The sequence below is a fragment of the [Clostridium] ultunense DSM 10521 genome (assembly GCF_000511955.1).
In the GTDB taxonomy this organism is placed as follows: Bacteria; Bacillota; Clostridia; order Tissierellales; family Tepidimicrobiaceae; genus Schnuerera; species Schnuerera ultunensis.
The window spans coordinates 486,751-533,381 of sequence record NZ_AZSU01000002.1 but is presented as its reverse complement, the minus strand read 5'-3'; the positions used below and the strand labels follow the sequence as shown (position 1 = coordinate 533,381).

Sequence of the window (46,631 nt, the reverse complement as noted above, 5' to 3'; positions counted from 1 at the left end):
CCCCTCCAAATCGGATTACTTCACCAGCTTGAATTATAATTACATCAGGGTTTAATATAGGACCATCTGTCATTATGGCACAGGGTACTCCTCTTTTATCCAGTTCTATAAGGCTATGAATATCGATTTTGCCACATTCTCCTGGCAAAAGTAGGACTCCTATAGGTCCATAAATTACTCCTTTGCAGTTGGATTCTACAATATCATCGTAAAAATCACTGGCTCCCCAGGCATGGTCTAAGGTAAAATCTATATCGAATTCTTTAGCAATGCGGATAATAGTTAACATATCGAATTGCTCACAATGTACCTTTAGAGGGATTTCTTTCCTAAGTACCTTAGACACATTTTCCATACCTAGGTCAAATTCCACCTCACCTTTTTCCCTTTTTTCTATATACTGTTGACCTTTGATTAAAGTTTCTCTAATTACATTGGCAATTCCCATACGAGTCATAGGCATTTGATTCCTCTTCCCATAGACTCCTTTAGGATTACCTCCTAGAGCTGCTTTTAATGCCACCGGGTTTTTAATGCACATTTCTTCAATATTAGCTCCATAGGATTTAACAGCACATACCAGGCCACCTATTACATTGCCACTTCCTGGAGCAATAGCTGAAGTCGTAATTCCAGCTTCCAAAACCCTTTTAAATTCTGAGGATTTAGTGTCGATAGAATAGATGGATTCCACTTCAGGGGTAGCATTTTTAGTCATTTCGTTTAGGTCTTGATCATCCATAGTACTGCCAAAACCACCTATATGGCTATGGGCATCGATTATACCAGGGATTACTACAAGGCCATCTGCATCTATTACTTCTCCCTCATCCCAACTTAAATTCTGGCCTACATCTAGGATCTTACCATCTTCTATAAGGATATCTCCTTTTTCATAAACTTTCTCTGCTGAAGTATATATTTTTGCACCTTTTATGACCAACATGTATTATCCCTCCTAGAATAAAGGATATTTTCTCCCTGGATAAATGTAGCCTCAATTTTAGCAGAATAGGTTTTAATAGGATTATCTGTCCATATAACAATATCTGCATCCTTACCAACTTCTATGGAGCCTATTTTATCCTCTACACCAAGAATCTTAGCTGGGATGGAAGTAACCATTTTTAGCACATCTTCAGCTTTTATGCCATATTTGTGACATAGTATGGCATTCCATAATAAAGATTCCTTTCCTGAGGCTGGCCTGTCTCCACAACAGCTAATAGCCACATCTATTCCCTTCTCCATTAGTTTTTTAACACCTTCAAAATCCACATACCTATTGACAGAGGACATTGCATTAGATAGGTCTCCAAGGATTATACTAAATTTATCTTTCATTATGTTTCCTGTATCTCCATTTACGCCAAAGGCACCTGTAAAAACAACATTAACAGGTAAATCCTTTAATGCTAACTCAATTGCGTCCATCTCGGATTTGGTATTACAATTTATAAATAAGGGAGTTTCCTTATCTATTATTTTTTGTAGCGCAAGGGATTTAGGGTCATGTTCTTTTTTATCATCTTTTTTGTATTCCATAGCTTTAATAATTGCTCCCTTAAGCAAGGAAATAGCTCCCATCCTAGTCATGGGGCAAGTATTTCTGCTACCATAGACTTTCTTAGTTTCTGCTGTTATTGAAGATACCATTGCAACTTTTTCTTTAACTAACATTTCATAGGGATGTTTTCCATAGGTCTTAAATACTGCCGCTTGTCCTCCTAAAACGTTGGACGTAGAAGGAGTTATGCCTGCACTAGTTACTCCATATTCAAATACCCTTTGAAACATCATGCTATCTTGGTCAAAGGAATAGACCACATTCATCTCTGGAGTTACAGGATCCGAATGTTCACTTAAATCATCATCTTCCCAACCGGGTCCCTGGCATCCCCACACATTTAAAGAATCTATAAACCCAGGAAAAATAGTTTTTCCTTTTGCCTCATATATTTCAGTATCCTCTGATACTTCAATAGAAGGACTAACTTTTTTAATTACTTTTCCATCTATTAAAATATCCGTATTTTCAAATATATTTCCTTTACCGTCATGAACATTTCCACCTTTAATTAGGATCATCCAATAACCCCCTTAATCCCTATTTAGATAATCTGCCATTAATAAGCCACATTCTAATTGAATACTTATAAGTTTTTTAATTGGAACTACTTCATAATCAATTTCCTTTTCAAGTTTTTCACTTAATTCCTTTAGTCTATTTAAAGCAGTATTGAAAGCTTCTTCCAAATCCTTTTCTTTTTCTGGGTTTACTTCATTGTTTTCTTTCATCTTCTTAAGTTCACTTTCATGGGCTCTAACTAACAATCCATAAGAAAGCATTTTATAGAATTTAGCCACCAATAGGTTGTCAAACTTTTCAGCTACAGTTGCCATCTTTGCAAAATCTGGATTGGTATTGACCATTTCTCTAGTTGCTTCGTTGCTTTCACTATTATCGGTAAAAGCTTCTAGAGCTAATTTAAAAGGATTTTTCTTATCCATATGTTTTTTAGTCCTATTTAAAGTAGTTTTAATGAACTCATCTGCTTCTTCACTAAATTCTAAACTCTTTAATGCCGCTTCTTTCCTCGTTATATCCGATGGAGATAAATCGTTTATCCTTTTATCATAAAAATATGGTAATTCAGTTAAAAGTGTAAAAGCACCACAAACTTCTTCTGCATAATCGGAGCTACATGTTCCTGCTTTTATAACTTCTCCAGGATTTTCTATACCATATTTTTCTAAGTAATCGTAGTTTTGTTGAATCCCTAAATCCTGATATATAGCAGGAGAATAAGCTACACAATAAGGGGCTTCCGGTTCTCCTAAATTCAAAGGAATGCCTTGTTTATTAGCTGCATTTCTCATATCATCATATATTTCTGGAGTTTCCCTAGTAATATACCAATAAACGCCACCAAAACCTGCATTATGAAGGGAATATATGAATTTAGGTCTTATATCATCTATTAAATTCATCATAGCCTTGGTTTCTGGAATGGTATCGTGGAAATGTAATTCCTTGTAATCGATTGGGAAAGTCCAATCTACTTGTTGATGACCTGCAGGTCTAAAGAAATTTCTTGCATAATTGTATAGTGTAAAAGGCCCTTTAAACCAATTTTCATTAAGCCTTGTACCATCTGCATCCCAGGATTTCACAATATACCAAGTGTAGTCTAGTTTTTCCCTTAATTCTTTGTTTTCGGCCAATTCTCTTGTAAAATATTCAAGCATCATAGCACCTATTGGCTCATTAGGATGGGGACATCCAAACATAAGACCATTATTGGAACCATTACCAATTTTAAGACAATATAGGGGATGATCATCTCTAGTTCTGCCCATTTCAAATATTTCAACTATCTCTGGATATTCTTCAGCCAATTTTTTACTACTTGCATCCATTTCCTCTACAGTTAAAAACTCCTTATAATCAGGTATTTTTTTTATTACATCATCAATTATTTTTTTCATATTACTACCTCCTAAATAGAGGCTAATTGCACCATGTATTCTATAGAAAATGCAATTAGCCTTTAATATTAAATTACTCTGCTATATCAGTAAATGTAAACTCTTGCCAACCCCATTTTCCAGCACCATCTATTGGTAGATTTATAAAATTAGAGTTATTTGCGTCGTATGCTGCAAAGGTTACAATCGGAATATAGGGTAGATCTTCTGCCAATATAGCTTGGGCTTTCTTATATAATTCAGCTCTTTCTTCTTGATCTCCTGTAGCTGCTGCTTGAGCTAATAAATCATCGAATTCCTTATTGCTATATTCACCATAGTTGCTACCTACACCTGTACCAAAACGTTTTTGTAATGCCGCAGGGTCTGGTCCCATGAATCCACCTTGTAATTCAAGTATGAAGTCCTTTTGTACTGAAACTTTTTCATTCCAAGCGTTAAATTCATGAACTTGAACTATTAATTCAATACCAGCCTTTTCCAATGTAGCTGCCATAAGTTTTGCAGCATCAGGATATCCACCATCCTCAAATACATCAATGGTAAGTCCCCTTATATAAAATCCGTCAGCATCTTTCTTATATCCTGCATCTTCTAGTATTCTTATAGCTTCTTCAATATTAAATTTAGGGGATGTATCTTCACTATTACTAGCCCATTCGATTAATGAAGGATACATATTGTATTCTGGTTTTTGAACTCCATTAAATATCTTTTGTGAAATTTCTTCTTTATCTATAGCAGTAGCTATAGCTCTTCTTACATTTACGTCGGATATGATTTCATTCTTTAAGTTAAATATAATTCTCATAGGTGATGGATATTCATTTAATTCCATCCTAATATTTTCATTGGCCATTAATTCATCTACATTAGCTGCAGGTACAGCTTCTAATACGTCTATTTCACCATTTACTAATGCTTGTACTGCAGTTGCATCGTCAGGAATTATAGAGAATATTACTTTGTCCAGTTTTGGTGCTCCCTCATGGTAGTCTGGATTAGCAACTATTGTAATACTTTCCCCTTGTTTAAACTCTTGGAATTTAAATGGTCCAGAACCTATAGGATCCATTGATGCTGGGTTATCTTCCCATGGTTGTCCATTATTAAATATATGTTCTGGTAATATAAAGGTTGCATACCAGCCTAAATCTGCAATAAAGGAAACATCCGCTTGATTCATATTGAAAACTACAGTATTTTCATCAGGAGTTTCAATAGAATCAACTATTTGAAGTCTTGAACTCATATAATAAGTTGGATTTTCTTTTATGGTGTCAAAAGTATATTTTACGTCTTTACTAGTTACAGGTTCCCCATCATGCCAATGGGCATCGTCTCTTAAGTGGAAAGTAATAATCTTACCATCCTCACTTACATCCCATTCAGTGGCCAAATCGGGAACGATTTGCTTACTAGCATCTAACTTAACAAGCCTATTATATAAGTTTTGAACAATGTGATAGTTGTTGTCATCAGGCAAGGTATCTGGGTTAAAGGACATAGGGTCTCCTGAAGCCCTTACTATTAATGTTTTTTCCACACCTTCTGATTTTCCTGCTGAATCATTATCTTCGGTATTAGAACTACATCCTACTACTGTAACAGCTATTAATGCTAAAACTGCCATTACTAAAAATATTTTCCTTTTCATAGCTAAGCCTCCTTATTATTTTCGTTTAATCTATCACAAGCTACCAAATGACCTTGTCCCATATCATGGGTAGCTGGATATTTTTTGAAACATTCTTCAGTGGCCTTAAAGCACCTTGGTGCAAAATAGCATCCCGGACCTGGGTTAATTGGTGTAGGTGGTTCCCCTTCTACCTTTATCTTGTCCATAATTTCTTCTGGATCTATAGAACCACAATTAGAAATTAAAGTTTGAGTATAAGGATGTTTTGGATTTTTAACTATTTCATCTGCTTCACCATACTCTACGATTTTTCCCAAATACATTACAGCTACTTTATGAGAAATGTACCTAGTAAGGGAGATATCGTGGCTAATAAATATTATTGCTGCTTCTTTTTCCTTACTCAACCTGATAAGCATATTGATAATTTCAGCTCTAACGGAAACGTCCAACATGGATACAGGTTCATCGGCTATAATAAATTTTGGGTCTACTAACATGGCACGTAAGATAGAAATCCTTTGTAATTGACCACCAGATAATTCATGAGGATATCTTTTCATAATATCCTTAGCAGGATGAAGTCCACCAAATTCCAAAGTTTCTAAAATAATCCTTCTTCTATCCTCTTTTGAATTCCCAATAGAATGAATATTTAAAGGTCGCATCAATATTTCTTCTATAGTATCTCTAGGTGTAAAGGAATCATAAGGATTTTGAAATACTATTTGAACCAATCTCCTAAAAGCCTTCGAATCCTCTTTCATAATTTTGCTTGTAGATACATTTTCAATATATACATCCCCATCCGTTGGATCTTCAAGTCTAGCGAGGATCCTTCCTAGAGTAGATTTTCCACATCCAGATTCTCCAATTATTCCAAGTATTTCTCCCTTTTCCAGCTGCAAAGATACTCCATCTACAGCTTTTACAAATTGCCTGCCTTTAGAACTTATGCTAAAATTACCCTTTACTGGATACCACATGGATACATTATCTATATTTATATAGGTCTCATTATTTTTCATCTACTTTTCACCTCCGTATAGGTGACATCTAATAGCTCGCTCATTACCTAACTGGATTAATTTAGGCTTTTTCTTACATATATCCATTGCCTGCTTACATCTAGGAGCAAAAATACACCCTTCATACTTTTTAGATAGATCAGGTAAAAATCCGCTTATACCTTCTAATTTACTATTTTCTCCCTTTAAAGATGGAAAAGATGCTAAGAGCCCCTTAGTATATGGATGTAAAGGATCTTTAAGTACTTCTTTTACATAGCCTAATTCCATAAGTTCACCAGCATACATAACAGCAACTTTATTACAGGATGTAGCTACTACTGACATATCATGAGTAATCATTATCCTGGTCATATCCATTTCCCTTTCCATCTTAACTATCTCATCTAATATTTGTCCTTGTGTAACCACATCTAAGGCTGTAGTAGCTTCGTCTAAAATGAGTAGTTTTGGGTTGTTGATAAGACTTAATGCAATAGAAACCCTTTGGAGCATACCACCTGATAGTTCATGAGGATATAGATTGTATACTCTGCTGGATAGATTAACCAATTCAAGTAAATAGGTGAATCTATCTAGTATTTCCTTCTTAGTAGCCTTTGGATTATGAACCCAATATATATCCTCCACCTGAGTTCCTATCTTATGGACAGGTGATAATGAATTCATAGATTTTTGGAATACTACGGAAAGCTCTTTCCACCTAATCTTTTTAAGTTCGGCTTGAGACATTTGGGTTAAATCTTTTCCTAGAAAATTTGCTACTCCCGATATTTCAGTGGTTTTCTCTGGCAAAAGTCTAAGTAAAGCCATAGCCAAAGTGGATTTCCCCGAACCAGATTCACCTACAAGACCTAAAGAATCTCCCTTATTGATTTTGAATCCTGCATCCTTTACCGCATATACTTTTTTATATTTATTTACATAGGTTACATTAAAATCTTTCAATTCTAAAATTGTATTATCCATCTTTTACACCCCTTTTCCCTTGGAATGTTTAGGGTTCATTACATGGTTTAATCCGTCCCCTAATAGGTAAAATATGGTTACCGTAATAACGATGGCAACACCAGCAAAAGTCGCAATCCACCATGCACTAGTAAGGAAGGATTTACCATCATATATCATCTGTCCCCAACTGATTATATTAGGATCGCCTAATCCTAAAAAGCTTAGACCCGCTTCAGTCAATATGGCATTTGACATACCAACAGTAGTATTTGCTATTACAGGAAATATTCCATTAGGAATTATATATTTAAATAATATTTGGCCTTTAGTCTCCCCCATGGCAGTAGCTGCCTTTACAAAGGTTCTTTCTCTTAAAGATAATGCCTGAGCTCTCATAAGTTTGGCATTACTTGGCCAAGTGGTAAGACCTATTACAATCATCACGTTGTAAATACTATTGCCAAACAATGCAATAATGAGCAATATTAAAAAGAAAGTAGGAAGCATCATGAAAATATTAATTATCTCAGAAACTATTCTGTCTGCAGTTCCTCCAAAGAAACCTGCAATTCCACCAATTAAAATTCCTAGCAATCCGGAAATCAGTGCAGAAATAACAGCTACTTGTAAAGAAGTCCTAGTTCCATAAATGATCATGCTAAAAATGTCTTGTCCCATTTTATTGGTCCCAAGTATATGACCATTTTCTCCTATTTTATTCAATACATCTGGTCCAAAAACGTATGGATTCTCTGGTGCAATATTTGGGGCAAAGGCAACAATTATTAACAATGCAATAATACCCAATATCCCAAATAGAAGCTGTTTATCATTTACGATAGTCTTTATCATCTTTTAAGCCCTCCTTAATACCTAATCCTAGGGTCTAGTACCGCATATAGAATATCAACCAACATCATTACAATTGCAACGGAAACTGACATCACTAGATATATGCCCATAAGAGTAGGATAATCCCTTTGGTTGATAGCAGTAAGTACAAGTCTACCAGTTCCTGGCCAGGCAAATACTGTTTCTATCAAAGCAACACCTGTAATCAAATAAGCTAAAGATATGCCAAATATGGTTACAGTGGGTAAAATGGCGTTCCTAAAAATATATTTATTGAATATCTTCTTTTCATTCATCCCTGTAGCCCGTAATGTTAAAATGAAATCCTCATTGGTCACTTGTAGTACAGAAGATTTTGCAATTCGATAATATAGAGGAATCTCTATCAATATCAATGTACCTACGGGCAATATCATATGCTTTAAAACATCCATTACATAGGCTATTCCCTTATATGAAGTTCTAGGATCAGTCATTCCACAAGTTGGAAGCAGATTAAGTACAGATGAAAATATAATAATCAACATCAAACCTAGCCAAAATGAAGGCATGGAATTTAAAATATAGGAAAATCCTGAAAATATCACATCGATAAAAGATCCTTCTTTCCTAGCAGCAACAATCCCCATGAGAGTACCTATTATTAAGGACAATATTCCAGATGTTAAAACTAACAAAATAGTAGCAGGCATTTTTTCAGAAATCATTTCACTAACCGGCCTATTATAAATAATAGATGTACCTAAATCTCCACTTATAGCAGTCTTTAGATAAGAAACAAACTGTATGTGCAAAGGTTTGTCCAAACCATATTTTTGCTCTAAAGCAGCTCTTAGAGCTGGGTCATCGGTTTCTTTCCCCATAAGGGTTTTTATAGGATCCCCCGGTGCTAAATTGATAATTATAAAGTTAATAGAAAATACTATTAGAATTGTTAACAACCCTGTTAAAATTCTTTTAGCTACATACCTTTTCACCAGATTACCTCCTAATATATTATTTTATACCAATTTTAATGATGGTGGTGAACATGTTCACTTTTTAGTATTGTAAATATATTAACATAGGTATTTTCCTATGTCAATGACTTTTTTTTGACAATTATAAGGATTTGGATATTTCATTCTAATGAGAATTTAAACTTTCAATTTTTTAAAAATTTGATATAATGATATATAAATTTAGTAGAAAGGTAAAAAGGAGGTTCCTATGCCAAAACAAACATTTTTTAACCTACCTTTAGAAAAAAAACAACGAATTATCAATGCTACTTATGACTTATTTATTAAAGAAGCTTATGAAGATGTAAATATTAGAATGATTACTTCCAGAGCTGAAATTTCCATAGGAAGTTTTTATAAATATTTTCATGATAAAGATGAGTTATATTTGTATTTAATGAGCGAAATTGAAAAAAAGATCTATGGGAAGGAAAGGGAAAAAAGAGGATACTTTTTATTGGATAGCAATATGATTCCCATTGAAGATATATGCACCCCAAAAGAAATCGCTTTCAATCGTACCTGGTATAGAGTACCAGTTGAAGTGATGATGAAATTCTATTTTGGTGAATATAGTAGAGAATTAAACAGCCATGTAATGGACGAGCTTAAAGCACTTAAAAAATCAGGAAGGCTAAAGGATTTCGTAGATATAGATTTTGCCTTCCATATCTATGCTACCTCAATGTTTAATATACAGATGTATTTCCGGGACAATAATATAGATGACGAAAAGGAAAGGCTTAGAATAAAGAAAGATTTTTATTCTAAATGGTTTCTTGGTGGTATATTAAATGAAGAAGCAAGTTAATGGACAAGGTATTATTAACAGCACCTTGTCCATTGTTTTGTCAAAATATAAGATGCAATATAGGGGCTGCTATTAGTATGGACAATACTACCCTTTCTATCCATATTATAATATAATCCTTCATTGTAAGAGGTATTTCCGTAGCCATCATACAAGGAATTGAAGCTGAAAAGAAAAGAATTTCAGATACGCTTACTATTGCAATAAGAAACTTTGTTATTATAGGCGTTTCAGTTACCAATAATGCTGGTAAGAACATTTCTGCAATGCTTAGAGCATTTGCCTTAGCTGCTAGTAAAGGCTCTGGAATTCTCGCTAACAATGTAAATGGATAGAATATATACCCTACTATATCGAATAACGGTGTATATTCTGCTAGCACTATTCCTATTACTCCAATAGACATTAATAAAGGTCCTATTGACAAGGCTAATCTTATACCAGATTTAAAATTATCTAAAACACTTTCTACCACAGTAGGTGCATTGTCAAATGCCTCCATCCCCTCTTTATAGGCCATTTTAAATCTATTGCCCTTTGCCAATTTTTCCGGAGAACCTTCCTGATTATTATAATAGACTTCTGGTTTTTTGTTTAAAGGATAGATTCTAGCTGTTAAAGCTGTTACAATGAAAGTAATGATTAAAGTCAACCAAAAATACAATAGCCAATGGTTCATAATATCCAAAGTGTCTGCTACTATAATCATAAAGGTGGCCGACACCGTAGAAAAACCTGTAGCTATTATAGCAGCTTCCTTACCGGTGTATTTACCTTCCTGATAGACTCTATCCGTAATGAGTAAAGCCAATGAATAACTACCTACAAAGGATGCTACTGCATCTATTGCAGATCTCCCTGGGGTTTTCCAAATAGGTTTCATTATAGGTTGCATTAAGACCCCAATAAATTCCATCAAACCATAGTTAACTAAGAATGCAAGAAATATTGAACCTATCGGCACTATTGTAGTAACGGATATAACTATTTTCTGATGAATAAATGGGATTACATCATCTCTCATCAAAAATTCTGGCCCTCTATTAAAAATGGCCATAAAGACAAACACAATACCTAATAATTTTATAAAGGAAAAAATAGTTGTAGTCTTATCCCTGTTCCAAGTTTTGTCTATAAATGGGAGTATTCCACCAATAGTAACTATTAATCCCGAGTATATTGGTCCATAATTGGGAATAGCTCTAATATAATTTACAATATGGTCTAAAGGAATAGTACTTTTCCCATCTATAGTAATGGGTACAAAGAACATAAAGATTCCCACTGCTGCAAAGAGGATAAATTTAAAGATTTTAATTCCATCATATTCTTTTGCCATATAGTTCCTCCTTTGTTAGTTATAATTTTTAGTATTATTAATTATACCAAAATTATATATAACTATCCAACTTTATCATAATTTTGTAAAAATTCAGCCTCTTATTCTAGACAAATATAAATTTAAAGATAAATGTAGATACTATTAATATTAATAGTAGGGTAGGAGCATAGAATCTATACTCTTTATAGAGTTCACCAGTAGTAACACCCATATGTTCCAATGTAAAAGCCTGACAAAGGTGGAGGGGTGAAAAATAATAGCCAATAAAAGCAGAACCAAAAGCAAAATATGTATAAATATAGATAAGCTCACCTACAATATTAAGTTGGGATAACATGGGCAGTATTATTGCCAAAGAAGCTGTTATATTTCCAGTAATATAGCCGAAGAAAAATGATGATATTAAAAATATACATATCATAGATAACATACCAGTGCTGGCATTAAACATATTGCTAAACAATCCGATTAATCCTTCCATGTTAAGGATTATTTCTTTCATAATAAGAACTGCAACAACTGTTAGTACTGTACTCCAATTAAGAGATTTTATAAGAACTTTTATGAAATCCTTTTTATCACTTAATAAATAGACTATAAATACACTTACTATTAAAGTAATATGGAAGGGTAAACTCGTGATAGCATTGATTATTACCGCAATATATATAGGTGATGTATAAATAGCAAGTTTCAATAAGTTTTTTCCAATGTTTTCCCTGGGGGGTAATATTTCTGATTCCACTTTCTTCAAGAAGAAAAAATATCCTGTAATAATTATGGATATTACAAAAAATAAATTTAATAGAATCAATTTAAAAATATTTAAATCTGGTAGAGTTGCAGAAACGATCAATAATGCGGTTGAATAGGGTAATAAAAACATAGCTATATGTCGAAATACCAAATTTATTGCAGCCCGCCTCGATGGGGATATTTTCATTCCTTCTCCAATATTATTGATAAAGGGAGCAGATAATAAAGCTCCTCCGGGTATTATTAGAATTCCAATTATTGCAGGTATTACCATTAATGCATTCTTTTTGTTACGAATTATAAGTAAAATTGTTTCCACTACCTTATCGAGAATTTTATAATGTCTCATTAATCCACCAAGAATACTTACCATCATTACGGTTAACACGGTAGTTCGTGATGATGGATTGGTAAAAATACTTATAACAGTCCCTCCCAAGGTTTCAAACCCTAAACCAGATAATAAACCTAAAATCCCTGCAGATATTAAAATTGTGTAGCTTAATTTAAATTTTAACCTTATCAAAATAGGTATAAATAAAAAAGAAATAAGTACAGATACCAATTGTGCCAAATTTAAATCATTCCTTTCAATAAAGTCTTTCTTCTATACTATATTAATTTATGGTTGAATACAAGTATTGGGAAATTAGAAAAATGTTAAAATATTAGTATAAAAAAACAAGGAGGCTAGCTCCCTGTCTCCTTACACCCTTTTAACAATCTCTCTCTTTAAGTCCATAAAAGTTGGAATGCCTGCCACCTCTGCTGCTTCTTTAGTTAGAGCTATAATATCTTCCCTTCCTATTTCATCTAAAGTAAACTTTCTATTTAGGGCCATCAATTGTTTAAGACCTGTTGATACTCTATTGATATATGAATACAGACCTACAGCTCCTGTGGATATATTGTTGATCTTAGAACCATATATATCTTTTAATTCCCTGATATCAGTGAATATTTCCTCTACTGTATTTCCATATTTTAAAAGGTCTTTTGGTATATTGCCAGTTTTAATCAATTCCCCTACCTTTTCTCCTATCATAGCTGAAGCCATAGCAGCTCTCCCTATTCCTATCATGGATATATATGGAGCTCCTAAAGACAATCCTTTGAAGATATGATCTTCCATGGTGAAACCTCCAGCCACCGCTACTTTTGGTAAGAAATAATTTTTCCTTTCCATTTCTTTAAGTAGTTCATATATAATACTTTCCATATATACTGTTGGGAAACCCCATTCATTCATCATTTTACAAGGACTATTTCCACTGCCTCCGCCAGCCCCATCAAAAGTTACTAAATCTACCTTACATTGGGAAGCAATTTTTAAAACTCTTAAAATATCTTCTGGATCATAAGGTGCCATTTTGAAACAAACCTGCTTAGCTCCTAGTTCTCTTAATTTCTCAATTCTCTTAGATAATATTTCCTCATCCCACATAGGCAACCTTCCTATTTTATCGAAATGAGGACCTACTCCTTTTTTATATTTCTCTTGGATTACCGGGTCCGATGGATCAGGATAAATTAAATATCCCATATTTTGAAATTTAAGAGCTTCTTCTAAACTATTTACTTGGCCCATGCCTTGGATTCCCTTAGCTCCTTGACCAAATTTTAGTTCTACTGCTGTAACCCCTAATTTTTCAATAGCATAATCTAATACACCCAAATTTTCATCATCTACATTGCCCTGTAGTATAATTTGCCCATAGCCATGATGGTATTCTTTAAAGCTCTGTGTCATCTTTTCCAACAAAGGAGATTTAACTACTCTATTATCCTTTAATACCAGTTCTGAATCCTTTGAAATTACATCTTCCCCAATAACTACTAATAGACCAGACAAAGCAGCACCTGCATAATAATCCTTCCAATTTAATTTTGCTATAGCAGGTAATATTATGGGTGCTTTTAGTTTTATTGGATTTTTATATCCCATGGTCGTGAAAATATCAGCATTAGGATATGTTGGTTCTTTGTCCTCAGTATTTATTCCCTTAGTTCCAAATACTCTTCCATTAATATTGAAATGAGAAAAATCTACAGGATATATTTTTTCCGAAGCAAATTGATTCTTATCTGTACCTATTGGATATAGGGCTTCCTCTCCACGAATAGCTGAACTACCTATTTCACAAGTGCCAATACAATTTGTTGTACAGGTAGAACACATGCCTGAAAAGGAAGATACATTTTCAGGAGTTCTCATCCTTGTTTTAGTTATGGTACTTGATAATGATGGACTGTATGACATAATCTTTACCTCCTTGTTATTATTTTGATAATCCAATGCACAATTTGAAATTTGATAATATTTACTTATAGTAAAACCACTTTAACCTTATTAAATACATTGTATGCTAATTAAGGGCATATGTCAATAAAATTCAAAAACTTCTCTTTCCATAACTTTTATATCTATTAGAAAGAGAAGTTTTATTAGATTTATATATTAACATCCGATTTCTATATTTAATTAATTGCAAAAGAGACTGGCTTTTCCAATTTATTTATGCTAATCTAGCCTTTTGTTGAACTTCTTCATACTTTTTCTCTATACCCATATTTTTTAATATAGTATAAATAACCATAGAGGAAGGGAATCCTACGAACCAAGAATAATCGATGAAGATAAATGCAAGAATTGCTCCACCAACTAATGCTATCATACCTGCAGGGCTATAACCTTTATTATATTCATATACATTATCTTTACCATAAAGTAAATCTATATCTAGTTCTTGTTTATTGATAAAATAATAATTTGCAATTAATACACCTAATCCAGGTCCTAAGAAACAGGAATATATGTTTTGAAATAGGAAGAAATAATCACTGGAAAATAGTATCCAAGGTGCTGTCAATACTGAAAGAAAACCTACTATTATTACACCTTTCTTCCATGAAAGACCAAATATATCCTGAATTGCTAAAGCTGGAGGTAATATGTTTAATGTTAAATTAGATGTCACTTGTGCCAATATGATGAATACAAGAAGTATTATTCCAAATACTGGATTTGGAGCTAATTCAACTAAACCTTCTATAGGATCGCCTGCTCCTGTAGCTAGTCCTATTAACATTCCAGACAATACCATGAACATCCATGGTGGAATAATTCCTACAAATGAAGCAAAAGCACTAGAACTTTTTAAATTTTCTTGTGAACTAGGTTTAATATGTCTCATAATGTCAGAAGCATTTAGTATTGCAGTAGTATAGTTAGCTAAAGCTCCCATAACTCCCGCCCAGAATGGCAAACTCCAACTACCTTTAACCTTCATTGCAGTAGAAAAATCTACTTTGCCTGTTTGCAATACTATATAGAAGAAATAGATCAACATTGTAAAAATTACTATAGACATTACAGCATCAAACCATTTTATTGACTGAATTCCTTTATAAGCTAAAAAGCTTTGAAGGAATAATAATAGGAAGAAATAAAACCATACATTACCAAAACCAAATAGCTGTTTAGTAACAACTTCTAAAGACATAGCTCCTATCCAACAACCTATACCATTCCATGCTATACCAGGAATGCTTCTTATAAAAGCTATTATTTTAGCTCCTTTAGTTCCAAAACCTGCCCTTGCTTGTACTATAAATGGAATCCCATACTTTATACCTGGAATACCATTATAAGTCATGCAAAAAGATAAAATAACGCTAGATACAATTCCTACAGCTATTACTTGAAGAAAATTTAATTGTCCTATTGGTACTAACAAATATTGTCCAATAACCATTATCTGCACTATTATTGTAGATGACCAAAATACCATTGCATAATTTAAAGGTGACATAGTTCTATGAGACATAGGTATTGGATTAAGACTATCTAAATCTATATTTGGATTATTCTCTTTACTCATTATTGAAACCCTCCTCTTTATAATTTAATAATAACTTTTCTTCCTAGGTGGAATTTAGAATATTCCACCTAGGAATTTAAATCTATTTGTTTTGTCCTTCATAACAAAGACCAAATGGTTTACCTTTGATAAATTTACCTTGTCCTTTTTCTCCAATATATTTTCCATCATCAACTATTAATTGACCTCTAAGCAATACCTTATCTACTTTTCCTTTTTGTTCCATTCCTTCAAATGAGTTATAGTCTACACCTTGAAGACTTGTTTCATTGGAAATAGTGGACCCTTGATTTGGATCGTATAATACTATATCAGCATCATATCCTACTCCAATATGTCCCTTGCAATCTCCAAGTCCATTATTTTTTGCAGGTGTTGTAGAAACAAGGTCTACGAATTGTTGTTTAGTTATTTTCCCTTCTTCGACTCCATAGGTCCACAATAATCCAAACCTATTTTCTAAACCGGGTGCTCCATTTGGAATATTTCTAAAATCATTTTCTCCCATATGTTTTTGATGCTTCCAATCGAAACCACAGTGGTCAGAACTTACAGCATTTAGCCAACCATTTTTAATTGAGTTCCATAGATAATCTCTGTCCTCTTTTTCCCTAAGAGCAGGTGAACATACATACTTAGCTCCTTCAAAATTTTCTTTTGCTAAATTGCTCTTATCCAATAATAGATAATGAGTACATGTTTCCCCATAAATAGGTAGCCCTTCATTTTGCGCACGTATAATTGCATCTACTGCACCTTTAGTTGTTACATGCACTACATATAATGGAGCGTCCATAAGTTTAGCAATGTTTATTGCTCTTTCTGTAGCTTCTACTTCTACCATAGGCGGCCTTGAAACAGCATGATAATAAGGCTCTACATTCCCTTTTTCAATACATTCTTTTTGTAGAAGATCTATTAAATCAGCATTTTCAGCATGAACCATTATAGTAACTCCTACATCTTTTGCTTTTTTCATTGCATTAGCTATTACATCATCATCTGCATGGAAGAACATTCCTTTATAAGCCATGAATAATTTTACAGTTGGGTATCCTGCTTCAGGAAGTCTTTCGATTTCGTCAAATACACTTGGTCTTGGATCTGTTATTACACCATGGAAAGAATAATCTACCATAGCTATTCCATCTGCATTTTCTTTTCTGTAATCATCTATGGAATCGATTAATCCTTTTCCCTTTACCTGATTGACAAATTCAATAACTGTAGTGGTTCCTCCTACTGCCGCTGCATTAGAAGTTTCAAAACCTCTAACCTTTGTACCATTGAATTCAAAGGAAAAGTGTACGTGTTGATCTACTCCACCAGGCATTACATACATGCCTTTAGCGTCAATAACCTTATCTGCTTCAACTTTTAGATCTTTCCCTATAGCTGCTATTTTTTCTCCTTCAACTAAGATATCTCCCTCATATTCGTCAATGGCGGTAACTACAGTACCATTTTTAATTAGTAAACTCATTTAAATTCCTCCTTATTTTATTTTTATTTATAATTTCTATTCATTGGCAAGCCTAATAACTGTATTTAAAAGTAAATCACAACCTAATTTAATATCTTGCAAATCCGTCAGTTCTTCAGGGCAATGACTCCTACCATTGATACTAGGCACAAATATCATACCTACTTCTGTTAACTCGGTTAGCATAGCTGAATCATGGACTGCACCACTGTTCATTATTTTATATTCAAATCCTTTTTCTAAAGCCGATTTTTCAATTGCTTCAATTACTTTGGTTGAAAGCCTTACACTATCCGACTCTCCAACCAACTCAATTTGAGCTTTAAGCCCTCTTTTTAAAACAATCTCTTCTGTCTTCTTCTCTAGTTCTTTAACCACAGTCTCTACCCCATCTGCTTCAACATCTCTGATATCTACATAAAAATCTACTTCTCCTGATATTACATTAGGCATATTAGGTTGACAGTGGATCTTGCCAACTGTTGCAACAGTTGATGGTAAGCCCTTTTCCTTGGCTACCTTTTCTAAATATGTTACAATTTCCGAAGCGCCAACCATTGGATCATTTCTTAAGTCCATAGGAGTAGAACCAGCATGGTTAGATACTCCTTTTAAACTTACCTTATAAGTCTTCATACCTGCTATAGCCTTAACTATCCCAATAGGAATTTTTTCCGAATCCAATATCCCTCCTTGTTCCACATGAAGTTCAATCATTGCTTTTACTTCATCTTTTTTCAATACATCATTACCAATATTTTCTACATCTAGTCCAAAATTACGCATGATCTCATAACTACTAATACCTTCATCATTCTCTATTTTCTTTAAATCTTCTAATCCATATTTCCCAGTTAATACTTTGCTACCTAGCATTGTAATACCAAAATTTGAACCTTCTTCTTCTGCAAATATAATTAACTCTACAGGATTTTTTAAACTTAAATTATTCTCTTTGATAACTCTCATGACCTCCAAAGCAGAAATAACTCCCGTTAGGCCATCAAATTTTCCTCCATTGGCAACAGTATCTATATGAGAACCAAACATTATAGAAGGCTTATCTTCGTTGCCACCTACATACTTAGCTCTAATATTTCCTACTCCGTCAATTTTTATTTTTAGCCTTAATCCTTCTAATTCTTTTAGTAAATATTCCCTAACTTGTTTATCTTCCTTGCTATAGGAAAATCTTGTACATCCCATTTGGGGAGTCGCCGTAATCTTTGTTATATTTTCTATATCATTTTCTATTCTGCGTATACAGGATTCCAATTCTACTGCCTCCTTTATTATTTTATTGACTGACAAATATTATTGCAAAGTTTATGCCAAAGTTTTAACAATCCTCAAAAGCTCTATTTGCTCCAATTCCCCATTTTTCTGCAGGAATAAAAAACAGGATATGATGATAAAAATCATCATATCCTATGATATATTTCATCAACTATATTCTATTTTCAACTTTTTTGCCTTCTTTACTACTGTTGATTGATCTATTCCTAAGGCAGCGGCCACTTTCCTAGTGGTTTTATATTCTTTAAAGGCTGCTATTAACATTTTTCTTTCTACCTGTTCTACTGCTTCTCTAAGAGGAATTATTTCATCACTGTCAATACAAATTTTGTTTAATGGTTCCACTATTTCCAATATCTGTTTGTCTTTTACCAGGTCATCAAAGGTGGTTATAACCAACCTTTCCACAATATTTTCTAATTCTCTAATATTACCTGGGTAATCATACTCGATTAATATATTATATCCTTTTTCTGATATAGTTTTACTTGTTCCATGCTCCTTGTTATAATTATTAAGAAACATCTTTATTAAAGCGGGTATATCTTCTTTTCTCTCTCTTAAGGGAGGAATATTTATGGGAACTACATTCAATCTATAGTATAAATCCTCCCTAAACTTTTCTTCTTCTATAAGTTTCTTTAAATCCTTATTAGTAGCAGCAATAATTCGCCCCTTAACTTCAATAGGTTTTTCCCCACCTATTCTAAAAACCTTCCTTTCATCTAGGACATGGAGTAATTTTACTTGAAGATTCATAGGCATATCCCCTATTTCATCTAAAAAAATAGTTCCTTCTCCTGCTATTTCAAACAAACCCCTTTTCCCATCTTTAGTTGCCCCAGTAAAAGCACCACCTTCATATCCAAATAGTTCCGATTCTAAAAGATTTTCGGGTATTGCACCACAGTTTATTGGTACAAAGGGTTGTTCCTTTCTAATACTACTTTCATGTATAACCTTTGCAATATATCCTTTGCCTACACCAGTTTCTCCTAATAATAATACTGTTGCATCTAAATCACATATATGATAGATTAAATCCATTATTTTGTTCATAGAAGGACTTTTATAGTTAATATTACTATTGTATATCCCTTGTCTTTTATTTAATTCCTTTTGAAACCATTGTAGGTCACTTTGAGCATTGCTTAATTGTTGGCTTAAGCGTTGATTTTCAGTTATATCCTTTGAAATATTGATTATCTTATACATATTGCCCTTATCATCGAATAGGGGGATTCCTGTTACCATTAAAGTTTTGTTTGCTCCAGTTCTTTGAATTAGAGTTACCTTTTCCTTCTTTCTTACAACTTCAGCTGTAACAGAAATATCAAATATTCCATTTTTCTCCAACTCAAAAGCGCTAACTCCTATCATATTTTCTTCCTTAGCTCCAAAATAAGTTTCACAGGATTTACTTATTTTAGTAAATACACCATCGCCATCAGCTATGGTGATTTGATCAAAACTTAGGTCCAAAATTAAATTCAATTCTTCATAGGCTGCCTTATAATATTTCAACAGTTCTTCCTTTGACAAAAATAACCCCTCCATTAATAAAATATGGTTTATAGTAATCAGAAATTTGCTAATATTCATAATACCAATATCTATTATTAATATAGTAGTGTATGTTAATATTATAACATATAGTCAGCCAAAGAAATAACAAATGACTAATATCTTTTCCCCTTTAAATTCCAGATGAGTATATAAAACTAGCTAAAAAAAACAAAAATCAATTAAGGGAGTAATATAAATATTACCCCCTTCATCATCCCTACATACCGCTAAATAAATAATTGTAAATTAAGTTTGCTCCATCTTCTCTATTTAATTCTGCTTTTGGATTTAAATTGCCATTATATCCTTCAACAATTTTAAGACCATAGGCAATAGATATATATCCTTTTAATTCCGGTGTTATATCTTTTGTATCCTTAAATAGATCTTTATATATTTCAGTTAAATCCGCAATTTTATCATATTTCAATGCCCTTATTATATACTTTATTCCTTCTTCTTTTGTAACGATTCTTTCTGGTGCTTTCTCATTTTCTTTTATAATCCCTGCATTAATCAAAAAAGCATATAATTTATCGCCAGATTTGTCTATTTCAAAATAAGGACTATTTGCTTTTGCTAATAGATATAAGAAATCTGCTTGTTTTATCTTTTCCTTTGGTTTAAACTCTTCCCCAGGTAAGGCGATACCATACTGAGCTAATACATTAATCTTATCCTTTGCATAACTATTGTCTATATCTTTGTAACTAACTGCCTTGGGCATCTTATATGGTTCTCCCATATAATTTAATAGGGTCCCAGTGTTGGCATCAATTATGGGTGGTTTATCAGTTTTTAAACCATAGACCAATGTAGCTTCTTTCTTATTCTTAATATTTCCTTCGTATCTATCAGGATTGATATACTTTAGTTCCATGCCTATATCGTTAAATAAAGTATCATAAGCCTTATCTACAAACATTACTTTATCCTGTGATGGAAATTCTCTATTACTCCAAGTAATTCTATATTCTGTTATCTTACCACTGGCAGCATCAACTGTAATTGATATACCATCTTGTTCCACATAAGCATTGTCAAGCTTTCTAGTGAATTGGAAGTAGTAATATCTTTGTTCTTCTAAAGGTCTAAAACCTTCATAATTTTTCCCCAATTCAATTGACTCAAGTTTATCTGGATTTGTTTTCTTAATGTATTCTTTTGCAATTTCTAAGGATTGTTTCTCATCATACTTCACTTTTTTATCTGATTCTTCAGGCCCAAATTTATAAAAGGATACCAATTCCTTAGTTTTTCCATCTATACTTACACTTGCATAATAAGCTTTAGAATCTGAACCTTTCATAAATTCAAATTGCCAATTATAACTATCGTCGGATCTCCAATTTCTATAAAGGCTAACATAATTTAATTTATACTCTGAACCCAATTCTAATATCTCTCTACTTATCTTTTCAGCTTCTTCTTGAGAGATAAGCCCTGCAATATTTTCCACGGCTTGTTTCTCATCTGGACTTAATTCTTCTGCTGGAACAACACCATCAGCTCCCATATTAGAAGCTTTTTCATAAATTGGGAAATAATCATTTAATGGAGTCACTTCTCCATCTTTAGCATTGATGCCTAGATTTGTATTTAATGGACTGTAAGCTAAAAATATTTTTGGATTTCTATCCCTATAGCTTGTTTTATATATTAAATCTAATCCTATCTTTTCTTTATACAACTCTTGGGCTTTTTCTAAAGAGATTATGCCCTTTGAATCTGCAAATTTCAAATCCATATCCCAATTCGCATAGTAATTTCTTACTTCTCCAGTAGTGTTATCAATATAGATATCAATATTATTGTTATAATAAGGGATTTCATTTTCAGTCCTTACAAAATAATAATTATATCCATCTAAATTTACGTTTAAAGGCTCTGATACCTCTATTTGTTTTATATTATCTGTAAATTTAGGAGCTACTTTTTTAATGAAATCCTTGGCGATCTTTAATCCTTCTTCTTTGCTTATTTTTGGTAGTTTAGGTCCTTGTTCCACATAAATTGGTTTCCATTTCCCATAACTTAATACAGTTCCATCTACAGCCATAGAAATATCTACACTGCCTAATTTTTCTTTACTATCCGACCAATTTAAATAAAATACTGTAGTTCCATCTCTCGAACTTACACTATGGTCAAATTTATCGTACTCACTTCCAATATTAAATAATTCTTTGCTTTTCACAATGGCTTCTTTCAATTGCTTGTCGTAATCCTGCTGTGCAAAAGAACTAAATGGAATAATAGTCAAAACCATTATAAAAGCTAATAAAAAGGATATTTTCCTTTTCAACCAAATCCCCTCCTTTTAATTTCAAATTCTATGTAATTTCAATCCTAACCTTATATATATTATACTGCGAATTTGAAAAATAGAAGTTACAAACAAGTTACGATTGGAGGGGATTATCCAGTTTCAACCCCATACATCATCTCCATTCCATATCCAACTTTCACCCTATAATACCCTTTTAGCATCTGATCCACCTTTTCATCTCCCGTATAAACAAGTAAAGGTTTTCCTCTCAACTCTATTATTTTGCTATTTGTAGAAACTATAATGATATTCTCTTTCCCGATTTTTTTTACCACCTCACCACTTATCTGTTGATTTCCCCTACCTAGTAAATATCCTTGTCCCCCTGTAGGAGTAAGTATTAGTTTGCTTGGATATTGGTTGACATAGTTTAGTAAATCTCTTTCAGATACATCCTTTTTTATTAGTTTCCTATTCATTACCACATCTACTCCCAATAGGGTATATGGCAAACTTAAAGCTTGCATAATAGCTCTTGTGGTAGTACCAGGTCCTATAATATAACAAGTATCTTTATCCATATGGTCTACTATATCTAAAGCTATAGCTTTCTGAGTAGTTTCTTCGTTTAATGGAGTAGGTGCCTTCTTATTCTGCATAAATTTTTTGTCTACTGGCACTTTTAAGTAGCCATATAGCTGAGTTCTAACCATATCTTTCCTAAAAGCTTCCTCATCAATATCGACCACTTCCTCTTCTCTAACAACCATGTTCTTTCCCGTTACATATAGCAAAGCTAATTCCCCAGCTTTTTCAGGTGTATTAGCATACACTGGTGAATGTATCTTAACGCCTGCAGGAATTCCTAAAACCAGTTGCTTATTCCCTACACTTTCATACAGATCTCTAGCTGTACCATCACCTCCCACAAATATTAATAAATCCACCCCCTCTTCTTCAATTTTCTTTGCTCCTAATTTTGTATCATTGCTATTGGTAATAGGTTCTTTGGAGCTATATACTATATTTGTCCTAAATCCCATATTTTCTGCTTCCTCTTGTCCCATATTGCCAGAACAAGTTACTATCACCAATCGATCTCTAACAGGTAAAAGTTTTTTCAAAGCTTTTAGGGTTTTAGCTGGGGCTTCAGGAGTAGCACCCAGCCTTACTGCCTTATTCAATATATGAATGCCATCTGTTCCCTTTAATCCTACTTTGCCACCCATCCCTGCTATGGGATTTACTATTAACCCTATTTTTTTCAAAATATATCACTTCCAAAGTTAGTCTTTTTTAGTTTTCTTCAAATAGACTCTCCAAGTAGGCGCCCATTTTTCTGGATCATCAAAACTAGATTCATCTACCTGGTGTATAGTACTTCTATGAGGTGCATTCTTTATTATTTCTGGTTTTTCGTAAGCTTCATCAAATATGTGATGAAGAGTACTTATATACTCATCTAAATCCTCCTTTGATGGAGTTTCAGTTGGTTCAAGGGTAATTGGTTCTGGAACATAGTATGGATGATGGCTAGTCCAGTAGTGCATACCAAAGTCCATTACCCTTCTTGCTATATCTCCTGTAGTTATGCCCGTATCTTCTGTTAGCTTTTCCAAAGTATATCTAACTTGCTCTATCCTTTGTTTGCCTCTTATATATGGTGCATCTACACCTTTATGCTCAAGTAATTTCTTAAATAAATAGTTATTATTCAATACTGCCACTTTCGCCGCTTCATATAATCCTTCAGCTCCAAGAGACATAATCCAAGCATAAGCCTTTAAAACTGTTTGAGGTACTCCATTGAATAATCTTACCTTCTCAATACTTTTATCTAAATCATAATCCAAAAAATATTTGCCATCTTTCAATCCGATAATAGGCTTAGGTAAATAATCAATTAATTCTTTCACGACCCCTAATGCTCCTCCACCAGGTCCACCACATCCGTGAGGAGTAGAAAAAGTTTTATGCAAATTGAAGAAACACATGTCAAATCCTGCTTCTTTAGCTCTTGTAACTCCTAATAGTCCATTGGCATTAGCCTGGTCATAACAGTTAAGTCCTCCTGCCTTTCTAACCAAATCGGTAAATTCTTTAATTCTTGGATTAAATACTCCCGTATCTTCTGGGTTAGCAACGAAGAAAGCCGCTGTTCTTTCCGATACAGCATTTTTAAATGCTTCATAATCAGGATATCCTTCCCTATCAGGCATTATAGTTATGATCTTGTATCCTTTTGTGGCAGGAGCTGCAGCATCTGATGGATGGGAATAAACAGTTGTAATTATTTCATCTCTTTGCTCTTCTTCTCCATATTCCCTGTGATACTTTCTCACAATGGAAGCCATCGTCAATATAGCATGACTTCCCCCTCCTGGTTGAAATGAAAATTGATCCATTCCTGAAATTTCCCTCATGCATAAATCAGTTTTATACATAATTTCAAGTATACCTTGAACTGTACTTTCATCTTGTAATGGATGTAACTCTGTCATTTCCGGCATACGGGCAATATATTCATTTATCTTCGGATTGTATTTCATAGTACAGGTTCCTTGGCCTATTTCTATATTTAAATCTGCTCCTAAGGTCTCTTGAGAGAGTCTCAAGTAATGCATTAAAACCCTTTTTTGATTTATTTCAGGAAGGTTAGGCAAGCTTTCACGTTTCATAGATTCAGGTATTTTGGATACTCCATCCCCTACTGCCTTCACTATTTCTCCTTCTGCTTCAGGTACTAAGATACCACGTTCACCCTTATTGCTTAATTCAAATATTATAGGTTCATCCCATTTTGCTTGATGAAAGTTTCTAACCTTATGTTCTCTATTAATCCGTTTCATTTTATCAGCCCTTTCTCTAAAGATTTTCTAACCTTCTATTATTTCTTTTATACTATCAACCAACTTGTCGATATCTTCCTTAAGGTGGATTTCAGTTACACAGTAAAGTCCACATTGACCAAGTTCAGGAAAATCCTTAGATAAATCCTTTCCACCAAATATACCTTTTTTAAGCAGTTCTTTGTTTATTTCTTCAATGGTTTTACCTGTTCCATTAAAATCAACAACAAATTCTTTAAAATTGATGGAATTAAATTTAGAACCTTTTACTCCTTTAATTCTGTTTAATTCTTTAATTGCATATTGGGATTTTTGCATAATATTTTTACCTAGTTCATACATCCCTATTGGCCCCATTAGGGATAAATATACTCCGGCTGTAATACCCCATAAAGCCGTTTGAGTTCCTACAAACTCTTTGCCTTTTTCCCTTAAGTTTCCAAAGGATGTTCTTTCATAAGCAATATCTCCAAATCCATATTCTCCTTCTACAGTAGTAGGCGCAACTCCGAATAATCTTGAAGGAAATTCCATAACAAATTTTTCTTCATCTCGAGTAGATATAAATCCTGATTGTCCTCCACCATAATTCATATGGATTCCCAATGGTTGTAAATCCCCACATATAATATCTGCTCCATAATGCCTTGGAGGTGCCAACACCCCCAAAGAACTTGGATCTATCCCAACTATACTAATGGCCCCTGCATTATGGGCTATGTCTGATATTTTTTGACCCTGGTCTTCTATAAATCCTAAAAAAGATGGATTTTCAAAATATACAGCAGCAGTATTATCTGAAATTTTAGCTTTTAAATCTTCTAAGTCCATTTTCCCAGTTTCCTCATCATAATCAATGAGCTTAATCTCTACTACAGGATCACAGTAATTTTTAATTATAAGTAGTTTTTGCCTATCTATAGTGCCTATCACTAAAGCCTCTTTTCCATTTGTAATCCTAGCGGCCATTCTAATGGAAGTAGCTGCAGCTTGAGGCCAATCGAAAGTAGGCACATTGGCTACATCCATATCTACTAACTCTGCTACTAGACTTTCATATTCAAATAAGGATTGAAATCTGCCATGATCGTTATAAGGTTCCCCGGCATAAGCAGTTAAGAACTCTGATCTACCACTTATTTCATCACAGATGGCAGGAACATAATGTTGCCAACATCCGGCCCCTAAAAAGTTTATATAATCTTTACAAGTTTTGTTTTTCCTCAATGTTCTTTCCATAGCCCTTTTTAATTCATATTCAGACTTATAGGGTTCTGGTAAATTCATTTTGGATTTAAATTTTAATTCTTCTGGTACTCCCTCATGTAAATCCTCTAGACTTTCAAGTCCTAACTCCTTAAGCATTTCTTTTTGAACTTCCTCTACAGAATTTGGAATATAAGGATGATTCTTGTAACCTCCTATAGCCATAGTAAATTGCCTCCTTTATCAAATTTATTTTTTAGGCTATTCCACCACCATCAACTACTAATGCTGTACCAGTTATCCAACTAGCTAGATCGCTAGAAAGGAATAATACTGCTTTTGCTATATCCAAAGGTGTTCCCAATCTTTCCAATGGTCTTCCCTTAGCTGAATCCACTAAGAATTTATCTATTTCTGATTTAAAACCTAATTGCTCACCTTCACTTCTAAGCATAGCTGTATCCGTATCTCCAGGGTTCACCGAGTTAACCCTTATATTTTGTGGTCCATGATCTATAGCCATAGCCCTAGTTAAGTTGACTATTCCGCCTTTTACCGCACAATAGGCTGCAGCCTTGTCACCACCTTTAAGTCCCCAGCCAGAACCAGTGTTTACAATGCTTCCTCCACCGCCTCTTGCCATTATAGGGATAGTATATTTAGATAATAGATAAGTCCCTTTTAATCCTACGCCGATTACTAAATCCCATTCTTTCTCTTCTAGTTCTACAACTGTTTTCCTGAAGGTTACTCCAGCATTATTGAATAAAATATCGATCCTTCCAAATCTTTTATCTACCTTTCCAATGGTTTCCTTACATTCTTCATTAGATGTAACATCACATTTAATAAATATTGCAGTTCCACCTTCATCTTCTATCTCTTTTACCGCCTTATTACCTAATTCTTTATTTACATCAAGCAGAACTACCTTTGCACCATATTCTGCTAACAATTTTCCTGTAGCAAACCCAATACCAGCAGCACCGCCAGATATTACTGCTACTTTTCCATCTAAACACAAAGGATTTTCTTTGCTTATCATAAATTTAGCCCTCCTTTTTTTAAAATTCATAATTTATTAAGCCTGTTCGTTAATACTTTAATGCATTAATTATGCCAAAATTACTTGATAATTATAAAAATGATAGAAAATCGACTGTAATAGTCAAAACAGCTTATTTATAACTATTTTAAATTAACTGACTTTTATAATTTTTCTGATATAATAGAATTGATAATTGCCATTATTGGCAAATTAATTGGCAAATTTGTCAAACAAATAGGGGGAGTTACTGATGATAGAACTAAAAAAGATTGAGTCTTCATTGGAGGACATTGTAATTACTTTGTCAAATATTACAAATATGGAGTTTGCCATATTTGATGCCAACTCTAATTTAATCTCCTGTACTCCATTATATTTAAGGTATAAAGGAAAAAAGGTTCACATGGCTTCAATTGAAGAAGTTCTATACCAAGGTAATGTAATAGTAAATAAACCAGGGTATATGAAATCCTGTATTGGTTGCCGATTCGCTAATAATTGCCCCTCTACTATTGAGATACTCAACTGTATAAGATTAAATAATAGTGTTATTGGTGTAATTAGTCTGACTTCTTTTTCCCGAAAAGGCCATAATTTAATCCAAAATAATATTAAAGATTATGTGGACGTGTTGGGGAATATTTCCAATTTAATATCTATGTTCGCTTTTAACGAATTCCATAGGGATGAATATAATCTCCGCAATGCTACTGTTGACGAAATAATAAATATTAATAGTAGTGATTTATTAATAGTGGATAAAAACGGAATGATTACCCACTGTAGTTTTGATATCCAACAGATGTTTTCATTTTGCGATCTATATTCTAATTCAATAAATCAAATACTCCCAAAAAATATAACAAATTGGATTTTAAATAGTAAAACTAAGTGTAAAAAATACATGATAGGTGATAATTTTTCTGGTACCATAATTTCTAATCCCATTTATGTCGATGATAAAATCTCTGGCTACATAATCAGCTTAAAACCTGATGTAACTCCTACATACAGCCCTAGCCAAACAGATTATTTGGACAATATTATTACTAACAATTCTAAAATGAATAAAATTAAAGAAAAAATATTAAAAATTGCTAATAGCCCTTCTTCAGTATTAATAACTGGCGAAACAGGAACCGGGAAGGAATTAATTGCTAAATCAATCCATTATTCCAGCAATAATAAGGATGACCCTTTTGTTCCGATCAATTGTGCCAATATACCGGAGACTTTATTCGAATCTGAACTTTTTGGTTATGAAGAAGGGGCCTTTACCGGCGCTAAGAAAGGTGGAAAATTAGGGCTATTTGAATTAGCCAACGGAGGTACTATATTTTTAGATGAAATAGGAGAGCTTCCAATGTACCTTCAAGCTAAGTTGTTAAGAGTATTACAAGATAATACTATTCAACGATTGGGAAGCATTCAACCTATCCCTATCGACGTTAGAATCATAGCTGCAACTAACCAGAATTTAGAAGAAATGATAACAGAAAAGAAATTTAGGGATGACCTATATTATAGATTAAATGTCATTCCTATAGAAATACCTCCCTTAAGGAATAGAATAGGGGATATAAAATTATTATCCTATCATTTTTTAGAAAAGTATAGTAATTTACTCAATAAAAAAATACGTTCTATTTCTGATGAATGTATGGAGATTCTAAAAAATTATGATTGGCCGGGAAATATTAGAGAATTGGAAAATGCCATAGAACACGCTGTAAATATGGAAGAAAAATCCCTTATAGGTAAAAAAAGCCTTCCAAAAAACTTAATAAAAAACTCAAATGAATCATCAAACGTTCAAAAAATAATAGCCAATGAAAAATACAGTTTATTTGTTCAAACTTTAGACAAATATGGCTGGGATGTAGAGGGGAAAAAACTTGCTGCTGAAGATTTAGGGATTAGTTTAAGGACTTTATATAGAAGATTAAATGATATGGGTTTAAATTAAAAAGTAGTGATATATACCACTACTTTACTATTTCTTTTTCTGTCCATAGGTTTTAAATTTGTCTATCATCAAAATCATTTCATCTTCTGGAAGGATTATCGGTTCTCCAATACATTTTGTTCTGTAGTATAATTCAGCACAATATTCTATTTCTTCCGTTATATTAAAAGCATTTGGCAAATCCTTGGCACCAGCTAAAAGACCATGATTTGCCAATAATACTGCTTTTCTATCTTCCATAGCTTCAAAGGCGTTTTCTGCCAGCTCCTTAGTACCATAAGTTGCATACTTAGCACATCTTATATCTAATCCAGCCAAGGCAACCATATAGTGAACTGGTGGTAAAGACCAATTTAAACAGGCTAAGGTGGTTGCATAGATAGTATGGGTGTGGATTATAGCGTCTATATCCATCCTTCTTTCATAGAATATTCTATGCATTTCCACTTCACTAGAGGGGGTTTTATCCCCATCTATTTGTTGGCCCTTAATATTCAATATTGCTACATCTTCTGGTTTAATTTTAAAATAATCGATTCCAGAAGGGCTAATGGCCATTAGTTTTTCTTCCCTATTATAAATACTCAAATTTCCTCCAGTGCCTCTAGTAAGGCCTGTAGTAGAAAGTTTTCTACCATATTTTACGATTAATTCCCTTTCCTTCTTCATCAGCATATCTTTTCCTCCCATTAGATTACTAATAATGCATTATCCAAATCACCAATTATATCTTCATAATGCTCCAGTCCAACAGAAATCCTTATCATACTTTCCGTCAAACCAAATTTAGATAATTCTTCCTGCGGATATCCCCTATGGGTCATGGCTGCTGGCAGTTCAATCAATGTTTCACAGTCTCCAAGGGATACGGCTAACTGGGCTAATTTTACCGAGTTGACAAATTTTTTGGCTTTTTCTAAGGTCCCATCTATTTCGAAACTAATCATAGCCCCAAAGCCACTCATCTGTTCTTTGGCTATATTGTGGCCTTCAAAATCTTCTAATCCAGGATAATATACTTCCCTAACTTTTGGATGGTTTTTTAAAAATTTAGCTACTTCTATTGCATTTTTTTCATGTTCTTTCATCCTAATTCCCAATGTTTTTAATCCCCTAATCAATAGCCAGGCATTAAAGGGACTCATGACCCCACCAAATTCACACATATAGTCGAATTTCAGGTAATGGATATAGTCCATATCCTTAGACACTGCAACCCCTCCTACCACATCACCATGACCACATATATACTTAGTAGCACTATGAACTACTACATCTACACCTAAGGACAAAGGCCTTTGGAAATATGGGGTTGCAAAAGTATTGTCAACTATTACTTTTACATCTTTTTCTTTTGCAATACTACAGATATGTTTAATATCTAAAACCGTAAGATTAGGATTAGATGGTGTTTCAAAGTATATTACCCTAGTATTTTTGTTTATAATATCCGAAAGTTTATCTAAATCTGTCAAGTCGACTATTTTGCATCCTATGCCATATTGAGGAAGTAATTTCGTTGCTACATTATAGCTTGATCCATACAGTGTTTTATGTACTATTAAATTATCTCCTGGTTTTAAAAATGAAAAAAGTACAGAGCTAATAGCTGCCATTCCTGAAGAGAAGGCCACAGCCCCTTCTCCTTCTTCCAATGCTGCCATCCTATCTTCAAAAAGACGTAGAGTAGGGTTATTACCTCTAGTATATACATAATCATCGCTTTGGAAAGACATTACCTTTTCCACATGGTCTATATCGTTAAATACAAAAGTAGAGGTCTGATAAATTGGTGGATTCAATGCATTGTTAGCATGTTTTCCATCCATTCCCGCATGTATTGCCCTAGTTTTAAAATTATATTTCTTATCATCCATTTTCAATCACCCTTTTATTTAAGTTTCAATATATTCTCTTTAAAAGGAGGTTTCACTATCCCTTTCTCCGTAATTATCCCTGTAATATTTTCATTAGGAGTTACATCGAAGGCTGGATTGTATACATCTATTCCTTCTGGGGCTATCCTAATGTTTTCAATATGGGTAACTTCTTCACTACCCCTTTCTTCAATTTCTATTTCTTTTCCTGTTTCTATATCAAAATCTATGGTAGTAGTTGGAGCAACAATATAGAAGGGTACTATGTATTCTTTAGCCAATACAGACAACATAAAGGTGCCTATCTTATTAGCTGTATCTCCATTTAAAGCAATTCTATCAGCACCTACCAATATTAAATCTATCTTCCCATCCCTTATTAAGGTAGCTGCCACACTATCTGCAATAAGTTTAGATGGAATACCTTCTTGCACCAATTCCCAAGCAGTAAGCCTTCCACCCTGAAGTCTTGGTCTGGTTTCATCTGCATAGACCAATATATCTTTTCCACTATAGAAGGCTTCCCTAACAACTCCTAATGCAGTTCCAAATCCTGCAGTAGCCAGAGCGCCAGTATTACAGTGGGTCAAAATAGTTGCTTTTTTACCAACTATTTGATTCCCATATTTAGCCATCTTCTTATTGGTTTCTATATCTTCCTTTAATATTGTATCTGCTTCTTCTTTTATCTTCTTATATATTTCATTTACGGGCAAGTCCTTATTTTCCTCTATAAGATCTTTCATTCTCTTTATAGCCCACATTAAATTTACGGCTGTAGGTCTTGATCTGTTTAACAACTCCATGGCTTCTTTCATATTAGCCAAAAATTTTTCCTTATCCTCCTTTAAAAACTCCCTTGCAGCTAAAACTACTCCATAGGCTGCTGTTGCTCCTATGGCTGGTGCTCCCCGAACAACCATATCCGTAATTGCAAAATCTACATCCCTATAAGTTCTGCATTCAAATATTTCATAGGAAAGGGGCAGTTTCCTTTGGTCTATTAAGTATAGAATATCTTCTTTGAATTCAATTGTTTTTATTTCTTTCATATATCCTCTCTCTCCTTATCCAATGATTTACCTTATGATGAAATTTAATGTCATAATTAAATCTTATCATCTAATGAAAATTCTGTAAATAATCTTTTGATTTTTACAGCCAGAAACAAATTTATGGGAAATTGTAAAAAACAATATTAAATTATCTATAAACTAAAACTATATGGTATAATCAAATAAGATTAATATTAGAAAGGTGGAAGATTATTGATAGAGCAAACAAACAAAAAAAGAATTATTGCATTACTTATAGCCGTTGTAATAATAGTTGGGGCATTAGTAACTGTTAAATTAGGTTTCAATGAAGATAAAAAAGAGGAAAATGTAGTAGCCCTCGTAGGTGGTGAAAGAATTACTAAGGATGAATTATACGACTTTTTAGTCAAAGCTAATGGACAAGGAGCATTAGATTCACTAATCGTTAATAAGATTATACTATTAGAGTCTGAAAAACAAAATATCCAAATCTCTGAAGACGAGATTAAAGAACAGATTGATAAAATGGTGGAGACCATAGGAGGCCAAGAAGCCTATGAATCTGCTCTGCAGTATTACGGATTCTCCGAGGATGAGTTGAGAAAAGATATAGAGATGAATCTATACCTTACTAAACTATTAGAACCGGAAATTCCTATAACCGATGAAGAAATGAAAGATTATTTTAAAGAAAACAAAGATTCCTTTAATCAAATGGAAGAAGTTAAAGCCAGCCATATATTGGTTGAAACAGAAGAAACTGCATTGGAAGTTAAAGAAAAACTATCCAAAGGCGAAAGTTTTGAAGAGTTAGCTAAAGAATACTCTACCGATACTAGCAATAGCCAACAAGGTGGAGACCTAGGATTCTTTGGAAGAGGAAGGATGGTAACAGAGTTTGAAGAAACAGCCTTTTCATTAGGAATTGGAGAAGTCAGCGATCCTGTTAAAACAGATTTTGGGTATCATATTATTAAAGTAGAAGATAAAAAGGAAGCAAAAGAAGCTAATTATGAAGAAAGTAAGGATAAGATTAAGGAGATATTGTTCCAAGAAAAATTCCAAGGTGCATATGATACTTGGATACAGAATAAACTTGAAGAATATGAAATACAAACCTTCTTATAATAGCCTTCTTTTTTTTGCAAAGGACAAAAAACATTTTGCAGACACCATCATTAAGGATATGGCTAGTGAAGAAGCAATTATCTCCATAGTATATTGGCTATTTGTTAGTATATTCGCTACCTTGGACACCAGCAGTTATATACACTATTAGCTTTGCTAAGAACAGTGCTGTACCACTTTCAGCGACTCAGGTAACCCCATATGTATTATACTCTTATGCTATATTGGCCGTAATGTTTGTGACTATAATTTTAGGAATTGGACGATATGACAATATGAATAAATTGGAAAAGGCAATTGATAAGTAATCTAAATACCGCCCGTAAAACGGGCGGTATTTAGATTCAAAAAAATTAAAGGGGTATAAATTTTTACAAACTTGTCTATATTATAATATTAATTAAGCTTACATTTATTCAAGGTGAGGAAGATACTCAATATCTGGAATTAATACTAGTTGCCCATCCTTATATACTTGATCAACATTTTTAAGTGCCCAAATGTTATCCATTGGATTTTCTTCTAAAACTATAAAATTTGCTTTTTTCCCAACAGTTAAACTTCCACACCATTCATCAACTCCAACTATTTTGGCAGAGTTAATAGTTCCAGCCACCAAAGCATCAATTGGACGTATACCCAATTCAACCATTGAAACGAACTCCATATAAGTTCCATAGTGAGGATTAAATGGTGTTCCAGCATCTGTGCCTACTCCAATAAGTATACCAGCATCCCAAGCCTTAAGAAAACCTTCTATTTGTGCTTCATGAGCTCGTTTTGCCTTTTCCATAGCGTAAGAAGGTACTCCCCGTTCAGACCCGTATTTGAATAGATAATAATCCACGGAAAGGGTTGGTACTAATGCAGTATTTCTTTCAAGCATTAGCTCAATACATTCATCATCTAGATAACTACCATGTTCTACTGAATCAATTCCTGCTCGAACCGCATTCTTTATACCCGATGCACCATGAGCATGGACTGCAGTTTTTTTCCCAACTTTATGCGCTTCCGCAATTGCTGCAGCCATTTCATCTTCGTCCAATTGGGTTTCATCTTCATTCATCCCAGGAGACATTACACCTCCTGTTGCCATTATTTTAATAAAATCTACTCCACGCTTTAACTGTTCCCTTGCAGCTTTTTTGCAATCAATTGGACCATCACATTCACGTCCTGTATTACTACCATGTCCTCCAGTCATGGTTAAGCATTGACCAGCTACATAATAATCTGGACCAAGGGCAATTTTTTCTCGAATTGCATCTCGCAAACCAGTTTCTACTTGTTTTCTGCCATTCATATCTCTTACAAAAGTTACGCCGGATTTCAAATGTTGTTGAAGATGAATTAAGCCTCTAATCGCAAATTTTGCTGGTTCTTCCCAATTAAGAGACGCTGGATTTGCAATAGGAGTGGACAATGCATGTGCATGTATATTAAACATTCCTGGCATAACAGTTTTGCCTTGAAGATTTATTCCTTTATGCTTTTGTTCTTCTGTTAGTTTATCGCCAGATCCGATTTCAACTATATTTTCTCCTTCAACAATCATGTAACTATTGTCTATATATTCCTTTTTAATAACATCAATTAATCCAAAATTATAAAATAATTTCAAATATATTCCTCCTCATCAAGTTAATTGGGTAGGGCAATTATCACCCTACCCCCAAAATAATTAATCTATTATTTAGGTGCTCCACCTTTCCACTCAACGGTATTTACCATATGATTTGCTGAGTTCCCTGAATTTTCTTGCCAGAAAAATCCTGTATATTCTTCATTATATACACGAGGAATTGCATATTCAACGAAATTATACATTGGTAAGTCTTTCGAAATTATTTCTTGAACTTTGAAATAATAGGGTGCTCTTTCTTCATATTTTACTACTTGTTCACCTTGCTCAAAAAGCGAATCGATTTCTTCATTATAATATCGCATTTTGTTACTTGCACTATTAGATAATAAATAACTAGCAAAATTTGAAGCATCAGGTCCTCTATCTCCACCGCCAGCACATAGATCCCAATCTCGTTTGTTATCTAACATTTCTGTCCGTAGTGCCCATTCATATTGTTCGATCTCGACTTTTATTCCTACTGCATCTAATTGTTGCTGTACAAAAAGGGGTATATCTGTAGTTCCAAATATAGATGTAGGAAAACATCTATATGTTAGAGTAAATCTATAACCATCTGCTCCCTTTTCATAACCAGCATCATCTAATAATTTATTTGCATATTCTATGTCTGTCTCTGGTAACCTTAAATCCTTATTATCTGCCCAGTCTACAATTGTTGTATACCAACTTGTTGCAGGTTTTACCAGACCCATATATAATTTTTCAGCAATTTCTTCATTATCAAGAGCATAACAAATTGCTTCTCTAACAATAGGGTCAGAAACGTATTCTCTTGAACCATCCATATTGAATCCCATCCACTGTGTTATTGAAGTAGGTTGCATATCTACCGCAACACCTTTGGCATTTTTCAATCTTTCTATTTCTGCAAACGCTGGAGATGCAGTCATCCATCCTGCTTCACCTGCCTCAATAGAAGTCATCGCAGTAGTCTCAGATGGAGTAAATACAAAAACAACTTCATCTAAGTAGGGACCATCACCAAAATAATCCTCATTTGCTATTAACTTACAATGACTACCTATTTCATGTTCTTCAAAAATAAATGGTCCAGTTCCAATAGGTTTAAAATTATTAGGATTATTGTCAACATCTGTTCCTTCATATAAATGTTTAGGTAAAATATCGAAACCATAATAATCTGCAACATTATTTACCATTACTCCTGAAGGCTCTTTTAACTTCAAAACTACAGTATAATCATCTGGTGTTTCAACTTCATCGACTAATGATAATACTTGATATCCATTAGCACCTTCACCATATTCTAAAATACTTTCAATAGTCCATTTAACATCAGCTGAAGTAAAAGGTGTTCCATCATGCCATTTAACATTCTGTCGTAAATTGAATGTATAGGTCTTGAGATCATCTGAGTTGCTCCATGATTCTGCCAAATCTCCATACAATTCACCTGTAGATTCATCATAAGCAACAAGTTTTGAAAAAATATTTCGATTAATATATGGTATCGCTCCATCCCAAGTATAGTTATAGACATAACTGCTTGGCTCTAGTTTTGTTGCTACAACCAATGAACCACCATATAAATGCTCATCAGTACTTACTTCTTCACCCTTTTCAACATCTCCATCAGGTTTAGAAGCTTCATTACTAACATCAGTGTTAGAACAACCCACTACCAAAATACAAATGGCCATAATTAGTAATAGCACCTTTGTTTTTTTCATAATTGTCATCCTCCTATTTTTAATATTATTGTATTAATCTCCCCACACTTCTCTAAATACACGTAAATAGTTTAATCCTAATATTTTTTTAATATCTTCATCTGAAAATCCTATAGCAACCAATCCACGTGTAATATTTACATACTGATCAACTCGTTTTAAATCAGCGTTGAAAACAGTTTCAAAGAACCATGGACTATTGAATAATAGTTTAGTTTTGGTTTCCCAATAAAACTTTGTATAATATTCATAAATATCAGAACCAATTGCAATATGATCTGTACCGACTAAATTTGCTAAGTATTCGAAATGTTCCATATAGTCTTCTAGTGTTGGTTGTACACCTACCTCATGATGACATAAAAATGCATGCGAACTTAATCCAACTAAACCTCCTTTCTTAGATACAGCTATTATCATTTCATCTGTTATATTCCTTTTTGATGGCGTTACCGTTTTTGCATTTGAATGACTAAATATGCAAGGTTTTGAGCTAGCAGATATAGCTTCAAGGCTAGTTCTTTCTCCAACATGGGAAAGATCTACAACAATTCCTTGACGATTCATCTCTCTAATAGCTTGCTTACCATAAAATGTAAGACCCCCGTTTTCATCAGACAAACATCCATGTCCAAAAACATTGGGTTCATTATATGTAAGTTGGCAAATTTTTAAGCCTAATCTGCTTAATATACTCCATTTATAGAAATCGCTACCAATTGGTGCTGCATTTTGGAGACTAAAAATTACGCCTATCTTGTGTTCCCTATCAGCTTTTTCAATATCTGATACTGAATTAATTTGCATAACTTTATCAGGATAGTAATTGAACAAGTTATAATAACTATATATCTCTTTCAACACATCCTTAAAGCTACCTGCAGGTGATGCTAATGTAATACTTTGTGCTGTAATCCCAGATTCAAGCAATCGTTCAATATATGTCTTACCTTCAATAACAGGTGGTTCAGGATTTATGATATTACCACATAATCCATCAATAAAAACAGATGTCTGTATTAACTCCTCAGCTCTTTCTTCTTGTGCTTTACTTAATGTAATCTTTTTCAATTTAATTCCTCCTTGTTATATTTCTTAAATTTATTTTTCATTCCCTTTCAAAAACTCTGTTACAAGCTACAAAATGATCCTTTTCTATTTCCGTTAATTCTGGTTCTTTTTCAAAACAACTGGCAATTGCATAATTACATCTTGGTGAAAATCTGCAACCTTTTGGAGGGGCTGTAGCACTTGCTGCTTCTCCTTTTATCTCAATACGATTTGAAGTATCTGCAAATAAATCTGGAGCTGATGATAGAAGTAATTTTGTATATGGATGTACAGCCATTTCCATTAACTTATTAGAAGATATCAATTCTACAATTTTTCCAAGATACATTACTGCAATTCTATGGGAAAGAAATCTTGCTGTTGCCAAATCATGGGTAATTAACAATATGCTAATACCATTCTCCCGATTAAGTTTCTGTAGTAAATTTAGTATGCCTGCTCGAATTGAAACATCCAACATTGAAACAGGTTCATCAGCGACAACAAACTTAGGATTTACTATTAGTGCCCGTGCAATTGCTACTCTTTGTCGCTGTCCTCCAGATAATCTATGAGGATATCTATTCACATATTGTTCTGGTGGAGAAAGCTCTACTAAACGCAACATTTCATAAATCTTCTCTATCATATCTTCACTATTTTTTGCTAATTTTAGATAACGTAATGGCTCTGCCACAATATCATATACTGTCATTTTAGGATCTAAAGAATCATAAGGATCTTGAAAAATCATTTGGACATCTTTTCTAAAATCAAATAGTTCTTTCCTTCTAATATTTACAATATTTTTATCTCCAATCATAATAGTTCCAGAGGAGGCACTTTCTATCTTAACTAACATTTTACCTAAAGTAGTTTTGCCGCAGCCCGATTCTCCTACTAACCCAAGAACTTCACCTTCGTTTATTACTAAAGAGACATCATTAACCGCACTGACAGTTTCTGCCTTCCCCCTAAGTTGTTTTATAAACCCAGTTTTGAGAACATAATCTTTGCTGAGGTTTTCTACTATTATGTCACCCATTAAATCATCTCCTTACTGATTAAAATCAAGTTCTTCTGCAAAATGACATTTGCATAATTTATTAAAACGAACTGAACGCATTGGTGGTTTTTCATGTAAGCATATATTTTGTGCATATGTACAGCGAGGATAAAAAGAACATCCACTAGGCATATCAGCAAGATTAGGGGGGCTTCCAGGTATTTGAGTTAATTTTGATATTGGTTTGTGCAATGAAGGAAAAGACCCAACTAAAGCATTTGTATAAGGATGGTTATTTCTAATCAATACATCTCTTGTGGGACCAATTTCCATTATTTCACCACCGTACATAACTGCAATTTTTTCACATGCTTCTGCAACTGCTGATATATCATGAGAAATTAATATCATACTCAAATTTAATTCCTTCTGTAAATCAATCAATAATTCTATTACCTGTCGTTGGGCCACTACATCTAAAGCCGTTGTAGGTTCATCTGCTATTAAAATTTTCGGATAGCAAATAAGCGCTAATGCAATAACCGCTCTTTGCTTCATGCCTCCAGAGAACTCATGAGGATATTGCATTAATCTGGACGAAGAAATGCCTACTTTTTCAAAAAAATAGCTTGCTCTATCTATTGCCTCGGATCTAGAAATAGTCTCATGTTCTAGTAGGGCATTTACTATTTGATCGCCTATTTTTTGAACAGGATTGAGAGCAGTCATAGCATTTTGAAAAATCATCGATATCTCTTTCCAGCGAATACTTCTAACTTCAGCATCAGATGCAGTAACTATATCAACACCATTTATTAGGACTTTCCCATTAGAAATCCTTCCATTTTTGGGGAGTAAGTTCATCAGTGCATAACCCGTTGTACTTTTACCACAACCAGATTCACCAACTAAACCAAGACTATCTTGTTGTCCTAACCCAAAATTAACATTATTTACAGCCGTAAGAAAATTTTTGCCAATTTGAAACTCAACTGTCAAGTCTTTAACTTCAAGAATCATGCCTATACTCCTTTCCAGTTATATCTGACTAAAGTATTAAAAAATTATTATATTATTCAATTAATTGCTGTTTAATATTTAGAGTCATTTGCAGTGCAGTTCCCAATAAGTTAAAAGCTAGTAACATTAGCGCAATCACTATACCTGGTATTATAACTAGCCAAGGTGCTGATGATATATGGCTTTGTCCAGCTTGTAAAATTTTCCCCCATGAAGCCACCGAGGGATCCCCTAGTCCAAGAAAAGATAAACTTGCTTCTGTCAAAACTGCTTGTGCCATTTGTAATGTTGAATTGGATAAGACAGGACCAATTCCGTTAGGTACAACATGCCTAAATAAAATACTTAATCTTTTCCCGCCTGCAACTTCAGCAGCTTGTACATATGTCCTGCTCTTCAATGTTAACACTTGAGCTCTCATAATTTTTGCATTCGATGGCCAAATTGTAGCACCCACTATGATTACCATCAAAGTTACGCTAGAACCAAATATAGCAACCATTAGAATTATTAAGAATGTACGTGGAATAATATAAAACACTTCAAAAATTCTTGACATAATATCATCAAAAACTCCACCAATATAACCTGATAAAGCCCCAAGTACAACTCCTATTATCAGCGAAATTCCTGCAGCACCAAATGCAAACACCATGGAAATTCTACTTCCCCAAACAATCATTGCCCATACATCTCGTCCCATATTATCAGTTCCAAAAATATGTTCTTTATTAGGCCTTTGAATTGGGGCTCCTTTTGAAAATAATGGATCCCCAGGACTAATTACAGGAGCAAATATAGCAAATACTAGCAATACTGAAAGTATACATAATCCTATAATAGTTTGTTTATTAGTTATAAATATTTTTAATCTTCTCATGAATGCACCACCCTTGGATCTAAGTACATATATATTAGATCTGTAATTAAACTTCCAACTACAACCAATATAGTCGTTACCAAAAACCCACCCATAATAATGGGATAATCCCTTGAGGCGACACCATCAAAAATCATTCTTCCCATTCCTGGCCATGAGAAAACTGTTTCCGTTAATAGAGCTCCAGAGAACACAGTACTAAGCGACATTCCAGCAACAGTGACAGTTGGTAATAGCGCATTTGGCAAAGCGTGCTTTTTATAAACGTCCTTTTCACTATATCCAATAGCCCTAGCTGAATTAATATAATCCTCTTGAGCTACTTCAACAACTGTTGAACGTGTTAACTTGATATAGGTAGGTAAACGAACTAAGAATAATGTTAAACTTGGAAGTATCAGATGCCTTATCAAATCAACAGATTTTGAATACTTTTGTGAACCAAAACTGTACATACCAGAACTTGGCAACCATTGCAACTTAACTGCAAAAAAGAGTATCAATAACATACCTAACCAGTAAACTGGCATACAATATAACATCATTGATACGTTTGATATAATATTGTCAAGAGTTTTACCTTCATGTCTTGCTGCTAATGCTCCTAATGCAGTACCCACTACTATTGTAGCTATTTCACTTAGCAGGACTAACATAAGTGTAACTTTCATTTTTTCTTTAATAATATTTGCAACCGGCTGTCTATATGTATATGAAACACCTAAATCACCTTTTAATAATTTTTGCATATACAATTTTAGTCGAACAAGAATAGGCTCATTCAAGCCATATGCTTCACGTAACTCATCCATATATTCTTGAGTCGCATTTTCTCCAGCCAACACCGTAACTGGGTCCCCAGGTGCAAAATTAATTATTAAAAAATTAAATATAGTAACTGCGATAATTACAGGTATCATTTGAAGTACTCTTCTAGCTATATACTTCGCAAAATCCATTTTATCACTCCCTATATAATAAATTTTTAAATGCCTTTTATACCATAAACAACCTTATTAGGATACTGATCGTTAAACGTTTATCATTTAGGCTGCCAGCAAATTAAAAATATTAATATTAGCAATTAAGTTAGATTAAATGTATTTTTACAACTTTACAATAATTAGTATATTTTCTATTCATTATTTGATAAACTCTCTGCTATATATAACTGAATATGTTCTTCTACTATGTCCTGAGCTTTTTTTGCGTTGCGTTCAACGATTGCAGATAAAAGTTCCCTATGAGATTTCATTACCACTTTTAAATGCCTTTGAGATTCCCATGATGACTGTCGGAATAAAGCCGATCTATCTAAAAGTTCTTCAATTAATTGATATAAAATCTTGTTCTGACAATAACTGTAAATAGTAGTATGGAATTTAATATTCCATTTTCCGAATTGATTACGGTCTCCTTGTATAATACTTTTTTCCATTTCTTCTAGCATATTATCTAAAAAAATTAATGTTTCATTGGGAATATTTGGAGTAGCTAGTTTTGTAGCCAATCCCTCAAGATTAGCTCTTACTATATATATTTCCCTAATCTCATCAGCATTTATATCTGCAACAACAGCTCCTTTATAAGGCTCGATTTTTATAAGACCAACAGATGCAAGATTTCTAATTGCTTCTCGGACAGGCGTTCTGCTGGTCTGAAATCTTATTGCTAACTCATCTTCAATTAACCGTTCTCTAGGAATAAATTCACCTGAAATTATTGCATCCCTTAATTTTTCAGTTACTTCATCACTGGTTGCACCATTTGAGTTTTTTTTCATTATCGTATAGCACTCCTTTCTGCTCTCATTTACCATTTTGATATAGTATTCAAACATGTATACATTTTTATATATAATTTTGTATACAATTTATATTGCATTAATAATACCATATTAATATTTTTTTATCAAGTAGTTTTTAAAATATTCTATATAATTTAAAAATAAACAAAATAAACAAATTGACATTTTATATATACTTTTTAATTACATAAATGTAACAATCTAAACCAATAAAATTTTGGTTTAATCTTTATAAATTCTAGAAGTTTTCAATTATTTATCATGAATTTTAAGTTTTACTTTTGGTTAATCTAATTTGGAAAGGCAGGTGAAAAAATGACTGTACAAAGTGATTTACAAAAAGCAATAGCTTCTTGTGAAGCAGCCAAAGGCAGTTATTCTTTAATGGCGGAATCAACAGAAGACCAAGAAACAAAACAAACGTTTCAACAAATGAGTTCTGAAGTAGATAGACATATCAGATTTTTAAATGACCGATTAAACTTTTTAAATGAAAATAATCCTCTTAATAGTTAAGAAAAAATAAGAGAACAAGCGTTTGATTTGCTTGTTCTCTTCTAATTATATCATATCATTCTTGAACTGTAACTTCAGAATCTGTATTCCCAGCTGCAGGAAAAATAATGGTTATGCGAGTACCTATATCCACCCTACTCAAGATTTCAAAATATGCTCCATGGCGTTCTATTATCCATTTTGCGATCGACAGGCCTAAACCAGAACCTCCCGTTTCTCTCGCTCTAGACTCATCTGAACGATAAAAACGATCAAATATATAGGGCAAATCTTCAGGATCTATTCCAATGCCACTGTCTTGGACTGTAATATGAATATATCCATCTTTATTAATAATTCTAAGGAATATTTTATCCCCACTTGGTGTATATTTTATACTATTGTCCACTAGTATTCGTATGGCTTGTTTAAGAAGTTGTCTATCTGCATTAATATAGGCTGGTCTAATTAGATCCATTTCAAATTTATGGCTTTTATCAATTAATTCAGCTTCTCGAATTATCTCGTCCACTATTTCGCAAGCATCTAAAACTTCCTTGTGAAGTTGGATAGTTTCGTTATCTCCCCGAGCAAGAAAAAGAAGTTGCTCCACTAATTCTTTCATGTTTTCTGCTTCAGTTTTAATTGCGTCAATGGATTCTTCCATAGTCTTCTCATCTCTTTTTCCCCATCGATCCAATAGATTTGCATATCCTTGTATAACGGATATAGGGGTTCTTAGTTCATGGGATGCATCGGAAACAAACCGAACTTGAGACTGATATGAATCATTAATACGATTTAACATATCATTTATTGCAGTAGCTAAATCTTTAAGCTCATTTTGAGAACTGTCAATAGAAATACGACTATCAAGCTTATTAGCATCAATATTGCTAATGGCCCCTGCTAAATCTTTAATATTAGTTCCATCAGACATAGAGGATACTTCTTTATTAATGCTTTTTGCTGTTTCAGATAAATCAGTCAAAGGTTTTAAGGTCTTCCTTATCATCCTTGAACCCTTCCCTATTTCTCCAATCAGTATTAATAGTTCAAATATTAAAATAATGAGGAATAAATATATGAATAGCCTTAGATCTGAACCTAAAGAATATATAGTTTGATAAGATAAACCATCAATAGTAAATCCAATAGTATATTTTACTAAATCAACTTTTTCCAGCAGCCTTAACTCTTTATCATGTTTAAGTATATTGATACTTCGTTTTGCATCAAGAATTTTTACAGGTAATTTTTTTTGAATATCCTTAGGAAGTTTAATACCTTTTGATAAATCCTCTCCCACTAATACTTGATAGTTATTATTTCTATAATTTATGAGTTCTAAATTATCGGTAGGTAGCTCTATAATGCCAATTATGTCTTGAACTCCTTCTTCAACCTTCCAAAGGATAATAAAAGAACCCATTAGAAGTATAAGAATATTTATTGCCAAAAACCCAGAAAGTAGTCTTCCTAACATTCCTACGTTTAATTTTATAACGAGAGAGGACCGTATTTTTGTAGTGAAATTGGTTGAAGATCCATTCTTTCTATTCATCTTTTATTACATACCCCACTCCCCGCACAGTATATATTATCTTTAATCCAAAAGGTTCTTCAATCTTTGCACGAAGGTATCTAATATATACATCTACTGCATTAGTTCCACCTGAAAAATCATAACCCCAAATTTCCTCAAGTATAGTTTCGCGACTTAAAACAATATCTTTATTTTCCAAAAGATAGTGTAATAAATCAAATTCCCGTTTAGTCAAATGTATCAAATTATCCTTTACTCTGATTTCCCTTTTCATAGGATCAAGATGTAAAGGTTCTAAAACCAGCTCCGAGGATTTTTCCAATTTATTGCCTGTATCCTTTTTTCTTAGTGCAACCCTAATTCTGGCCAGCAACTCTTCTATTGCAAAAGGTTTAGTGATATAATCATCAGCCCCTCCATCAAGGCCCGTAACTTTATCTACAACGGCATCTCTAGCCGTAAGAAGAATAATGGGTAAATCAGAAAATTGTCTGATCCTTCTGAGAACTTCAATTCCATTAATACCCGGAAGCATAATATCTAGTAGAATTAGGTCAAAGGGCTGGGTTCTAGCAAGTTCCAGCCCATCCCTTCCATTAAAAGCCTTTTCTACTTCATATCCCTCATATTTAAGCTCTAATTCAATAAAACGTGCTATTTTTTCCTCATCCTCAATTATCAGAATTCTCCCCATTAGATTTCTCACCTTTTACTTCCTTTTTTAGATTTTCAGCCACATCAGCCACTGAGTCCATGGCACGGTTAACATTCTCTTTTCCTAAATCAGGACCACTAAACATATATCTATATCCAAAGAATAGTCCTAATATTATAATAGGAATGGTTATCCAGAAGGTAAATATTAGAAGAATTGCTAATACAGTTACCGGTATTGACATTATTTTATCTCCGTCTTTAATAATTTCAAAATGGTTTCTATTTCCTCTATTTACTATTTTGCCGCACCATCTAAAAAACCTACCTATTAATTCTCCAAAAGATGCACCATAATCTGCTTTTGTACCACTTTCCCCAGTTTCACTATGCTGTCCTTTTTTTCTGTCTTCTTGTGAATTTTTTGAACTGTAATAACCTCCTCCTTTAGGTGGGTTAATACGATTCTGTTTTTCAAGATTAATTATTGCTTCAAGCATATCTCCGTTAGTTTCTTCAAGGGCTGCTTTTGCTTCATCATAAGATATATTAGCTCTCTGACGTAATTTCTCAACCTGCTCTAAAGTAATCATAAACATAACCTCCTGTTATTTAATGTGACTTAATTATAACAACAGAAGCTTCAAAAACCATTTAAGAAAGATTAAAATTTGATTAAAATTCTAAAAAGATTAGGTTTTTTTTGCTATTGTATCATACGAAGTTTGTTTTATCAATGAATCTTAAGATGTAGATAATGAAAATATTGCAAGAAAGGAATATATTGTATGTTACATTTGTTGAAGTTATATCAAATACTTTGATGTTAGTATATAAGTATGGACACTAAATAAGGTTTTTTATATACTACTAAATGAGGAAGGAAGTGTCCATAAAATGTCTAAAAGAAAAACTTATACAGATGAATTCAAAATAATGATTGCAGAGTTAGTATTATCAGGAAAAACAGTTAGGGAAGTAGCAGACGAATATGGCCTAAGCCAAACAGCAATACGTAATTGGGTAAAGAAGAAAACACCGATAGATGTAAAGGGAGATACCACAAATCTTGAAGAAATTCTAAAAATCAAGAAGGAAAATGCAAGACTTAAGGAAGAAAATGATATATTAAAAAAAGCTATGGCCATATTCGCAACCAAATAAATCCTGATATTATATTTGAAATAATAAAAGCTAATTCTAAGGAACACAGCATAGATACTATGTGCAAGGTGCTAAAATATCCTAGAAGCACCTATTATGATAAGCATAAGGAAAAGCCTGGAAACAAGTGGAAAACTCTTAATAAGAAGCTTAGAGAAGATATTCTAACAATCTATAATAATAGTAACAAAA

General features: G+C 33.3%; 39 protein-coding genes. 5 read left to right on the top strand and 34 right to left on the bottom strand.

Translation table 11 applies throughout. The annotated features are described in order from the left end of the window. The 8 genes from CUL_RS16710 to CUL_RS0105330 all read right to left on the bottom strand — a co-directional run. Nucleotides 1-946, bottom strand: a 946-nt coding sequence (locus tag CUL_RS16710) for an amidohydrolase family protein (RefSeq protein ID WP_051403514.1), incomplete at its 3' end; no start/stop codon positions are given. After that, nucleotides 934-2,088, bottom strand: a complete 1,155-nt coding sequence (locus CUL_RS0105360) for an amidohydrolase family protein (protein ID WP_005586734.1) — start codon at nt 2,086-2,088, stop codon at nt 934-936. The genes CUL_RS16710 and CUL_RS0105360, both read right to left, overlap by 13 nt. Before the next feature lie 12 nt (nt 2,089-2,100). Next, on the bottom strand, nt 2,101-3,489 hold the full coding sequence (locus CUL_RS0105355; RefSeq protein WP_005586732.1) for a M14 family zinc carboxypeptidase: 1,389 nt from the start codon (nt 3,487-3,489) through the stop codon (nt 2,101-2,103). Between the two features lie 73 nt (nt 3,490-3,562). Then, nucleotides 3,563-5,146: an ABC transporter substrate-binding protein gene (locus tag CUL_RS0105350; protein ID WP_005586730.1), complete on the bottom strand. Its 1,584-nt coding sequence runs from the start codon at nt 5,144-5,146 to the stop codon at nt 3,563-3,565. 2 nt (nt 5,147-5,148) lie between these two features. After that, a complete protein-coding gene (locus CUL_RS0105345) occupies nt 5,149-6,156 on the bottom strand; it encodes an ABC transporter ATP-binding protein (protein ID WP_005586728.1) in 1,008 nt (335 codons plus the stop codon). After that, entirely contained in the window at nt 6,157-7,125 is a 969-nt protein-coding gene (locus CUL_RS0105340; protein WP_025640743.1) for an ABC transporter ATP-binding protein, read from the bottom strand. A 3-nt stretch (nt 7,126-7,128) separates the two neighbouring features. Beyond that, nucleotides 7,129-7,959 (bottom strand): ABC transporter permease, encoded by an 831-nt coding sequence (locus CUL_RS0105335; protein WP_025640742.1) that lies wholly within the window; start codon nt 7,957-7,959, stop codon nt 7,129-7,131. A 14-nt stretch (nt 7,960-7,973) separates the two neighbouring features. Continuing rightward, nucleotides 7,974-8,936 carry an ABC transporter permease gene (locus tag CUL_RS0105330; RefSeq protein ID WP_005586722.1) on the bottom strand — a complete coding sequence of 321 codons (963 nt, stop codon included), beginning with the start codon at nt 8,934-8,936 and terminating at the stop codon, nt 7,974-7,976. 232 nt (nt 8,937-9,168) lie between these two features. Here CUL_RS0105330 and CUL_RS17915 point away from each other — a divergent pair, with 232 nt between their 5' ends. Continuing rightward, nucleotides 9,169-9,771, top strand: a complete 603-nt coding sequence (locus tag CUL_RS17915; RefSeq protein WP_025640741.1) for a TetR/AcrR family transcriptional regulator — start codon at nt 9,169-9,171, stop codon at nt 9,769-9,771. 40 nt (nt 9,772-9,811) lie between these two features. Here CUL_RS17915 and CUL_RS0105320 read toward each other — a convergent pair whose 3' ends face one another. The 12 genes from CUL_RS0105320 to CUL_RS0105260 all read right to left on the bottom strand — a co-directional run bounded on the left by CUL_RS0105320 (nt 9,812) and on the right by CUL_RS0105260 (nt 27,464). Then, a complete protein-coding gene (locus CUL_RS0105320) occupies nt 9,812-11,110 on the bottom strand; it encodes a YjiH family protein (protein ID WP_025640740.1) in 1,299 nt (432 codons plus the stop codon). A gap of 106 nt (nt 11,111-11,216) precedes the next feature. Next, nucleotides 11,217-12,443: a DUF401 family protein gene (locus CUL_RS0105315; RefSeq protein WP_005586719.1), complete on the bottom strand. Its 1,227-nt coding sequence runs from the start codon at nt 12,441-12,443 to the stop codon at nt 11,217-11,219. 132 nt (nt 12,444-12,575) lie between these two features. Then, nucleotides 12,576-14,129 (bottom strand): glutamate synthase-related protein, encoded by a 1,554-nt coding sequence (locus CUL_RS0105310; RefSeq protein WP_025640739.1) that lies wholly within the window; start codon nt 14,127-14,129, stop codon nt 12,576-12,578. A gap of 256 nt (nt 14,130-14,385) precedes the next feature. Then, nucleotides 14,386-15,750, bottom strand: coding sequence for a cytosine permease (locus CUL_RS0105305; RefSeq protein ID WP_005586716.1), 1,365 nt, complete (start codon nt 15,748-15,750; stop codon nt 14,386-14,388). An 82-nt stretch (nt 15,751-15,832) separates the two neighbouring features. Next, nucleotides 15,833-17,233 carry a dihydropyrimidinase gene (gene hydA / locus CUL_RS0105300; protein WP_005586714.1) on the bottom strand — a complete coding sequence of 467 codons (1,401 nt, stop codon included), beginning with the start codon at nt 17,231-17,233 and terminating at the stop codon, nt 15,833-15,835. A gap of 36 nt (nt 17,234-17,269) precedes the next feature. Beyond that, a complete protein-coding gene (locus CUL_RS0105295; protein ID WP_025640738.1) occupies nt 17,270-18,508 on the bottom strand; it encodes a Zn-dependent hydrolase in 1,239 nt (412 codons plus the stop codon). 168 nt (nt 18,509-18,676) lie between these two features. Beyond that, the gene (locus CUL_RS0105285) at nt 18,677-20,071 is read right to left on the bottom strand and encodes a sigma-54 interaction domain-containing protein (RefSeq protein WP_005586710.1); all 1,395 of its coding nucleotides are present in this window, start codon (nt 20,069-20,071) and stop codon (nt 18,677-18,679) included. 241 nt (nt 20,072-20,312) lie between these two features. Beyond that, the gene (locus CUL_RS0105280) at nt 20,313-22,400 is read right to left on the bottom strand and encodes an S-layer homology domain-containing protein (RefSeq protein ID WP_025640737.1); all 2,088 of its coding nucleotides are present in this window, start codon (nt 22,398-22,400) and stop codon (nt 20,313-20,315) included. A gap of 113 nt (nt 22,401-22,513) precedes the next feature. Further along, nucleotides 22,514-23,632: an ATP-NAD kinase family protein gene (locus CUL_RS0105275; RefSeq protein ID WP_025640736.1), complete on the bottom strand. Its 1,119-nt coding sequence runs from the start codon at nt 23,630-23,632 to the stop codon at nt 22,514-22,516. A gap of 18 nt (nt 23,633-23,650) precedes the next feature. Further along, nucleotides 23,651-25,213: an aminomethyl-transferring glycine dehydrogenase subunit GcvPB gene (gcvPB, locus tag CUL_RS0105270; RefSeq protein WP_025640735.1), complete on the bottom strand. Its 1,563-nt coding sequence runs from the start codon at nt 25,211-25,213 to the stop codon at nt 23,651-23,653. Nucleotides 25,214-25,240: 27 nt separating this feature from the next. Beyond that, nucleotides 25,241-26,644, bottom strand: a complete 1,404-nt coding sequence (gene gcvPA, locus CUL_RS0105265) for an aminomethyl-transferring glycine dehydrogenase subunit GcvPA (RefSeq protein WP_201767849.1) — start codon at nt 26,642-26,644, stop codon at nt 25,241-25,243. Between the two features lie 31 nt (nt 26,645-26,675). After that, nucleotides 26,676-27,464: an SDR family NAD(P)-dependent oxidoreductase gene (locus tag CUL_RS0105260; protein WP_005584419.1), complete on the bottom strand. Its 789-nt coding sequence runs from the start codon at nt 27,462-27,464 to the stop codon at nt 26,676-26,678. A gap of 253 nt (nt 27,465-27,717) precedes the next feature. Between CUL_RS0105260 and CUL_RS0105255 the strand changes: the two genes are divergently transcribed. Then, nucleotides 27,718-29,433 carry a sigma-54 interaction domain-containing protein gene (locus CUL_RS0105255; RefSeq protein WP_005584420.1) on the top strand — a complete coding sequence of 572 codons (1,716 nt, stop codon included), beginning with the start codon at nt 27,718-27,720 and terminating at the stop codon, nt 29,431-29,433. Between the two features lie 27 nt (nt 29,434-29,460). Here CUL_RS0105255 and CUL_RS0105250 read toward each other — a convergent pair whose 3' ends face one another. From CUL_RS0105250 to mtnA, 3 genes are read right to left on the bottom strand one after another with little or no spacing between them, the layout of a single operon-like run. Then, nucleotides 29,461-30,108 (bottom strand): L-fuculose-phosphate aldolase, encoded by a 648-nt coding sequence (locus CUL_RS0105250; RefSeq protein WP_025640733.1) that lies wholly within the window; start codon nt 30,106-30,108, stop codon nt 29,461-29,463. A gap of 14 nt (nt 30,109-30,122) precedes the next feature. After that, on the bottom strand, nt 30,123-31,310 hold the full coding sequence (locus CUL_RS0105245) for a trans-sulfuration enzyme family protein (protein WP_025640732.1): 1,188 nt from the start codon (nt 31,308-31,310) through the stop codon (nt 30,123-30,125). A 14-nt stretch (nt 31,311-31,324) separates the two neighbouring features. Continuing rightward, nucleotides 31,325-32,362, bottom strand: coding sequence for an S-methyl-5-thioribose-1-phosphate isomerase (mtnA, locus tag CUL_RS0105240; protein ID WP_025640731.1), 1,038 nt, complete (start codon nt 32,360-32,362; stop codon nt 31,325-31,327). Between the two features lie 216 nt (nt 32,363-32,578). Between mtnA and CUL_RS0105235 the strand changes: the two genes are divergently transcribed. Continuing rightward, entirely contained in the window at nt 32,579-33,475 is an 897-nt protein-coding gene (locus CUL_RS0105235) for a peptidylprolyl isomerase (protein ID WP_025640730.1), read from the top strand. A 412-nt stretch (nt 33,476-33,887) separates the two neighbouring features. Here the strand turns inward: CUL_RS0105235 and CUL_RS0105225 are convergent, their stop codons facing one another. The 8 genes from CUL_RS0105225 to CUL_RS0105190 form a co-directional block, all read right to left on the bottom strand. Further along, nucleotides 33,888-35,099, bottom strand: coding sequence for a metal-dependent hydrolase family protein (locus tag CUL_RS0105225; protein ID WP_025640728.1), 1,212 nt, complete (start codon nt 35,097-35,099; stop codon nt 33,888-33,890). A 68-nt stretch (nt 35,100-35,167) separates the two neighbouring features. Continuing rightward, complete coding sequence (locus CUL_RS17910) at nt 35,168-36,817, bottom strand: ABC transporter substrate-binding protein (RefSeq protein WP_005587193.1); 1,650 nt, start codon at nt 36,815-36,817, stop codon at nt 35,168-35,170. A gap of 33 nt (nt 36,818-36,850) precedes the next feature. Beyond that, nucleotides 36,851-37,888, bottom strand: coding sequence for a dipeptidase (locus CUL_RS0105215; protein WP_005587194.1), 1,038 nt, complete (start codon nt 37,886-37,888; stop codon nt 36,851-36,853). A gap of 37 nt (nt 37,889-37,925) precedes the next feature. Next, the gene (locus tag CUL_RS0105210; protein WP_005587195.1) at nt 37,926-38,912 is read right to left on the bottom strand and encodes an ABC transporter ATP-binding protein; all 987 of its coding nucleotides are present in this window, start codon (nt 38,910-38,912) and stop codon (nt 37,926-37,928) included. 12 nt (nt 38,913-38,924) lie between these two features. Continuing rightward, the gene (locus CUL_RS0105205) at nt 38,925-39,893 is read right to left on the bottom strand and encodes an ABC transporter ATP-binding protein (RefSeq protein WP_005587196.1); all 969 of its coding nucleotides are present in this window, start codon (nt 39,891-39,893) and stop codon (nt 38,925-38,927) included. A gap of 52 nt (nt 39,894-39,945) precedes the next feature. Continuing rightward, nucleotides 39,946-40,773 carry an ABC transporter permease gene (locus CUL_RS0105200; RefSeq protein ID WP_005587197.1) on the bottom strand — a complete coding sequence of 276 codons (828 nt, stop codon included), beginning with the start codon at nt 40,771-40,773 and terminating at the stop codon, nt 39,946-39,948. Beyond that, complete coding sequence (locus CUL_RS0105195) at nt 40,770-41,732, bottom strand: ABC transporter permease (protein ID WP_005587198.1); 963 nt, start codon at nt 41,730-41,732, stop codon at nt 40,770-40,772. The genes CUL_RS0105200 and CUL_RS0105195 overlap by 4 nt, the downstream gene beginning before the upstream one ends. Before the next feature lie 176 nt (nt 41,733-41,908). Then, nucleotides 41,909-42,556: a GntR family transcriptional regulator gene (locus CUL_RS0105190; protein ID WP_005587200.1), complete on the bottom strand. Its 648-nt coding sequence runs from the start codon at nt 42,554-42,556 to the stop codon at nt 41,909-41,911. A gap of 339 nt (nt 42,557-42,895) precedes the next feature. Here CUL_RS0105190 and CUL_RS0105185 point away from each other — a divergent pair, with 339 nt between their 5' ends. Beyond that, nucleotides 42,896-43,096, top strand: coding sequence for a DUF1657 domain-containing protein (locus CUL_RS0105185; protein ID WP_005587202.1), 201 nt, complete (start codon nt 42,896-42,898; stop codon nt 43,094-43,096). A gap of 55 nt (nt 43,097-43,151) precedes the next feature. Here the strand turns inward: CUL_RS0105185 and CUL_RS0105180 are convergent, their stop codons facing one another. Genes CUL_RS0105180 through CUL_RS0105170 form a run of 3 tightly spaced genes read right to left on the bottom strand, consistent with a single transcriptional unit; the run spans nt 43,152 to nt 45,868 of the window. Continuing rightward, entirely contained in the window at nt 43,152-44,639 is a 1,488-nt protein-coding gene (locus tag CUL_RS0105180) for a sensor histidine kinase (RefSeq protein ID WP_005587203.1), read from the bottom strand. Beyond that, the gene (locus CUL_RS0105175) at nt 44,632-45,315 is read right to left on the bottom strand and encodes a response regulator transcription factor (RefSeq protein ID WP_025640726.1); all 684 of its coding nucleotides are present in this window, start codon (nt 45,313-45,315) and stop codon (nt 44,632-44,634) included. Before CUL_RS0105175 ends, CUL_RS0105180 begins: the two co-directional genes overlap by 8 nt. Then, entirely contained in the window at nt 45,293-45,868 is a 576-nt protein-coding gene (locus tag CUL_RS0105170; protein WP_005587206.1) for a DUF4342 domain-containing protein, read from the bottom strand. The genes CUL_RS0105175 and CUL_RS0105170 overlap by 23 nt, the downstream gene beginning before the upstream one ends. 304 nt (nt 45,869-46,172) lie before the next feature. Between CUL_RS0105170 and CUL_RS0105165 the strand changes: the two genes are divergently transcribed. Next, the gene (locus CUL_RS0105165) at nt 46,173-46,439 is read left to right on the top strand and encodes a transposase (RefSeq protein WP_025640467.1); all 267 of its coding nucleotides are present in this window, start codon (nt 46,173-46,175) and stop codon (nt 46,437-46,439) included. Nucleotides 46,440-46,631 lie beyond the last annotated feature (192 nt).

Excerpts from the sequence above, each read along its gene's own strand:
- CUL_RS0105360 (WP_005586734.1), bottom strand. The coding sequence starts at position 2,088 with ATGATCCTAATTAAAGGTGGAAATGTTCATGACGGTAAAGGAAATATA.
- CUL_RS0105355 (WP_005586732.1), bottom strand. The coding sequence starts at position 3,489 with ATGAAAAAAATAATTGATGATGTAATAAAAAAAATACCTGATTATAAG.
- CUL_RS0105350 (WP_005586730.1), bottom strand. The coding sequence starts at position 5,146 with ATGAAAAGGAAAATATTTTTAGTAATGGCAGTTTTAGCATTAATAGCT.
- CUL_RS0105345 (WP_005586728.1), bottom strand. The coding sequence starts at position 6,156 with ATGAAAAATAATGAGACCTATATAAATATAGATAATGTATCCATGTGG.
- CUL_RS0105340 (WP_025640743.1), bottom strand. The coding sequence starts at position 7,125 with ATGGATAATACAATTTTAGAATTGAAAGATTTTAATGTAACCTATGTA.
- CUL_RS0105335 (WP_025640742.1), bottom strand. The coding sequence starts at position 7,959 with ATGATAAAGACTATCGTAAATGATAAACAGCTTCTATTTGGGATATTG.
- CUL_RS17915 (WP_025640741.1), top strand. The coding sequence starts at position 9,169 with ATGCCAAAACAAACATTTTTTAACCTACCTTTAGAAAAAAAACAACGA.
- CUL_RS0105320 (WP_025640740.1), bottom strand. The coding sequence starts at position 11,110 with ATGGCAAAAGAATATGATGGAATTAAAATCTTTAAATTTATCCTCTTT.
- CUL_RS0105310 (WP_025640739.1), bottom strand. The coding sequence starts at position 14,129 with ATGTCATACAGTCCATCATTATCAAGTACCATAACTAAAACAAGGATG.
- CUL_RS0105305 (WP_005586716.1), bottom strand. The coding sequence starts at position 15,750 with ATGAGTAAAGAGAATAATCCAAATATAGATTTAGATAGTCTTAATCCA.
- hydA (WP_005586714.1), bottom strand. The coding sequence starts at position 17,233 with ATGAGTTTACTAATTAAAAATGGTACTGTAGTTACCGCCATTGACGAA.
- gcvPB (WP_025640735.1), bottom strand. The coding sequence starts at position 25,213 with ATGAAACGGATTAATAGAGAACATAAGGTTAGAAACTTTCATCAAGCA.
- gcvPA (WP_201767849.1), bottom strand. The coding sequence starts at position 26,644 with ATGGCTATAGGAGGTTACAAGAATCATCCTTATATTCCAAATTCTGTA.
- CUL_RS0105260 (WP_005584419.1), bottom strand. The coding sequence starts at position 27,464 with ATGATAAGCAAAGAAAATCCTTTGTGTTTAGATGGAAAAGTAGCAGTA.
- CUL_RS0105255 (WP_005584420.1), top strand. The coding sequence starts at position 27,718 with ATGATAGAACTAAAAAAGATTGAGTCTTCATTGGAGGACATTGTAATT.
- CUL_RS0105250 (WP_025640733.1), bottom strand. The coding sequence starts at position 30,108 with ATGCTGATGAAGAAGGAAAGGGAATTAATCGTAAAATATGGTAGAAAA.
- CUL_RS0105245 (WP_025640732.1), bottom strand. The coding sequence starts at position 31,310 with ATGGATGATAAGAAATATAATTTTAAAACTAGGGCAATACATGCGGGA.
- mtnA (WP_025640731.1), bottom strand. The coding sequence starts at position 32,362 with ATGAAAGAAATAAAAACAATTGAATTCAAAGAAGATATTCTATACTTA.
- CUL_RS17910 (WP_005587193.1), bottom strand. The coding sequence starts at position 36,817 with ATGAAAAAAACAAAGGTGCTATTACTAATTATGGCCATTTGTATTTTG.
- CUL_RS0105210 (WP_005587195.1), bottom strand. The coding sequence starts at position 38,912 with ATGGGTGACATAATAGTAGAAAACCTCAGCAAAGATTATGTTCTCAAA.
- CUL_RS0105205 (WP_005587196.1), bottom strand. The coding sequence starts at position 39,893 with ATGATTCTTGAAGTTAAAGACTTGACAGTTGAGTTTCAAATTGGCAAA.
- CUL_RS0105200 (WP_005587197.1), bottom strand. The coding sequence starts at position 40,773 with ATGAGAAGATTAAAAATATTTATAACTAATAAACAAACTATTATAGGA.
- CUL_RS0105195 (WP_005587198.1), bottom strand. The coding sequence starts at position 41,732 with ATGGATTTTGCGAAGTATATAGCTAGAAGAGTACTTCAAATGATACCT.
- CUL_RS0105190 (WP_005587200.1), bottom strand. The coding sequence starts at position 42,556 with ATGAAAAAAAACTCAAATGGTGCAACCAGTGATGAAGTAACTGAAAAA.
- CUL_RS0105185 (WP_005587202.1), top strand. The coding sequence starts at position 42,896 with ATGACTGTACAAAGTGATTTACAAAAAGCAATAGCTTCTTGTGAAGCA.
- CUL_RS0105180 (WP_005587203.1), bottom strand. The coding sequence starts at position 44,639 with ATGAATAGAAAGAATGGATCTTCAACCAATTTCACTACAAAAATACGG.
- CUL_RS0105175 (WP_025640726.1), bottom strand. The coding sequence starts at position 45,315 with ATGGGGAGAATTCTGATAATTGAGGATGAGGAAAAAATAGCACGTTTT.
- CUL_RS0105170 (WP_005587206.1), bottom strand. The coding sequence starts at position 45,868 with ATGATTACTTTAGAGCAGGTTGAGAAATTACGTCAGAGAGCTAATATA.
- CUL_RS0105165 (WP_025640467.1), top strand. The coding sequence starts at position 46,173 with ATGTCTAAAAGAAAAACTTATACAGATGAATTCAAAATAATGATTGCA.